Genomic DNA, 46,334 nt, shown 5'->3' on the forward strand with positions numbered 1-46,334 from the left:
GCGCAGGTGCTGGTGCATTCAACACTGGGTCTGGAGGCACGCCAGGCCATGCTGGCCGGGGCCTGTGCCTTGCTGTTTCTAGGTATGACGATCACCTTGCTGCGGGGCATGCGCAGCTTTGCCAGGAACATGGTCGTGGAGATGGTGGTCTTTGCCATTCTTATCGGCGGCATCTGCACTCTCAATGCGATGAAGTTCGTGCTGATCCTGCAGGGCGGCTTGCAGGCTCTGGACATGAACAGCCGTTTTCAGATGGTGTTCTATATTTATATGTCCTTTCTCGGCACGGTGATCCCGCCAGGCGCCGTCTGGCTGGTGTTGCGACGACTTACCGACGAACTCAGCAGCATGGCCGCGCAGGATCCACTGACCAAGCTGCTCAATCGGCGGGGCCTGCTCAACGGGCTGGAGGCGCATTTCGCGGCTGCTAAGGGGGTGTCCGTCCACCTGTTGATCGTGGATATTGACCATTTCAAGCGCATCAACGACAACTACGGGCATCAGTTCGGCGACATTGTGCTCTGTCGGGTGGCGGAAGTGATTCAGCAGAGCACGCGCAGAAGTGACCTGAAATGCCGTTTGGGCGGTGAGGAGTTCGTGGTTCTCTGCCCGGGACTGCAGGAGGATGAAGCTCCTCAACTGGCCGAAAGAATACGTGCCGCGATTGCCGAGATCGCGATACCGGGCATCAGCCTGCATGGCCGCGTTACTTGCACGGCAACGATTGGCGTTTCCCATCCCTTCGTCGCTTCGCATGCATTTGACGTCGCGCTGCAGCAGGCCGATGCGGCGCTTTATCGAGGAAAACGCGCGGGGCGCAATCGTGTTCAGTGCGTGGGTCTCGAAGACCTCTGGCCGCAGGCAGCCCAAGGCCCGGCAGCAAGATCAAGCCCCTCCATCAGAGAAAGGGCTTGAAGGCGCTCAGGCTGCAATCACCGTCACGGCATAGCCCTTGCCGCTGGCAATCACGTCCAGCAGTCGATCGATATTGGGATGGGCACCGGGGCGTGCCTTGGCGTCTTCGGTGTGCTCGGCAAACAGCTGCAGGCCTTCTTCGGCAGCCGCCACGTTGATGCTGCCATGTTTGGCGTAGAGCGCGTTGTAGACCGTGACCGAGCCAGCTTTGCCGGGTGCATTCGGAATGCTTGCGGCCAGCTTGCCGTCGGAGTCGATCAGCTGCAACTCGGAGATATGGGCAATGGAAGGAAGTTGCTTGAGGTTGTCGGCAAAGGCCATGGTGTGCTCGCGATGGTCGCTGTGATGGAAGCCGCTATTGTGGGGGCAGCCTGAGGGCCTGTTCAGCTTCGAGCGCTGTTTTGCTCCAGCACCCGCAGTGCCTGCTGCATCTGCGCAAGCGTTGGCGCATATTCGGGCAGTTCGGCAATTTCATCCATTTCGCGTTGCATCAGCTGTTGCACCTGTGCTGCGAGGTCCTGCCACTGAGAGACGCTCATGTGAGCCTGGGCCGTCTGCAGCAAGTCGGCTTGTATTTCATATGACAGCGAGAGCTTACGCACCACATTCAGGGCAAATGGGGGGCACAGCAGAATTTGAAATGCTGTCGAGCGCGCGAAGGCCAGGTCGCTGCGGCCCTGCTTGCCATGGCGCAGGGCCAACCAGCCCAGCCAGGCCGTGCTCAGATAGATGAGTGCCAGTGCAGTCAGCTGCATCAGTTCGGAATGCAGTACCAGCAAGGCGGCGGGAAGGCCGAGAAACAGCAGCACTGCCAGCAGATACAGCGGCAGCGCAAACGCCCTGAAGCTGCCGGCATGTGCCTCCACAGCCGTGGAAAATACCGCATCACCGGGCAGATGAATCCGTGTGGCGCTCCAGCGCTGCCGGTACACGGGCCGGTGAAGTGCAAAAATAGGCAGCCATAGCAGGCGTTTCTGCCGCAGCTCGAAGCCCCGGCTGGCCAACTGTGCCCGCCATCCCGAGCGCAGCGGGCGCAGCAAACCCTCTTCGGGCTTGAGCAGCAAGGCCGCGTCATAAAGATAGAACAGGACAATGGCCAGAACTACCTGCAGCTGCGTGGAGATCGTGAAATACAAGACGGCTTTCGGGACAAGACAAACCCCGCGATCTTAGCGATGCGCGGGGCGGGGTTACGGAGGTTGAAGCAGCAGCTGAACTAATGCTTTATTCGGCGGCTTTCTTGCGGCCAAACAATTTGCCTATGCCTGCGAACAGCGCGACCGCTGCGGCGGCGATGATCTTCCAGCCTGCAGCCAGAAAGCCTGCAATCGCACCCCACAGACCTTTCTTGGTGGCAACCGCGGCCGCACCGCCGAGCACCAGTGCGCCCAGGCCGATGGCGGCGACCTTGTCACCGTTCTTGAACTCGGCATAGGTCTGGCCGCTGTTGTAGTCGAAGCCGGCGAGCACCTTCTTGAATTCATCGGTGTTCTGGGCCAGCGTGGCGGTGTCGGAGACCAGGGTGGCCGTCATCACGCCGCTGCGGCCCAGAATGCGCGAGGTGTAGTTGACATTTTTTTCACCTGTTTCACCACGCAGACGCAGGCCCCACTCCAGTTGCTTGGTGGTAGTGTCGTAATGCGGGGGCACCTGCCAGCCATCGGTGTACAGTGCTTCAAGGCCGAGTTTCTTGCGCTGTTCGTTGCCAGCCTTGTCGCCTGCCTGCATGGATTTGAGCAAGTCGTCGGCATCGATCTTTTCGTCGTCCTTCACATATCCGGTGTCGTCATATGAGAACACGGCAAACCAGTCCAGCGATTTGGGTGCTATCAAAAAGTGATCGCTGGTGGGCGGGTTGCCAAATGCTTGCAAAAGCTTGGAGGTGTCGGCCTGTCCGAGAAAGGCATAGCCCGATGGAATCTTGACGCTGGCCTTGTCGGCGATTTCTCCCTTGCCGCTTTCCTGCCAGTGCAGGGCCTTGATTTCAGGAGGTAACTCCTGAGTGGCTTCAGTCTTGGCCCAGACGCCCAGAGAAAGTGACAGGCCGAGAACGGCGGCCGCGATGGACTTGAACATTCAATGAACTCCCATGTTATGAATTTATTGAGGAAAGCTATTGGTAATAGCGAACTTGATTTCACATACGCATTCGAATCATCGTCGTTGATTCGCAAGCGAAGCATAACGTGGCTCAAACTGAGCTGACAAAGTAGCAGGATTGATAGCGCAAAGCGTCAGTAATATCGGACAAACAGCATGTTTTAAAGAAATTTCTTGGAGATCGGTCATATGCGCAGTGCCATATCTTTCTTACAGGGGCATGCCAATCTGGGCATGGGCAGCTGGTATCTTGGCCAGGGGCGGCGTAGCTGGGACGTGGAGAAAGCGGCCTTGCTCACCGGGCTGCAGCTCGGCCTGAGCGTGATCGACACCGCCGAGATGTATGGCGATGGCCTTTCGGAGGAATTGATTGGCGAGGTCCTGCGTGACTGGACGCCAAGTCGGCCCCGGCCTTTTCTGGTCAGCAAGGTGCTGCCCATGCATGCCAGCCGCAAGGGAGTGACGCGCGCGTTCGAGGCCAGTGCCTACAAGCTGGGAGTGGACTGTATCGACCTCTATTTGCTGCACTGGCGCGGCAATACGCCGCTGGCCGAGACGGTAGCCGCGTTTGAGGATCTGAAGACGCAGGGCAGGATTCGTCATTGGGGCGTTTCCAACTTCGACACCGACGATATGCAGGAGCTGTGGCAAGTTCCGGGCGGACGCAACTGCGTGGTCAATCAGGTGCTCTACAACGTTTTCAGCCGTGGTATCGAATATGACTTGCTGCCCTGGTGCCAGAAGAACGGCGTGGCCGTGATGGCCTATTGCCCGCTCGGGCACGGGGAACTGGTTGAGCAGAGCCTGCTCGCTGAAATCGGTGATCGCCATGGTGTCAGTGCCAGTGTGGTGGCTCTGGCCTGGGCTCTGCGCAGCGGCAGAGTGCTGGCAATCCCCGAAAGCGGCTCCGAAGACCATATCCGAGACAATGCCCGTTCACTGCAGTTCAGGCTCGGCGCCGAGGAACTGGCGCTGATCGACGCTGTTTCGCCCCCGCCACGCTTCAAGCTGCCGCTGGACATTCTCTGAGCAAGAAGGATTTCAGGCTTGGTCGAGGTGGTGTCATGGGCGATGAACCGTGAGATCCTCGCTGCCCGTACCAGCACTCAGACCAGAACCCAGTCCCGTGCCCAGCCCCAGGCCTCCCGCACCCAAGCCTGCGCCCTGACCGCCGACGCTTGCGCCTGCGCCACCACGGCTGCCCGAACCCTGAACTTCACCTGCCTTGCGATTCGCACCGGCGCCCCCGGTACTCGGCCTTGCCGGGCCCTGGGATGGTATCTGGAGATGCGAGGGAATAGGTTCGAGATCCAGAGCGTCGCGGATAAAGCCGCGCAGCGAGGTGACCAGCGCGGCAGTCTCTATCGGTCGACCGGCCACCATATCCTGCGCTGCCCGGGCTGCCAGTTCCACTTGTTCCTCGGTACCCAGCAGGATGATGTCGGACAGCGCGGCTTCCACGGCATCCCGGATGCGACGCCGGCGCTCGTTCAGGCTCTCGCTGGCTGGCGATTGCGGTGACGTCTCATCGTTTTGCCTGAGGTCGCGCAGATGCAGAGGACTGACGCTCAGCGTGCCTGTGAACGAGCTGCCCAGCGTTTTGTAGGCGGCGATCAAGGTCTTGAGTCGCTCGTTGATCTGCCGGTTCTCACGCTCGCGCCGCTTTTGCACGGTCTGCATGAATAACAGGCGAATGCCCATCATCAGGCAGGTCACCAGCAACAGTCCCAGCACTGTGGAGAGCAAGGAGGTCCAGGAGCTGAAATCAAGCGAAGAGCGCATGGAGTTCCTTCAAACGGAGTCGTTGGTCATGAAAGCGAGTTTGCACAATTTTTATGCGATCCGGGCGAGAGTGACTCGTGCCTGCGGCGCCTATGGCAATGCATGTCAATCGGTCTCGTGTTTTGCCATATGCTAGATAGTTGACATATCACTTAGCTGAGAAAAAAGAGACAACGTCGTGGAGCCAGTGACTAGCCGGGGCCTGAACCCCTCATGGATCATCGTCGCAGCCGGCGTCAGTGCCTCGCTGCATGTAGGCAAGCTGCCGCCCGCTGTTCCCTTGCTGCAGCAGCAACTGGGCGTGTCCCTGGTGCAGGCCGGATTTCTGCTCTCCACTGTTCAGGTGGCGGGCATGTTGCTGGGCCTTTTGGTGGGGCTGGGCGCCGACAAATGGGGGCTGCGTCGCAGCCTGCTGACGGGGCTGATGCTGATGGCTGTGTCCAGCGCGGTGGGCGCTGCGGCCACGGGCTTTGCCTGGCTGCTGGCGCTGCGCGCGCTTGAAGGTCTTGGGTTCTTGCTGGTGGCCATGCCTGCACCGGGGCTGATACGCCGTGCGGTCAAGCCGTCCGAACTGGGGACACGTATGGGGTGGTGGGGTTCCTATATGCCCATTGGCAGTGCCATGGGCTTGCTGCTGGGGCCCTGGGTGCTGCAGGCAAGCAGCTGGCAGGTCTGGTGGATTGCGCTGGGCTGCACCTCTGCCTTGGCTGCCTATGCGGTTTGGCGCATGGTGCCTGCGGATGATGCAGCAACAGATGCCCGTGCAGCCACGGCTGATGAGGGCTGGCGTCCGCGTCTGGCCCGCACCTTGCGCAGCCCCAGCCCCTGGCTGGTGTCGCTGGGCTTTATGGTGTATTCGAGCCAGTGGATGGGGGTTGTAGGATTTTTACCCACCCTGTATGCGGAGGCCGGCCTCGGCGCCAAGCTGGCCGGCCTGCTGACTGCCGTGGTCGCCGCCAGCAATATGCTGGGCAATGTGGCCGCAGGCAGGTTGTTGCATCGGGGCTGGAGCCCCGCGCGCTGCCTGCAGACCGGCTATGTGTTGATGGGGCTGACGGCGCTGCTGGCCTATGTGCAGGTCGGCGGCGAGCCCTTGGCACCGCTTTGGCTGCGCTTCGTGGCCGTGGCGCTGTTCTCGGCGACTGGTGGCCTGATACCGGCTACCCTGTTCACCACGGCCATGCACCTGGCGCCCAGCCCGGCCACGGTATCCACCACCGTGGGTTTCATGCAGCAATGGTCTTGCGTGGGGCAGTTTGCCGGTCCACCACTGGTGGCGGCCGTGGCCATGCAGATGGGCGGCTGGCAGTTCACCTGGATGGTGACGGGCAGCATGTGTGTGCTGGGCTGGCTGCTGGCGCTGGGAGTAGGGCGTTGCTGGAGCCGTCTCAAGGCCTGAGTGTGATGGATCTGCTCTGTATTTATGAGCTGAAAGCGCATTCTGAATGGGCGCTTTGGGGCGATTTGATGATGTTCTCTTGCTCCGGCGCATGGGCATGACTTGCAGCTTCCGCATGATTCGGGTCCGAACTGCGGTTACGCTGCAGTCTTGTGGAGGTCCATGATGCAAAAGCGCCAGTTTCTCGCCACCGCAGCTTCGCTGACGGCATTGTCATCAACGCCCTGGCTTGCGGGCTGTGCTTCGCGCCGTTCCAGGACCGCAGTCAGGCCCGCCGAGATGATCTTCTACGGCGGCCCTATTCTCACCATGAACGACGCACAGCCCCAGGTGGAAGCCGTGGCGGTGAATGCCGGAGTTATTGCCGCCATCGGCTCGCTGCAGGCACTGGAATCCTTGCGCGGCCTCGGCACGCGCATGGTGGACTTGCAGGGGCGTACGCTGATTCCGGGCTTTGTGGACCCGCACAGCCATATCGGCGGCGTGGGGCTGCAGGCCATTTCGGCCAATCTGCTGCCTCCGCCCGACGGCGGCAACGCCTCTATCTCTGATTTGCAGCAGACGCTGCGCGAGTACATCCAGACCTCGCCTGAGGTCAAACAGCTGGGCATCGTGCTCGGTTTTGGCTATGACGATTCCCAGCTCCAGGAGCGGCGTCATCCCACACGTGACGACCTTGATGCCGTTTCGCGTGATCTGCCGATTGCCGTGATTCATCAGTCAGGGCATTTCGGTGCTCTCAATTCGGCAGCTCTGGCCCGTGCCGGCATTGGTCCGGGCACACCCAACCCCGAGGGCGGAGTGATTCGTCGCCGTGCCGGCAGCCCAGTGCCCAATGGGGTGCTGGAGGAGAACGCCTTCTTCCACAGCCTGGGCAGGATCATGCCCAAGCTCACGCTGGAGCAGTCCATGGACTGGCTGGAAAAAGCCCAGCAGCTTTATCTGGAGTTCGGCTACACCACGGTGCAGGACGGTCGCTCCGACGCAGGCGCGATCGCCTCGGCCATGGCGGCTGCCGAGGCGCGTCGGCTGGTCATCGACGTGGTGTCCTATCCCGACATACTGCAACTGGGTGATGGCGCGCTGGCCAACAAGCTCAAGTTCAGCCGTAGCTATACCAATCGTTTCCGTATTGGCGGTGTCAAGCTCACGCTTGATGGCTCGCCCCAGGGCAAGACGGCCTGGCTGACCGAGCCGTATCTGGTGCCGCCCGATGGCCAGAAGGCTGGCTACCGTGGCTATGGAGTGCTAAGCGATGCCAGGGCCAACGAGCAGGTGGCCAAGGCCATCCACAACGGCTGGCAGATTCTGGTGCATGGCAACGGCGATGCGGCGATTGACCAGTTCATCGCTGCCGTGCGTGCCAGCGGCCCCGTAGAGCAGGCGCGTGCCGTACGTCCGGTGCTGATTCACGGTCAGACGCTGCGACGCGACCAGGTTAGTCAGCTCAAGGAGTTGGGCATTTTCCCGTCGCTGTTTCCCATGCATACCTTTTACTGGGGCGACTGGCACCATGATTCGGTGCTGGGTGATCCGCGCGCGCAGAACATCTCGCCGACAGGCTGGGTGCTGGGTGAGGGCATGGTGTTCACGTCTCATCACGATGCGCCTGTGGCCCTGCCATCGTCTATGCGTGTGCTCGATGCCACGGTGAATCGCACGACGCGCTCAGGTCGTGTGCTGGGGCCGGAGCATCGCGTCTCGCCTTGGGTGGCGCTCAAGGCGCAGACCATCTGGTCGGCCTACCAGCATTTCGAGGACGACCGCAAGGGCTCCATCGAGGTCGGCAAGCTGGCCGATCTGGTCGTGCTTTCGGACAACCCGCTGACCGTGCCGCCGCATCAGCTTTCCAATCTCCAGGTGCTGGAGACCATCAAGGAAGGGCGCACGGTTTACAAGCGCGACGGGTCAAACTTCTGATTTGAGGGCCGCTTGCGATTGATAGGTATGCGTTTTGGGGAATGTTTTCACGCATCACGCGAGCCGATAAGGGCGCGCAATGCACGCTCCAGTTGCTGGGCGTTTTCGTGCACCAGCAACCATTCGGGCTGAAGTACTTCCGTCGGTGCAGGTGATGCAGGGCAGTTATCCATGGTCGCCAGTGGATCATCAGCCTTGAGCGCTACCACGGTTGGCTGGTTGGCTAGATCCAGACAGGCGTGCGTCAGCCAGCGGCAGTAGTCGGCTATCGCGGCCGGCGGCGGCATCCTGGTGTGGGCAGTGGCGCGGTTCAGACTCTCGGCCAGCAGCAGAGCCGTGGCATAGACGCGCACGGCATGTCGGTCATAGCGACGGGTGACAAAGGCCAGTCGCTCTGCGTTGAGCCGTCCGCGCAGGGACCAGCGGCGCGAGGAATGGGCCTGGCCTACAGCGGCGCGCAGGGCGGCCAGCGATTCATGCGCCAGCGATAGCTGTCCGAGGGCAGTTTCTGCCGCATCGGCTTTTTGCTGCTGGCAGGCCTTGAGAATCAGATCCAGACCATTGGCAAGCTGCTTGAGAAAGATCGAGGCGGCTCGGCCCATATCCTTGATGGGATTGGAGGTCAGCAGCACCTGGCTGAAGATAAGCCCGACCGCAGCACCGACCGTGACGTCCAGCAGACGGGCTCCGCCCGCCATGCTGGGGCCGAGCACCAACACCAAAATCACCGAGACCCCGGCTTGAATCGGCACCACGGGCGCGGGGCCGATGATGGCGCCGAGCAGGATGGAGAGGAATGCACCAAGACTCATGCGCAGCAACAGATGCTGCTCGGGCAACTGCCACAGCAGATCGCCGATCACGATGCCCAGTGTGCAGCCTATGAGCAGACTGCGCGCCTGTTTCAGATGGCTGGGCAGCCCCGGGGCGAGGCAGATCACGGCGGTGACCACGGCGAAGGCAGGCTTGGGGTGGCCCCAAAGCTGCTGGGCGATGACCCAGGCCAGCATGCTGGCCAGTGCAGCGGCAATCGCATCACGCAGGGCCAGCCTAGCCCGCGATGGAAAAGTGGTCTTGGCACGGCGCCAGGCCAGCATGAACGGGGTGCTCCAGCGCAATCTCAAACTCCTTGGCATGGCTGTCAATCAGACTCTGATTCAAGGATGTTAGAGGGCGCCGTGAGATTGCCCTGTGGGAAATACGCCACGTCACCGGAAAATGCAGCCGGCGGATCAGTCAGCAGTGTCGTCGTACTGAGGCGGAGTCTTGCGAAATCCACTGGTGATGATGGACAGATAGGCAAGGCCGATACTGCCCCAGATGATGCCCGAGATCAGCGAGCGGGACTCTACCTCCAGCCACATGGCGCCTACGCTGATGAAGCCCAGCAACGGGGTGACAAGATAGCGTAGCAGGTCGCCCAGGCTGTGCCAGCGGCCCTGGCGCCAAATATATTCAGCCAGCACCGACAGATTGACAAAACTGAAAGCCGTCAGCGCGCCGAAGCTGATCAGGGCGACCACATATTCCAGGCTCAGAAAGCCAGCGGTCAGCGCCACCGCGCCCACCAGCACAATGTTGTAGGAAGGCGTGAAGGACCTGGGGCTGATGTGGCCGAAGAAGCGCTGGTGGATCACGCCGTCGCGGCCCATTGCATACATCAGGCGCGATACACCAGCGTGAGCCGCGATGCCCGAGGCCATGACGGTGATGATGGCAAAGGACAGTACCACTGACCTGAACAGCGCGCCGCCCACCAGATAGAGGATCTCGGGCTGGGTTTCGTCCACGGCCTCGAAGTACTGACCGGGGTCACCGGGGAAATATAGCTGCAGAAAATACGTGGCCACGATGAAGATCAGGCCAGAAATCAGCGCTGTCAGAAAAATGGCCTTGGGCAAGGTGTTTCGGGTGTCGTGGGTTTCTTCGGCCAGTGAACTCAGCGAGTCAAAGCCCGTGAACGAAAAACAGAGAATGGTGGCTCCCGTAATCAGTGCGCCGATTTCGGCCTGGGCGCTCCAGAAGGGCGACAGCGTCCACAGGCCCTGGCCGCCATGTTCGGCAATCGCGCCCAGGACATTACGGTCTGCATGCAGATCGCGCCAGACCATAAAGGTGAAGATGACGATGATGAGCAGTTGGAAGAAGACGATCAAGCCGTTGAAATGGGCGACGAATCGAATGCCGCGCAGATTCACGCAGACCATCAGCGCGGTCAGACTGATGATCCAGGCCCAGTGGTTGACCTCGGGGAACATGGATGTCAGATAGATCTTGGCCAGCAAGATATTGACCATGGGCGAGAGTAGATAGTCCAGCAACGACGACCAGCCCACCATGAAGCCCACATTGGGGTGAATGGCCTTTTGCGCATAGGTGTAGGCGGAGCCCGAGGAGGGGTAGCGCCGGATCATGTGGCCGTAGCTCAGCGAGGTCAGCAGCACTGCCAGCAAGGCAACAAAGTAGGAGGCGGGCACATGTTGCAGTGAGTCGCGCGAGACCATGCCGAAGGTGTCCAGCAATGTCATCGGCTGGATATAGGCCAGGCCGATGATTACCACATGCCATAGCAGCAGAGTCTTTTGCAGGCGAGTGGGGGATGAGGTCGAGGCTGCCAAAGGTGGGCGATCAGTCAGTGCAGTCATCTTCTACAAGAACAAGAGAGCCGGCACAAAACCTGCACGGGCCTGCGCGTGGCAATGCATTGGAGAGATGAGTCCTCGCTTGGTTGCCACCGTGCTATCAATGGGTTGGGCACACCCTGAAGCAGGGCGCCGTTCTTGGGTCTCGCTGAGCCTTGGGTCGGTCAACAACGAAAAGTCGGCATTATCGGCTTTTGTCGCTTTCGAGTTTATTTATGATGAAAATCGCCTTTGGTTTCAGGCGGTATAAGCATAGTTTGCTATGAATAGAAGAGCTTGCATATGTTGAGTCTCAACTCCCTTGCAGCAGAGACTGAATGCATTGCCATTCGCCTTCGGTCACCGGGGTAATGGAGAGACGATTGCCTTTTTGCAGCACGCGCATCTGCGCCAGCTGAGGCTGCTCGCGTAGTTCCGGCATCAGCAGTGGGCGGATCTTTTTCAATGCCTGCACATCCAGCATAAGCCAGCGCGGTTTGTCTATCTGGGACTTAGGGTCGTAATAGGGGTCCGCAGGGTCGAACTGGGAAGGGTCCACGCGCAGATTGCCGGCAATGCGGGCAATGCCGTAAATCCCAGGATCGGCGCAACTGGAATGCCAATACAGCACGCCGTCACCCACCTGCATATCGTCACGCATGAAATTGCGTGCCTGGTAATTGCGCACGCCATTCCAGGCAATGGTCTGTTCGGGGGACGCCAGAGCATGGTCGATGGAGTATTCGTCGGGCTCGTTCTTCATGAGCCAGTAACGATGGGCTTGGGGGCTGCTGTCGATCATAGGTGCATTGTCGGCGAGGAGGTTGCTGTCTCAGTCATCACGACCACGATGCCAGGGACCGCGGTCTTGCTGCCAATTGCGCACCAGATCGCTATTGCGTTGCAGCAGATTTCGGGTGTCCAGCCAGCGGCCTGGGATGTCCAGCTCGGCTTCTTCCACCACCCGCATACAGTCCTGAATATGGCGCTCGCCCAGATAGCGCAGCGTCGCGTAGCCTATGGATGCAGCTGCGATCTGACCCAGTAGCGGCACATATCTGGCAGCCTGCTTGGTGCTCATGCGCAAACCCATGGCTTTGCCGAGGCGCAGCACCATGTCGCGGGTGATGAACTTGCCGATCAGCACGGAGCCAACCATGGCGATGGCTTTCTGGACTTGCTCGCGCTTTCCTGGCGTGAGTTGGTCGAGTTGCTCTGGCGTCAACCCGAACTCCTGGTTGATGCGCGGATAGAGCTGTGCGAGCAGGGCGGCATCTGCTGCCCAGTCCAGACCGGGTATGGGGATGGCACTGGCGGCAGCGCTGACGAGTGCCCGTCTTCTCAGTAGTTTGCGGGCCCGTTCAGCGGCTTGGGCAATGTCTTTGCGCTCCGCTCTGGTCGCGCTAAGGTTTCTGAAGCTCGGGTCTTTTTTCCACATATTCGATAAGGAGATGTCGGAAATAGAAAAAGGGGCTGGTCGGCCCCTTTATGTCGGAATTCAGATTCAGTTGGCCTTACCGCGCACCATGCCATAAATAAACAAAAGAATCACGGCCCCAATGACCGATGCGATCCAGCCTGCGGCTTGTCCAGGCTGGTACCAACCCATGGCCGAGCCGAGATAGGTGGCTACAAACGAGCCGACGATACCGAGAAGAATCGTCATGATCCAGCCCATGCTGTCATTGCCTGGCTTGATGGCCCGCGCAATCAAACCGACGATAAGACCGACGATGATGGTTCCGATGATGGACATATTCTGTTCCCTGTTGGTGCTTTGACGAAGGTGACTCTACGCGGCCCGACGGTCCGACTCTGTCGGACGATTCTGAATGTCGGCGCGAGCGTGGTTCTTGCATGAAAACATACGGAGGCATGGGCTACATCGGCCACCCAAGGGTGAAACAAAAACGCCTGCAGAAAGCAGGCGTTTTGGTCAAGCCCCGATTCGGAATCAGGGCTGCAATGGGCCCAGGGCGCTATATGCAGCAGCCGTGGTGGCCGAGGCGTCAGCACCTTCGACGCGGCGGGCGCCGTCAAAGCGGCGCGCCCAGTAGGAGGTCTGCATGCTTTCCACACGTACGCTGGCACCGGTGCGCGGTGCGTGGATGAATTTGCCATCACCCACGTAGATACCCACATGGCTGAACGTGCGGCGCATGGTGTTGAAGAACACCAGGTCGCCGGGCTTGAGGTCGCTGCGGTCGATCTGCTGAGTGGCGTTGGCCTGTTCGGCAGAGACGCGAGGCAGAACCTTGCCCATGGTCTGTGAGTAGATGGCACGCACAAAACCGCTGCAGTCGAAGCCAGTTTCTGCGTTGGTGCCGCCCAGACGATAGGGAACGCCAAGGAAGCCCATGGCCGTCACCACCAGATCGGAGGTTTTCTCGGCCACGTTCTGACGTGCTTCGCGCACGAAATCAGTCGTCTTCTCGGCCACGGAGTGTCGAGCTTCACGCAACTGCGTGATGAGGCCGCGGTTGACCAGCAACTGGGCCATGTCGTCGTCACGCTGCTCGCTAGGCGCCGCGTGCGCTGAGGTAACGCCGACAAATAGAAGTGCAATAAGCCATCGGGACATGGGGCGTGAGGGTAACACGTTCATTTGTAGGATGGGGACTCTATTTCCAATTTTTTCTCTTGGTTTTTGATGCAGCACAGCAAGTGAGCTGCGGGCATAAGCTTATTGCGTGAGCTGCTCTCAAATTTGCAGCGTATGACAGTACGTAATTTCCCCATTCTGGTGAATGCGGGTCGGGAATGCACCAATTCATGGTATTGACATGAAAAAGGCGTTGCATTGACGGACTCTCTGCCCCGGAATGCGCTTGCAGCGACAATAGCGCCATCGATTGCAGCCGATGCGGCGCGCTTCTTTGGCGCATCGCACGCCGGTCTTGCGCAAGCGCTGCGCTTTTTGGCGGCAGGCTTGATACAGTTTTAAGAAAGATTTGCCATGTTGTTAGAAGCTTCCGAGTCGCAACTGGTTCTGGTGGACTACCAGGACAAGCTGATGCCCGTCATCCATGAAGGCGCACAAGCGCTGGCCAATGCCGTCAAGCTGGCCAAGATGGCGCAGTTGCTGGAGGTGCCTGTCTGGGGAACGGAGCAGAACCCCTCGCGCCTTGGCGCCAACAATGCGGAGCTGAAGGCGCTGTGCCAGAAGACGCTGGAGAAAATGTATTTCAGCGCCGTGCCTGAGGGTCTGGGTGAATGGCTGCGTCCTCCCGCCAAGCCGCAAGGCGGCAATGCGCGCAGCTTGCCCAAGCATCTGCAAAAGCCTCAGCAGCAGGCGCCCGAGCGCAATATGGTGGTGATTGCGGGTTGCGAAACCCATGTGTGCCTGTTGCAGACGGCCCTGGAGCTGCTGGAAGATGAGTTCGATGTGTGGGTGGTGACGGATGCTTGCAGTTCGCGAACCGAGCGTAACCGGGATGCGGCATTTGACCGTCTGGCGGGTGCCGGCGCCGAACTGGTGACCACCGAGATGGTGATGTTCGAGTGGCTGCGCACCTGCGAAGACCCTGCCTTCAAGGAGATGCTGGCTCTGGTCAAGTAATCGCTTGCAGCTATTCAGGAAATAAGCGCCTTTGGGCGCTTTTTCTTTGGGCGATGCATTGGCGCGTCAGATCTCTATTCAGTGATGTTCAGGTCTCAGGAGCCGAGCCCGGCCCGGCGACGGCCTTCATGGGTTGAGCCACTACACCAAGCTGCATGGATGCAGTTGTCAAGCGCTGTCAGTTTTTGGCAAGCGCATTATGAATAATTATGAATTCAGAAAGCTCTCTGCAAAAGACGGAGAGTCAAGGAGACATATTCATGACCACGCGTTTCGACGATTTTTATCAGCGTTCCATTGATGACCGTGACGGCTTCTGGGCGGAGCAGGCCGGCCTGGTCGATTGGCAGCAGAAGCCCCAGCAGATCTGTGATTACAGCCAGCCGCCATTTGCCAAATGGTTTGTGGGCGGCACCACCAACCTCTGCCATAACGCCATCGATCGTCATCTGGCGGCGCGCGGCGATCAGAATGCGTTGATCGCCATTTCCACCGAAACGCATACCGAAAAGGTCTACAGCTACCGCGAGCTGCATGCGGAAGTCAATCGCATGGCAGCCGTGCTGCAGTCGCTGGGTGTGCAAAAAGGCGACCGTGTACAGATCTATATGCCCATGGTTGCCGAGGCCTGCTTTGCCATGCTGGCCTGCGTGCGCCTGGGCGCCATTCACTCCGTTGTGTTCGGTGGCTTTGCCTCGGGCGCACTGGCGTCGCGTATCGATGATGCCGAGCCCAAGGTCATCATCAGCGCCGATGCGGGCTCGCGCGGCGGCCGCGTCGTGGCTTACAAGCCTTTGCTGGACGACGCGCTCAGGCAGTCCAGCCACCAGCCTGCTGCCGTGCTGATGGTCAACCGCGGACTGGCTGAAATGCCCATGAAGGCCGGCCGCGACCATGACTGGTCGGCCTTGCGCGCCCGGAACCTGGATGCGCAGGTGGATTGCGTCTGGGTGGAGTCAACCCATCCCAGCTACACCCTCTACACCAGCGGCACCACGGGCAAGCCCAAGGGGGTGCAGCGCGATACGGGCGGCTATACCGTGGCACTGGCGGCCAGCATGCCGCATATCTTCGATGCCCAGGCGGGGCAGACCTTCTTCTGCACCAGCGATATCGGCTGGGTCGTGGGTCATAGCTACATCATCTATGCGCCGCTGATTGCGGGCATGGCCACGGTGATGTACGAGGGCCTGCCGGTCAACCCCGATGCAGGCATCTGGTGGAGCATTGTCGAGAAATACAAGGTCACGCACATGTTCTCGGCGCCAACGGCGATTCGCGTGCTCAAGAAGCATGATGCCGATTACCTCAAGCGCTACGACATCTCCAGCCTCAAGGCTCTGTGGCTGGCCGGCGAGCCGCTTGACGAGCCCACGGCGACGTGGATCAGCCAGGCCATCAACAAGCCCATCATCGACAACTACTGGCAGACCGAGACCGGCTGGCCCATCATGACGCTGTGCAACGGCGTGGAAAAGCAGGCCACGCGCTTTGGCAGTCCGGGCCGGGCGGTCTATGGCTACAACGTCAAGCTGATCGATGACGCCAGCGGCGAGGAGTTGCTCCAGCCGAACCAGAAGGGCGTGCTGGCGATTGAAGGTCCGCTGCCGCCCGGTTGCATGCAGACGGTCTGGCGCGACGACAACCGCTTTGTCAACACCTACTGGAAGAGCATTCCGGGTCGCCTGATCTACAGCACCTTTGACTGGGGTATCCGCGATGAGGACGGCTATTACTTCATCCTCGGCCGTACCGACGATGTGATCAATGTGGCAGGCCATCGTCTGGGCACGCGCGAGATCGAGGAGAGCATCTCTGCCCATGCCCAGATTGCCGAAGTGGCCGTGGTCGGCGTTGCCGACAATCTCAAGGGCCAGGCTGCGCTGGCCTTTGCCGTGGTGCGCGATGCCGCCTTGGTGGCCGATGAGGTCTCCAGCAAGGCTCTGGAAGCCGATGTGATGAGGCTGGTCGACGCGCGTCTGGGAGCGGTTGCGCGTCCGTCGCGTGTGATCTTCGTCACGGCTCTGCCCAAGACGCGCAGCGGCAAGCTGCTGCGCCGCGCCCTGCAGGCCGTGGCCGAAGGTCGTGATCCCGGTGACCTGAGCACCATGGAAGATCCGGCGGCTCTGGCCCAGGTGCAACAGCAGCTGTAACTTCCGCAACGGTTGTTGCGGAGCTTCACTCCCTTGGCCAGCGCCGGCGGGACGGCGCGCCGGGATTTCGGCGAATCCAGAGTTCAAGGCCTGCGACCATCAAGGCGCAGGCCTTGCTGTTTGCAGCCTAAAATCGCCCGATCACGCTGCGCAGTCCGCTGCCTGGCGCCATGGAATTGAAAAACTTCGAGAAAGAGCTGTCGTGCAAGTTGCATCCTCCATCTTCAAGGCCTATGACATTCGCGGCATCGTGCCGTCGACACTGACTGAAGACGTCGCCCGTGGCATCGGCCGCGCATTCGGCATGGCAGCGCTGGTCGCCGGTGAAAAAACCGTGGCGGTTGGGCGTGATGGCCGTCTGTCGGGTCCCGCGCTGTCGGCCGCATTGATGCAGGGCCTGACCGAGGTGGGCGTGAATGTGATCGACATCGGCCTGGCCACCACGCCCATGCTGTACTTTGCCGCCGCCACCTTGTGCACCAGCGGCATCCAGGTGACGGGCAGCCACAACCCCAAGGATTACAACGGCTTCAAGATGGTGCTCGCAGGCCGCGCCATTTATGGCGATGAAATCCAGGCCCTGCGCGTGCGCATGGAAACCGAAGACTGGGCAATTACCGGTGCCGGACAGATCAGCCGGGCCGATGTTCTGGCCGATTACACCGCCCGCATCGTGGGCGACGTGAAGCTCGCGCGGCCCATGAAGATTGTGGTGGACTGCGGCAACGGCGTGGCCGGTGCATCGGCTCCTGCCATCTTCCGTCAGCTGGGCTGCGAGGTGATCGAGCTATTCTCTGAAGTCGACGGCAACTTTCCCAATCATCATCCCGATCCCAGCAAGCCCGAGAACCTGCGCGATGTGATCCATGCCCTGCAGACCAGCGATGCCGAGCTGGGTCTGGCCTTTGACGGTGACGGCGACCGCCTGGGCATTGTGACCAAGGACGGCCAGAACATCTTCCCCGACCGTCAGATGATGCTGTTCGCCAAGGATGTGCTTTCGCGAGTGCCCGGCGGCTCCATCGTGTTTGACGTCAAGTGCACCCAGCGTCTGGCCCCCGAGATCGAAGCGGCCGGCGGCAAGGCCGTGATGTACAAGACCGGCCATTCGCTGGTCAAGGCTCGCATGAAGGAGCTGGGTGCGCCGCTGGGCGGAGAGATGAGCGGCCATATCTTCTTCAAGGAGCGCTGGTACGGCTTTGACGATGGCACTTATGCAGGCTGCCGTCTGCTCGAAATCGTCAGTCGCGAAACCGACCCCAGCGCACTGCTCAACGCGCTGCCCACCAGCTTCTCCACGCCCGAGCTCAATGTGGCTTGTGCCGAAGGCGAGCCCCATCGTCTGGCGGCCGAGCTGCAGGCGCTCGCTGCTACTGAGTTTGCTGAACCTGCCCGGGTCAGCACCATTGACGGCCTGCGCGTGGACTGGGCCGACGGCTTTGGTCTGATTCGCGCCAGCAACACCACGCCGGTGCTGGTGCTGCGCTTTGAAGGCCATACACAGCAAGCCTTGCAGCGCATAGAAGCGCAGATGCTGGCCTTGCTCAAGCGCGTCAAACCTGACGCCCAGGTAGGCGCTTCTGCGCACTGACCGACGCAGCGCTCAAGCATGGCCAAACCGGCTCCCATGAGCTTTGCCCGTGCGCTGTTCAGTGCGCTGGCCTGGGCGGTGCAGCCGCTGCTGCGGCGCAAGCTGCGGCGCAGGGCGCTGGCTGAGCCTGGCTACGGCGTGGCCGTGCCTGAACGCTTCGGCCATTACCAGCCTGCAGATCTGGGGTGCGATGGACGCGGCCGATGGGTGTGGATTCATTCGGTGTCGCTGGGCGAGACCCGAGCTGCCGCCATTCTGATCAAGGCCTTGCGCGAGCGCATGCCGGCTATGCGTCTGCTGCTGACGCATAGCACTGCGACGGGGCGAGAAGAGGGCGCAAAGCTTCTCCAATCAGGCGATGTTCAAGTCTGGCTGCCTTGGGACACGCTGGGCGCAACGCAGCGCTTTATTGCGCAGTTTCACCCCGCCGCGGGTGTGCTGATGGAAACCGAGATCTGGCCCAATCTGATTGCAGGCTGTGCCAACGCAGGCATTCCCCTGGTGCTGGCCAACGCGCGGCTCAATGCCAAGTCCGAAGCGGGGGCGCTCAAGATAGGGTCGATTTCGCGCCCGACCTATAGTGCACTGGCAGCCGTCTGGGCACAGAGTGAGGAAGATGCGCGCCGCCTGCGTAATGTGGGCGCGCAGGTCAGCGCCGTGCTGGGCAATCTGAAATTTGATGTGCAGCCCGACGAGCATTTGCTGAGTCTGGCTGCGAGCTGGAAGCAGCGCTTGAGCAAGCCCGTCGTGCTCTTTGCCAGTAGCCGCGAGGGCGAAGAAGCCCAGCTGCTGGAGCAGCTTAGAAGCCAGCCGCAAGCAATGCAGGCTGTGCAATGGCTGATCGTGCCGCGCCATCCGCAGCGCTTTGAGTCAGTGGCGCAGCTGATTGCGGATGCGGGCTTTGCGGTATCAAGGCGCAGCCAGTGGGGAGCGCAGCCACCCGCGCTGGCCAACGCTATCTGGCTAGGCGATTCCTTGGGCGAGATGCCGCTGTACTACGCCATGTCGCATCTGGCGTTGATGGGCGGCAGTTTTGAGCCTCTGGGCGGGCAGAATCTCATTGAAGCGCTGGCCTGCGGCACGCCCGTGATTCTGGGGCCACATACCTTTAATTTCAGCCAGGCGTCTGAGCTGGCCGTGCAGGCCGGTGCAGCCATTCGCAGTGCCGATATGGCCCAAGCTGTGCAGGATGCGCTGGCCAGGGTTCAGAACGGTGCCGACTTGGAAGCCGCCAGCGCCAAAGCACATGACTTCATGGCGCAGCATCGCGGCGCAGCCGGTGCTACGGCGGATGCGATTGTGCGGCTGATGAACTCCTGAAATAAGAGCTGCTTGCGCTGATTCAGCAAGTATTTCAGATAAGAAATAGCTAAATTATGTTTTGTATAAAGCGCTGACAGCTATTGTTTCAGTAGCGATTGCTTCACCATTGTTCCCGCTAGCTGTTTCGCTACTTAACGTGCTTTGCGTTGGGGCGCTGCAGGTAGGGCAGGTACTGCGGGTGTTTGGGGCGTGGTTTTTTGAACGACCGGCGCTGGCAAAGTCAGGCTGTCAATGCTGCGCAGATCATCATCTGTCAGCACGCCCGCAGCCTGCTTGAGCTTGAGCTGGCCCAGCAGCACCTGATAGCGGGCATTGGCCAGATCGCGCTCGGTCTGGTAGACCTGACTCTGAGCATTGAGCACATCGATATTGATGCGCACGCCAACCTCATACCCCATTTTGTTGGCTTCCAGCGAACTCTGGCTGGAGGCGAGCGCGGCTTCCAGTGCCTTGACCTGGGCCTGGCCGGATTGAACGCCCAGGAAGGTTGTGCGCGTAGCCTGCTCCACGTTGCGGCGGGCATCGTCGAGCTGGGCGCGGGCTTTTTCCTCCAGCGCCACGGTTTCCCGGATGCGGTTCTGCACCGCAAAGCCCGCAAACAGCGGCATGTTCATGACCACGCCGATCTGGGCTGCGTTGGTGCGATAGCTCAGGGGAATGGATGGGGTCATGGAGCCGTTGGGATAACGGTTGACCACATAACCGGCCTGCAGGTCCACGGTGGGCTTGTGGCCGGCCTCGGCCTTCTGCGTGTCCAGCCTGGCGATGTCCAGGGCCAGCTGGGCCTGGCGCAACTGGGGCTGGGCGGCCAGTGCCTTGTCCACCCAGTCTTGCATATTGTCGGGCTCCACCCTGGGCAGGGTCAGCGGCGCAGCCAGCGGCGTGGGCTGAATGCCGACGCGGCCCACGAGCTGGTCCAGGGCCACGCGCTTGACCTGCAGGTCATTTTGCGCAGCGATTTCCTGGGCCGTGGCCAGATCGAAGCGTGACTGGGCTTCGCGTGAATCGGTGATGGTGGCCGTGCCAACTTCGAAATTGCGTTTGGCCATCTCGAGCTGGGTGCTGATGGCCTGCTTTTGCGACTGGGCCACCTGCACGCTGTCTTGGGCCGCCAGCACATCGAAATAAGCCTGGGACACACGCACGATCAGGTTCTGTGCAGCCGCATCCAGCTGAGCCTGGGCCGCATCCACGCCGCGCTGCCCCTGCTCGTAGGCAATCTTGTTGGCCGGACGGTACAGCGGCTGCTGGGCGCTGAGCTGCACGTTCTGCTGTGTGTTGTTGAAGCTGCTGGCCATGCCGGGAATGGGCACGGAGGTATGGATGTCCACATGGGTGCGGTTGGCACCCGCTGACAGCCCCACGTTGGGCAGCAGCCCGGACAGGGCCTGATCGGCGCGGCTGGCAGCCGCTCTCGCATCGGCTTGCTGTGCCTGCCATGAAGCGTCATAGCCGCGGGCCTGGGCCACCAGCTCTGACAAGGTCTGCGCCTGTGTCTGAGCGCCGGCCCACGCCAGCAAAACTCCCAAGGAAATGGCACGCAGCGCGTGGGCGGAGGGGGCTTGCAGAGGCCTGGGCAGCTTGGTCATAGATGTCAGGTTTGGGCGGTCTCGATCACAACGGGGAACTCAACAGGCAGGAGGCGGGGACGTCGGACGGTCTCAGTAACGGGGGACGCTGGGGTCTGCGCTGAGCGACCAGGCATCAATGCCGCCGGTGATGTTGCTGACGTCCTCAAAGCCGTTGTTGACCAGAAACGCAGCCACGCTCATGCTGCGTGCGCCATGGTGGCACAGGCAGGCGACGGGGTGGTCGGGGTTCAGCTCCTGCAGACGGCCGGGGATATCGTGCATGGGAATGCAGCGCAGCTCGAAGCCTTCACCGGGCTGGATGCTGGCCAGGGTGACTTCCCAGGGCTCGCGCACATCCAGCACCACAGGCTTGATGCCATCCGCGGCATGAGAGGCCAGCCATTGCTGGAACTGGGCGGGCAAGACCTGGGTCAACATAAAAAACTCCTGGTGGCCAGCCGTCGAATCTGCGGGCCGGCCCTGACACTGAAAGACAGGCCCTGCTAGATGCGCCGATGTGTCAGGGCGCAGGAAGCAGGGCGAACGCAACAAGCGTTTAGAACGAGAAGCGCGAAGGCTCTTCAAAACCCACGAGGCGCGTGGCAGCGGTATCCCAGGGTTGCTGGACTTCGAAATTGCTGCCGTTCTTGGTCACCAACGTGAAGCGCATCACGGGCATGTGACCGACGATGGCGGCAATGCGGCCACCTTCGTTGAGCTGGGCGTAAAGGGCATCGGGAACCTGTGCCACCGAGCCGCTGAGCACGATCACGTCAAACGCGCCCTGCGCCAGGGAAGCGGTGGCACCGTTGGCCAGCTTGACTTCGACATTCTTGACGCCGGCGCTCAGCAGATTCTCACGGGCCATTTCGGCCAGCTCGGGGTCGATCTCCAGCGTCACCACTTCCTTGGCCTGGGCGGCCAGCAGGGCTGCCATGTAGCCGGAACCGGTGCCGATCTCGAGCACGCGGTCGGTGGGCTTGATCTTCACGTCTTGCAGCATGCGCGCTTCGATCCTGGGTGCCAGCATGTGCCAGCCTTTGGCGGCAGCTTCTTCGGCAGTGCCCTTCAGGGGGACTTCAATGTCCATATAGGCCATGTTCGCGTATTCGGGCGACACATAGTCTTCACGGTGGACCTTGCCCATCAGCTCCAGCACGGACTCGTCCAGCACGTTCCAGGGACGGATTTGCTGTTCGATCATGTTGAAACGAGCCTGCGCGTGCACATCGCGCGGGTCCACTTGGGCATTCATTGGCAGGGCCATGGTATCTCCGGGGAAAGACTTATCAGGACAAACCATCGATTCTACGAGCCTCGGAGGCTTCTTGCGGCGGCTCGGCGCTTTTTGAGGGGGCGCCAGACCATTTACGGCGCATCCAGTTGGCAAAATCATCGAGATAGCAGTACACCACGGGCACCACGACCAGGGTCAGCAGCGAGGAAGTGATGACGCCGCCAATCACGGCCTGGCCCATGGGGGCGCGCTGCTCGGAGCCTTCGGTGACTGCAAAGGCCAGCGGCACCATGCCGAAGATCATGGCTAGCGTGGTCATCAGAATCGGGCGCAGGCGCACGCGGGCCGCCAGCAGCAGCGCTTCATTGCGCGGCAGGCCTGGCTCGGTCTGGCCGCTGGCATCGTTGGTGCGGGGCTCACGGGCGCGAATGGCAAAGTCCACCAGCAAAATGGCGTTCTTGGTCACCAGACCCATGAGCATGACCACGCCGATGATGGAGAACATGGACAGTGCCGAGCCAAACATCATCAGGGCCAGCACCACGCCTATCAGTGTCAGCGGCAGCGAGGTCATTAGTGCCAGGGGCTGCAGAAAGCTCTTGAACTGGCTGGCCAGAATCATGTAGATGAAGATGATGGCAAGCATCAGCGCGGAAATCGCGTAGCCAAAGGATTCGGCCATGTTCTTGGCCGCGCCGCTGAACTGGTAGCTGTAGCCGGGCGGCATGGGTACGGCGGCCAGCGCCTGCTTGATATCGGCCGTGACCTCGCCTGTGCTGCGCAGATAGACATTGGCGTTGATGGCGACCTCGCGGTTGAGATTGCGGCGGTTGATCTGGCTGGGGCCGGTGCTGTCCACCACGCTGGCAAACTGGTTCAGGCGCACGATGCGCATGCCGCCATCGCCGGCCGCCAGTGCAAACGGCAGGCGTTCCAGGTCCTGGGGCGTGGTGCGCGCCTCGGGCTCGAGCCTCACGTTCACGTCATAGGTCTGGTCGTCGCTGGCCCGCCAGTTGCCCACGGTCTGGCCGGCGACCCAGGTGCGCAGGGCACCGGCCATGTTGCCTATCGACAGACCCAGGTCGGCCGCTGCATCGCGATGGACCTCGATATTGACCATGGGCTTGTTGGGCTTGAGGCTGGAGTCCAGATCGACCAGGCCCGGGATGTCGGCTATGCGCTCCTGCACGATCTGGCTCAGGCGGGCCAGTTCGTCCAGATCCGGGCCCATGAGCGAGAACTCGACTTGCTTTTGCCCCCCCACGGCCTCGCGCAGGCCTACATGGGTGAGCTTGATGCCCGCAATCGCCTGCAGGCTGGGGCGCAGATAGGCCGAAATCTCGTCCACATTGCGGCTGCGCTGATGACGGTCAACCAGTCGCACATAGATATTGGCGTAGTTCTTGCCGTTGGCATTGCCGGTGTTGATGGTGGTCAGCGTGTAGCGCACCTCGGGCAAGGCGCGCAATATGTCCGTCACCTGCCTGGCCTTGGTTTCGGTGGCTTCGATCGAGGAGCCTTCAGGGGTGTTGAAGCTGATCGAAGTTTCCGAGAAGTCCGCTTTGGGCACAAACTCGGTGCCAAGCAAGGGTACAAGAGCGATGCTTGCTATGAAAATAATGAATGCCAGCGCCAGGGTGAGCAGCTTGTGGGCCAGCGACCAGCGCAGTATGCCCTGGTAGAACTCCGAGAGCCGATCGCTCATGCGCTCCACCCAGGCCGTCACGCGCCCCAGCGTGCGGTCGTACAGGCTTTTGCTGCCATGCTCGCCATGGGCATGAATCGCCGGGTCATGCCAGACGCTGGAGAGCATGGGGTCCAGCGTGAAGCTGACGAACATGGAGATCAGCACGGCCGCCACGATGGTGATGCCGAACTCATGGAAGAACTGCCCGATGATGCCGCCCATAAAGCCTATGGGTAGAAATACGGCGACGATGGAAAGCGTGGTGGCGAGCACGGCCAGCCCGATCTCCTGCGTGCCTTCCATGGCTGCCTGATAGGCGCTTTTGCCCATCTGCACATGGCGCACGATGTTCTCGCGCACCACGATGGCATCGTCGATCAGCAGGCCCACGCACAGCGAGAGCGCCATCAGTGTGACCATATTGATGGAAAAGCCGAACCAGTACATGAAGAGGAAGGTGCCGATCAGCGCGATGGGCAGTGTCAGCCCCGTGATCACCGTGGAACGCCAGGAGTTGAGGAACAGAAACACGATGAGCACCGTGAGCAAGGCACCCTCGATCAGCGTCTGGCGCACGTTGTCCACGCCCACGCGGATGGCGCGCGAGTTGTCGGCAATTGCCTGCAGGCGCACGCCGGGCGGCAGCTCGGGGGCGATGGCCTTGATCGCTGCATTGAGGCCGTCGACCACCTCGATGGTGTTCTCGTCCTGAGCTTTTTGAACGGACATCAGCAGGGTACGACTGCCGTTGTACAGCGCCAGGGTCTGCAGCTCCTGCGCATCGTCCTGCACGCGGGCCAGCTGGCCGACGCGGATCGGAGCGCCATTGCGGTGGGCCACGATGATGCGGGCGAATTCCTCGGGGCGCTGAATGCGGGCATCGATCTGCACCACGCGTTCCTGGGCCTTGGAGCGGATCGCACCCACGGGCAGATCCTGGTTCTCGGCCCGCACCGCCTGGGCAACCTGCTCGGGGGTGATGGAGTAGGCCTCAAGCGCCCGTGGGTCCAGATAGACGTTGATCTCGCGCTTGGTGGCTCCCACCATGTTCACGGCGCCCACGCCGCGCACGTTCTCCAGCCGCTTTTTCAGCACCTGGTCGGCCCAGCTTGTCAGTGCAATCGCATCGGGTGGTGTCACGCTCTGGCCATCGGGGGCGGTCTCGCCGTGCAGGGCATGGGGGTCTGGCAGCACGGCCAGCGACCAGACAGCCGTGCTTGCCGGGTCGAAACGGATGACACGCGGTTCCTTGACCTCGTCACGCAGAGTGGGGCGCACCGAGGCGACCTTTTCGCGCACATCGTCTGCAGCGCGGCGGCCATCTATGTGCAGCTGGAACTCGATGATGACGACGCTGGTGCCTTCGTAGCTGCGCGAGGTCAGGGCATTGATGCCCGCGACCGAGTTGACGGCCTCCTCGATCTTCTTGGTAACCTCGCTTTCCACGATCTCGGGCGAGGCTCCTGGATACTCGACAGTGACCACCACCACGGGAAATTCGATGTTCGGGAACTGGTCGACCTTGAGCCGCTGGTAGGAAAAAATGCCCAGCACCACAAAGGCCAGCATGAGCATGGTGGCCAGGACCGGGTTTTTCAGGCTGATGCGCGTGAACCACATTTATGGGCTCCCGGGACGATCTGCATCCGCCCCCTTGGCGCTGGGGGCTGCAACCGCAGCCGGGCTTGACGCTTCAACCAGCGTGCCTTCGCGCAGACCGCCGGTGCTGCCGGCCAGTATCCGGTCGCCCGCATTCAGGCCCTTGAGGATCTGCACCCAGGTTGCACCTTCATGGGCGGACTGGCGCCCCAGTTCCACGGTCTTGTGGATCACGCGAAGCTCTGTGCGGCCGGCCACCTCCTGGGCACGCTCCGGTGCGACTGCGGCCACGGCCGGCTTGCCGGCTTGCAGCACTTGCACGTAGGGCAGGGGCTTATCGGTGCGCACGGCGACCAGAGGCACGGCCAGCTGGCTGTCCTTGCCGGTCAGTATGCTCCCCTGCAGGAACAGGCCGGGGCGCAATTGGGGAGCGCGCTGGCTGCTATTGTTTTTGGCGGCCTCGTCCTCTTGTACCGCCAGATAGGCCGCCACCGTGCGCGAGCCGGTCTGGGCGCTGGGGTTGATGCGTACCACCTTGGCGCTGATGGCCGTCATGTCCTGAGGGGCACCTGGCACTTGCAGCTCGGCGATCTGGCCGACCTGGACTTGTACCGAATCTGCGGGTGCCAGCTGGGCCATGATTTCCAGCTTGGCTGGATCGACGACTTCGACAATGCGCGCTTCCACACCGACGCGCTCGCCGTTCTGGACAAAGCGTTGGGCAATCCGCCCACTCATGGGGCTGGTGATGACGGCGTCGGTGACGGACTTGCGGGCCGCATCGGCGGCAGCCTGGGCGGCGGCCAGATTGGCGCGGGCCGAATCCAGGTTGGCCTGAGAGGTCAGCAGCGCCGTGGTGGAGATAAAGCCTTTTTGCACCAGGGACGCATTGTTGTCCTGATTGCGCTGGGCAATCGCCAGCTGGGCTCTGGAAGCGTCGGCCTGCTGCTGGGCCTGGCGCCAGCGTGCCTCGGCCTCCGTGGCATCGACGCGCGCCAGCTGCTGGCCCTTGCGCACGCTATCGCCTTCGCGCACCGTCAGGCCGCGCAGCTCGCCCGCGACATAGGCCTTGACAACGGCCGAGTTCACCGCTTGCACCACACCGTTGAGCGGAACACCCAAGGCAAGCTGAAGGGGCTGGACCGTTAGAACCTCCTGGGCAGTCAGCTGTATGGGCAGCTCCAGAGGCACCGCTGCATGGGTCGCGGCCTGCTTTTTATGCTGCAGATTGACGAGTGCGCGCAAGCCGATGACGGCCAGCAAGCCGATGAGGGCCAGACCCAAGGCCCAGCGGCCGGAACGCTTCATGGTGTGTATCCCTCCGAGGCAGGTTTTTCTGTTCTATGCGCCACATGGTAGGTGCGCCGGACACGGCTTGCATTGCAAATGCAGCAAGCAGTGTAGTGGGCGCCCTGCAGCATAGCGGGGCCGCAATCGCTGTCATTGGTGAAAATGGGTAGTTGATTTGAGCTACGCTTGACGCGTCTTAAAAACCAAGGAGCCGGTGATGGCAGCGGAAACCATTTATCTGGGCGGAGGTTGCTTCTGGTGTACCGAAGCCGTCTTCGACCGTGTGCGCGGCGTTGTCGATGTGCAGAGCGGCTATGCCAATGGCGATCTTGATCATCCCAGCTACGACGATATCTGTACCGGCCAGACCGGCCATGCCGAGGTGGTGAAGCTTGATTTCGACCCCGCGGTCATCAGCCTGCGCGATGTGCTGCTGATCTTCTTCGGCACCCATGATCCAACCACGCTGAACCGGCAGGGCAATGACGTGGGCACCCAATACCGCAGCGCAATCTTCACCACCGACGCGCAGCAGGCGACTGTGGCCCGGGCATTGGTCGAGGAAATGCAGAATGAAAAAGCGTTTGATGCGCCCATGGTCACCCAGATCGAGCCTCTGACCAACTACTGGCCCGCCGAAGACTACCATCAAGACTATTTCCTGCAGCACCCGGGACAGGGCTATTGCGCTTTTGTGGTCGGTCCCAAGGTGCAGAAATTCCAGAAGGCCTTCTCGCGCTGGCTCAAGAATTAAGCCCGGCTTGCCGCGCAGGGCCCGCGGTGCAGATACACTTTGCAACCCCCGGCAGCTTTGCTGCTGCCGTGCCGACCGAGACCGCATTTACCCCTGAACGTGTCACATCACTCCCGCCTGCGCACAAACAGCCGTCCAGCATCCGCTGGCGGTGGCGCCAGCCTGCGTGAAATCTGGGTGATGCGCTGGCTGATGGGCCTGCTGGCCCTGGCCATGGTGCTGGGGCCGACGCTGGGCCAGATGCACCGTGCTGTTCACGCGGTCAACACAACCCCGGCCAAGTCCTATGTGGCGCACAGCCAGCCACTGCCGGCCCTGTCGGCTGCGGCTGGTGACTGCCAGAGTGACAACAGCGGCTGCACCCCGCACGAGGATTGGGTCCATGCGCTGTTTGCGGGTCACGGCCCGGCCGAATGCCAGCTGCTGGACCAGGCCAATCATGGCTATGCCGGGCCTGTGGCTGTGCTCGCTTTCAGTGCGCCGCCACCTGACAGTTTCATCCCCCGGCCTTTTGCTCCTGCGCCCAGAGCCGTCTTTATTGCAGCGCCACTCGCTGCGCGTGCGCCCCCTCTGTCTCTCAGCTCCCTGGCCTAGGTTGGAGCCATGCTGCGGCATGGTTCGTCGCCTACGTCAGAAACTTCAGAATTGATAGCTGAAAGCGCTTTGTACATAAGCGATTTAGGCTGTTTTTATTGAATTTCCGTGCGTACTTTCTTTGATGGTCTGCGTGCGCACGGTTGTTTGTGGAACTGAGATGTCTCAACGTTTTTCGAATTCTTCCGCCCATTCCTTGCGCCGCTCCCCTAAATCGGCTCTCGCCCGCGCCATCGATGCGCTGCAGCCAGCAGGGCGCGGGCTGGCTCTGGGCACGGGCCTGCTGGCCTGTTCATCCCTGGCCTTTGCACAGTCCGATGCGGCCAAGCAGGAGTCCAGTCTGGCTGAGGTGACGGTGTCGGCGACCGGCATGGCCGCCGGCGATATGGCCACGCCCGTGCAGGTGCTTGGCGAAGAAGAACTACGCCTGCGCCGTGCGGCAACCCTGGGCGAAACCCTGGCGGCCGAGCCCGGCATCAATGCCAGCCATTTTGGCGCGGGAGCCAGCCGTCCCGTGATTCGCGGCATGGATGGTGCACGGGTCTCTGTGCTCAGCGATGGCTCGGAGTTGCTCGACGCATCGACCGTCAGCCCCGACCATGCGGTGACCACCGAGCCTTTGCTGGCCCGGCAGATCGAAGTGCTGCGTGGCCCTTCGGCCTTGCTTTACAGCCCTGGCGCCATGGGTGGTGTGGTGAATGTGCTGGATGGCAAGATTCCGACCCAGGCGCCCGAGAAGGGCCTGGAAGGTTCGGCCGAGGTGCAGGCTGGCACAGCTGCAGGCATGTCGGCAGGTGCGTTCTCCCTGACCACGGCCACACCGCTGAAGAACGATTACGGCCAGCTCGTGCTGCATGCTGAAGGCGTGGCGCGCAACGCGGGAGACTATCGCGTGGGCAGCGGCTGGGGCCAGAGCAAGGTTCCGGGCAGCTTCAGCCGCGGCAACACGGGCAGCGTGGGTCTGTCCTGGGTTGGCAATCAGGGCTATCTGGGCCTGGCCTACACGCGCCAGCAGGCCAAATACGGCTTGCCCGGCCATCAGCACAGCTTCGAAGGCTGCCACGCACATGGTGATCACCTGCATTGCGGCTCCCATGACGGGCACGACCATGATCATGAGGAAAGTGGCAGCGTGCCCGTGGTCGATCTGACCAGCGAGCGCTGGGATCTGCGTGGCGAATGGCGCAAGCCCACCGCCGGCATTGCCGCGCTGCGTCTGCGTGGCGGTCTGACCAATTACCGTCACGACGAGATCGAGGACGGCAGCGTTGCCACCCAGTTCAGAAACAAGGCCCATGACCTGCGCCTAGAGATGGAGCATGAGCCCATCGCCGGCTGGCGTGGCACGCTGGGTCTGCAAACCCTCAAGCGCCGCTTCAGCGCCACGGGCGAGGAGGCCTATGTGCAGCCCACGGATACCCAGCGTCACAGCCTCTATCTGCTGGAGGAATATCGCTGGCAGGATTGGAGCTTTCAGGGAGCCTTGCGCCACGACCGCCAACGCGTGGAGGCCGAGCTGAGCAACGAGCGTCGCAGCCACAGCGCCACTTCGGCGTCGCTTGGCACGGTCTGGAAGTTCCAGCCTGGCTACAGTGCATCGGCCTCGTTCACCAGCGGCAGTCGCATGCCCACGGCGGAAGAGCTGTTTGCCAACGGTCTGCACATGGCCACGGCAACCTACGAGATCGGCAATCCCAATCTGTCACGCGAGCGCTCGCAGGCGCTGGACCTGGGCCTGGCCAAGACGGCCGGTGATACGACCTGGAAGCTCAATGCCTATCACTACCGCATCAAGGGCTATATCTACGGCGCCACGCTGGATGCCCACGAAGGGCTGCAGCTGCTGCAATACACCCAGGGCAATGCGCGCTTTACGGGCTGGGAGGCTCAGCTGAGCCAGCGCCTGAGTCGCGAGTTGAGCCTGAGTGTGTTTGGCGACGGTGTGCGTGCGCGTCTGGAAGACGGCTCTGCGCTCCCACGCATCCCGGCCTTGCGTGCCGGCTTGCGTGTGAACGCTCGTCTGGCCGGCTGGGACACCATGGCTGAATGGACCCAGGTGCTGCGCCAGAACCGCACAGCCCAGTACGAAACCCAGACGCCGGGCTACGGCATGCTGAACCTGGGCGCCAGCTACCTCTGGAGGAGTGGCGGCAACCAGTGGCAGTTCTATGTCAAGGGCCAGAACTTGACCAACCGTCTGGCCTACGCTGCAACCTCGTTCATCAAGAGTGCTGCACCTTTGACGGGTCGTAATCTGGTGGTCGGTCTGAGAATGGACTTCTGAAGCCGCTCTTTGTGAGCTAAATGACATCCAGCCCAGGTTTGCCCTGGGCTGGATGTCATGGCTATAGATAGTGCTGCAGATGGCGCAGGGAACGAGTGCTGTCCACGCCTATCCTGGCAATCACTTTCGATTCGGGCACGCCGGCGCGCAGCCATTGCACGATGGCCGTGTTGCGCAAGACCTGCGGCCCCACGCGCTGCAGCGGAAATTTCTGGCTGTCCTCGGGCTGGGCCTGATGGGCGCGCTGGATGATCTGCGAGGCCACATGGAACAGCATGCGTACCGACAACTCGCCGCCACGGCGCGAATAGAAAACGATATGGTTGCCGTCAATCACCGACGGCCCGCGCTGTGCGGCGCTGAATCTTCTCCAGCTTTGCAAGGCCTGGGCCACAGAGTCGGGCAGCTCAAGCAGCCTTTGCTGAGCATTTCTGCCGCCTTCTATCTGCAGATAGCGGGGCAGGGGCGACTCTCCGTTCGCAATGCTCTCCGAGCTGCCAACCCAGACCTGATTTGCGCTTGAAAGCAGGTTCTTCCATAGCAGGCAGCGCACCTCTTCGGGGGCCAGAGCCATCTCGTAGAGCAACAGCACAATGGCTCGGTCGCGTGCGTCCTGATAACCATCTGCGCGGGGAAAGTGCCTTGGCAGTGACTGCCAGAGCAGGGGAGGCAGGCAATGGCCCATGCCGTCTTCCGAGGGAGGTCGCTCGGCTGGCTCAAGACCAGTTGCGGGGTTGGCGCTGATCCAGCCGTGCGCCATCGCATGGTCATAGATGCGCTCCAGCAGCCGCCAGTAGCGGCGGCGGGTGACCGGGCTTACCTTGCGCTCAGGGTGGTGGTGCGCACGTTGACCATCGCGTATCTGCAAGAAGCTCTGCACATCCAGCTCTGTGGCCTGATGCCAGGACTTTGAAGAACGTGGCCTGCGGGCTGGGCGCTTTTTGTCGGCGATAGCAGCCTGTCCAGACAGATGCATCAACCAGGCCTGCCAGACCTTTTCATAGTTACCGTCAGGGGAGGTGTCCAGCGCATCCCAGCTCTTGCTGCCCTCATGTTCGAGCCAGTCGCGAAACAGCTGGTTTCCAGTTGGCAGTGTGGATGGATCTGGAGACTGCTGATCCGGAATGTTTCTGTCTTGCATGCGATGAGTTTAATGTAACTTACATGAATTTGTTATCACTACCAATAAAAATATATTCACTTAGCCGCAAGCCTGAAGTGATCAGCGAAGAGGGCGCTTTCTGTCGTAGCGCCCTCACATTTTCATGAAGGATCCATCAAAACTCAGGGTGCCAGTCGCTCACGAATCCAGTGCTGACCTTCCTGGCGGTAGCTCAGGCGGTCATGCAGCCGGCTCTTGCGCCCTTGCCAGAACTCCCAACGCTCGGGCACAAGACGGAAACCGCCCCAATGGGGAGGCCGGGGAGGATTGAGCAAAAACTGCGCACTGTATTTGGCGGCATTTGCCACCAGCACGCTGCGACCACTGATGACCTGGCTTTGTGGACTGGCCCAGGCACCAATCCTGGAATCCAGCGGGCGGCTGGCAAAGTAGGCATCGCTTTCCTCGGCGCTGACTTTTTCCACACGGCCTTCGATGCGCACCACACGCTCGAGCTCCACCCAGTGAAATTGCAGGGCAGCGAAGGGATTGCCTGCCAGTTGCTGGCCTTTGCGACTGTCGTAATTGGTGTACCAGACGATGCCACGTTCGTCATAGCCTTTGATTAGCACGATGCGCGTGCTGGGTCGCAAGTCGCCGCTCACGGTTGCCACAGTCATGGCATTGGGCTCGGGTACCTGGGCTCTCACGGCTTCCTGTAGCCATTGATCGAACTGCTGCAGGGGATTCTGGTTAGAAGCGGATTCGCTCAACTCTGCGCGTTCATAGCTTTTGCGCAGATCGGCAATGGATGAAGATAGGCTGCTCATGTTCACATTGTGCCGCGCAGCCAAAGCCGGCGTTATGCTCGACAGCAATATGAATCAAGAAGTTTTGCGCGCTCCCGCGATCGATCCCGGTCAGCCCTGTGTGCTGATTCTCGCTGCGGGCAGGGGTGATCGATTCCTCGCATCGGGCGGTTCCAGCCACAAGCTCAAAGCCGTACTGGGCCTGCAAACCGTTCTGCAGACCACGCTGGCTGCAGTGAAAGCCTCGGGCCTGCCTTGGCATCTGGAATCCGGACCGCATCCCGGCATGGGCGATAGCATTGCGGCAGCCATCAAGGCCACGGCTGGCGCCAAAGGCTGGCTGATCCTACCCGCAGATTTGCCCTTGATTCAACCCAGTACGCTTCGACAACTGGCTTTGCAGTTAGTACAGCTAGACAGTTGTGATCTGCATGTGATTCAACCCTTCTATCAGGGCCAAAAGGGCCATCCCGTGGCTTTCAGTCGTGCAGCGGCTCAGGAGCTTGCCCAGCTAAGTGGCGATCTGGGTGCGGCTTCCATCGTGCGCAAAGCGGCGGAGAATCAGTGTCTGCAACGCTGGGACTGCGATGACATAGGCTGCGTGCTTGATGTGGACACCGTGCAGGCCTTGGAAGAGGCCCGCAGGATCTGGCAAGAACGCAGTTCTTGATCGTTTAAAAGCCCCTGATGGAGGGGCCTGACTCGATAACCTTTGAATTCGCCGAGCTTGTCTTGCTTGGTCGAGGTGTATCAACCAAGGCCCGGTTCCGACAGTTAGGCCTTGTCCTTCAAATGCGCGCTCGCTACTCTTTCCTGTTCGGGGGCGAGAGCGGCAAGCTTCAGGCGCCGCGCTCAATAACGGCACAAGCCAGGCGCGCGCCGGAATTGCCAGTCGGCTGGGTCGTGTAGTCATCCGGATCGTTGTGAACGATCAGCGATCGACCCAGAATGCCGTTGCTGCCTCTGTCCAGCTTGAGCTCCTTGCTCACAAAATCGATAGCTGCCACGCCTTGGGTACCCGCATCCAGGCTGGGCAAATCGCCGATGTGGTGGGGCTTGCTGTCGCCGAATTTGCCGTGCGCCTGCTGTCCCGGGTTGAAGTGGCCGCCAGCGCTCAAGCCGTCTCCGCTGGAGCAGTCGCCTTTTTCATGGACGTGAAAGCCGTGCTCGGTATTCGGCGCCAGCCCTTCAACGCGGCCTTTTACTCGCACGCTACCGTCAGGCTGTGGGAAGAACTGCAAAGTGCCCGTTACCTGGCTGCCCTTGGTAGCTTCCAGGCGTGCAATTGACTGCACGCCTTTGCCGGGACTTGCCGCTGGAGCGGCTTCAGAAGAAGAGGGCGCTGCCGTGTTGCTGGTCGTGGAGCAGGCTGTCATGACCAGGCTTGCGACAATCGTCAGACCTGCCCAGACAGGGCGCGAAAAGAGGGGGGCAACACGGTTGGGGGACATGGCAGTCTTTCCGAATTCAAAAGGGCATTGTGCCCCGGATCGTCAGAATTTCAAGTGTTTTTGCCCTGTAGCCCAATACAGCAAAGCACTGTTAGCTATGTTTCAAATAGCAGCAAAAGACAGGCAACCGCTTTGTTGGAAATCTGCGTAGGCCAACAGGCGCTTGAGTGCCTTGTCGTCGATGCCCAGCCGTTGCAGTTCCTCGAAAGTGGCCTGTGCATAGTCCAGCGTTGTGCCATATATGCCCTGGGCCTGAGAGAAAATGCGCCGGTATTCATCCGGCGCCAGCTCGCCGGTGTGGTGCGGGCTTTGGCGCGAGAGCGTGAATGCCAGGGCCTTCACCGCCCCATGGGGCGTGCGGCAAGGCAGCCAGCGCGGGTCATAGACGGCATTGGGCATCTCACGCAACCAGAGCTTGCGCATCACGGTATCGCCTTGGTTGCGGGGAATACGGAAGGCCATGCCCTGGCAGCTGCCGCCAGAGAGCATGCCGAACACCAGGCCTGGCACCTGGGGCGTGCCACGATTGATGGTGCTCCACATTTTGAGAGCACGGTGCCAACCATGCACATGGGCCGCGCGACGTTCGCTGAAGTCAAATTCGGGGCGCCAGATCAGGGAGCCATAGCCAAAAATCCACAAATCCTCATCGCCTCCCCACTGCGCCAGAGCCCGCTCCAGCATCTGGTCAGCATCACGCATGGAATGGTTCAACAAGGGCAGGGCGGACATGGAAACTCCTCAAACCGGATTCAGGACTGAATTGACTTTGATATATAACGCGCGGGCGCGCCGTCGGTGCACCTGTACGCACGCGAAGGCGTAAAAGCAACGCTTTCCCGCAGTGAAACGTCCGAGATTTGAATCTTTTTTGCGATTGCAGCCGCAGCCGCCGTTAGGGCGTTTCACGGCAAGCCTCTAGAATGCGTGATTTTGTCGCTTTGCCAGCCGGACACTTGGAATCGGCGGGCCGCAAAGCGTCATGAATACAGGTTTCGTACTTTCATAATCACCCGCAAATACGGAGATTTCATTCATGTCCTTCAATAGCTCTGACGACGATAGCCAGCAACGCTTTGCCCTGGGTTTTCTGTTTGCCCTGATCGCTCTGGTTGTCTCCACCGTCGTTGGCACCGTCGTCTACAAGCGCGGTATTTCCCATGCTCCCAAGACTGAAGCAGCTGTGTCCGCACCCAGCGCTACCAACGTGCCTGTAGTGGTGGTTGAAGAGGCTGCCCGCGTGATCGTGGAAAACGGTGTGGTCAAGTTCTACTTTGTCTCGGGCAAGGCGGAAGTGGCCGCTGGCGCCAACGAAGCGCTGAGCAACGTGGTCAAGGGCGTGGCTGAAGGCAAGCGCGCCGTGATCTCCGGCTTCCATGATGCAACCGGCAGTGCTGAAATCAACGCGGAACTGGCCAAGCAACGTGCGCAAGCCGTCCAGGCCGCTCTGGAGGCACTGGGCGTGGCTGAAGACAAGGTCGAGCTGAAGAAGCCCGAGCAATCTCAGGCCGATGGCTCCAATGCCGAAGCTCGTCGTGTGGAAGTGATTCTGGCCGACTGATAAACCCAGTTCTCTTGCCCAAAGCCCGATATGGCATTCGCTGTATCGGGCTTTTTGCTGTTTGCAGCAGAGCAAGGATCAGTTGTTTTCAATGAATCCAGCTGCCGGAGGCTTGCCCAGGGCAATGACTCTTTCAATGCCGCCGGCATCGATCTGGCGCATGACAAACGATCCCCGCGCAAAGCGCATGGAACGGATCTGCCAGCACCCGTTGATGCGCTCGTACTCGTCACTGTACTGACCTGAGAGATTGACGATGGTGCGTTCCTTGACATTGATCTGGCAGAACTCCAGATCCCACAAACCTTTTGCAATATCAGCTCCCGTAAAGCAGATCTGAGGGTTGTGGCCGTGGTGCATGTCCTGGATGGACGGATTGGCAACCGCCAGTCTGGTGAAGGTGTCAACCCATTCTTCGCGATCCGTAAAAGCAGGAAAACCATCGGCTTCGATGACAGCGCCATGCTCCACAAAGCAATCACGCATGGCGTTCGGCTGCTTCTGATCGCAGGCTCGCAAGTATCGAGCCTTCAAGGCCTGTATCGACTGAATATCCTCAAGATGCTGCAAACGCTGCTGAAGTTGCTCCAGAACCGAGTCACTCATTGCCTGTCTCCTGATTTGTGTTGGAGTACTGAGTCTTGAATGACGGCCGATGACTGAAAACCCATGTTTGGACGATAGGTAGCCCGTTCAGGCAAAAAAAAGCGGCAACCATGTGCCGCTCGGTCTAGGAATCTGAAGAAAAGAATTAACGCAGACCGGTGCCGGTGCCCAGATCATCTTTGCGTTGGATCAGTTCAATCTTGTAGCCGTTGCGCTTTTGGCTGTGATTTATGAAAATATATATAAATCAATGGCTTGCATATCTGTTCAAAAGCCTGAGTCCGCTCAAATACGTTGAAAACCTGCTCCAGCCGCCACAAAATGGCGGCCAAGACTCCATCTGACGCACGTAGATATTAGATGGAACGAGAACTTAGGAGCAGGGGTTTATGGCCAAGCCAAGACAGAAAGCATCAGGGAAGTGGGAGATAGGTTTGCGGCATCCATCGCTTCCCCACGGCCGTAAATATTTCACCTTCGACACCGAGGCCGAGGCCATTGCCTATTCACAGCAGTGGAAGCTCATGAAAGATTCCGGCCTCCCGCCACCCCGTGAGCTGCTGGACGCTGACAACGGCTATGGAAACATCCGGCTGTCGCGTGTCTTGGGTGAATGGGAGCAGAGTGGTTTCGCGGCGCCGACCCAGATCCTCACAATCTCAACAGTGAATCGTGAGGTGGGCACGATCAAGCTGACGGAGGCGTCATACAAGTGGCTGCAGGGCTATATCCAATGGCTCAAGGTCGAAAAGCAACTCACCCCGCAGTCGATCCGCCATCGCGTTCAATGCCTCGGCCGCGCGATCGACGAGTACCTACGCAATCACCCGGCCATGTTCATGCAGAACCCGACAAAGCTGCTGCCCAAGGGATACTCGACTTACAGCGACATTGACGCCAAGCTATCTGTTGCCAATGGTGGTGAGGCAAAAGCCAATGTGCAGCGCGATCGACGCCTGCGCCCCGGCGAGGAAGAGAAGATTGTCCAGGTGCTGTCCGGCTATGAGCGCCCAGACCGGCCGCGCGGGTTGCGGCTCCAGGGTGGTAATGCGCTGCTAACCCTGTTCAAGCTGATCCTTGGTACGGGCCTGCGCCTGAAAGAGGCAGCCACGCTAAAGCGCTCTCAGGTGGATATGGACACGAAGGTCATCCGGGCCCAGAGCTCAAAGCAATGGCGGGGAAAGGTGGTGTTCCGGGAGGTTCCAATGTCGCCGGCTGTGCACCGAGCGCTCTCTGACTATCTGGAAACACGCGCCATGCTGCCAGGAGCATGGCTGTTTCCGTTCATGGAGGAAGAGGGGGTAAAGGAATACAGGACCGTCAGCAGCAGGCTGTCGGACAGATTCCGTGTGGCATTCGAGTACATGGAGATCATGGACCTCCACGAACACGACTTGAGACACGAAGCCACCTGCCGATGGCTTGAGATGAGAGACGCAAGCGGAAGTTTCTTGTTCCGCCTGGAGGAAGTGAACCGGATCATGGGCTGGGCGCCAGGCTCAGCCATGGCCCACCGGTATGCAAGTTTCAGAGCCGAAGACATGGCCGCTAAGCTGTGGCCGACCTCGGCAGGGCCGGAGGCGATTGCCGGCGGGGCTTGATTGATCTGACGTTTGTAGCGGAGTGGTCACTCTTTCCGCGGTCAATTCGGCGTCGCTCTGCTTCTATCCTGGCTCGCTCAGCCAGGTAGGCCAGCAGGTCGGCCCGAATGAAAACCCAGCCTCTCCCGATTTTGAGTCCTGGCAATTCGCCATTGCGTGCCATTTCCTCAACTGTGGCAGGCGTGCAGTCCAGCAGCTTGGCACAGTCTTCAGCGTTGATGGTGTCTGTCATTGGTACTCCAAAAAGAAACCCCGCATCAGCGGGGCTCTGGGTGGTTGATTGGTTCGCGTCATCTGTCGCGCTTGTCGCCTCGGTCGCGGGCTCGTTTACTCATTTGCAGTCCTTCATGCAGTGACTAAAGCAGCCGTGTGAAATGCACTCGGGCCGTTGGCAGTCTCGTGAATGAGATTGGCGCTTCTCCAGGGCTTCCAGCTCTGCGATGCGGTCCAGCAGACCGATTACCAGCTCGGGGCTGGCTGCTTTGTGCCATGCCTCATTGGCCTTGGACGCATTGCTATCGCGCCAGTGGGTGTAGATGTGCTGACCATCTTTTTCGGCGGCTGCGGCTAGGACGCGCAGATCGTTGGCTTGATGTTCTGTCATTGCCATGGCTTCCATCCATTCATGATTGCGGTGACAAGTACAGCGCCGACAGCAAGCCAGAAGCCCAGCCATGCGATGCCCTCGCCAATTGCTTTAGCGGCTTCGGTGCTCATGCTTGGCCTTTATGCGCCTGGGCGCGAAAGGTTGATGGCCTGCTGTACAGGCGCTCATATCGGTAAGCCGCGTACTCCTTTTCCTTGCCAGCCATGTCATCCGGGGATGTAAACCAGCGCTCTGGTTTCAGCCATTGAGCAACTTCAATGGAGCGGTACCCGCAGTCAAACCAGCCGTCGTAGCCGTACAGCAGAAGACCACGAGTCACGGTGCCGTCCTTGAGCTTGACGATCTCAGCAACGCCAGTCTTTGAAAACAGCTTCTGCTGATACCAATGGGACTGATCAACCCACCAGCCTTTTTCAGTCCTGTCGCGGACTGTCACTTCTATTGCTTCTGTCATGCCTGCTGCGCTCCTTCCTTGGCTGCTGCCTGGGCCTTTAAGGCTTCGCGCACCGCGTCACAGATGCGCGAAAGACCGACATATTCGGGATTCGGCTCTGACGCCTGCACAGCGGCCAGCACGCCATCGGGGCCGAATACTCGATTCAGCGTTTCGCTTTCACGATAGCAATCGGCCTCAGTTTCGACATTCATGCAGACGACTTCATGCATCAGTTCCGACGCCTCGGACTTGGTTAGCCGGTCGTATTCCTGCATAGCCTTGCGCGTACCCTTTCGGCGTCCACGAATGGTGGATCGGCACAGGGCGCGCAGCGCGTCTGCACTGAAGCGTGTTGCATACAGATCGGGTGCCAGGTTGGCAATGAGGTAGCTGTTGTCGCAGCTCGCCACAAACTGCGCGATGGTGCGACCACCCATGCCACCCCAGTAGCTGGCCCAGGCCTTGCCATAACACTCGATGTTGATTCGCCCCTTGCTGGGGGCAATGTCATCCAGAGTGACCCGTATTGGGTCAAGGCGCGGCACCTCGGTGATACGCAGGATGGTGATGGTTCCGACTTCAACCTTCATGCTCACCCCCTTGTGCTGCCTGGGCGGCGCGCTGTGCTGCTTCGTGTCCCACCTTGGTCAGTCCGCGCCAGTAGTCAACCACCATGGGAAAAGGTACAACGAATCCACGACCGTCCCAATACAGCTTCTTGATGAAAGACGGCGCGCTACTCGTAAACCAGACGATGCATTCATATTCGCCATGGCGAATAGGCGGCACGGTCCGATGCATCCATGGCGTGTACCCAGCTTTACGCCTTGGAAGTCGCTTGTACTTGCGTTGCATCATTCCACCTTTGCTGCCGCGATAGCGGCGCGTTGTGCCCACCAGTCACGCGAAGGCTTCTCGGCGTTGTCGGCTTCCATTGCAACCATGAGCGCGATCAGGGCCATGCGAGTGCGGCTCGATTGACCGCCACCACCCCCGCCCGGATTGCAGAACTCGATGCTTCCGCCGCCTTTCTCGCCCCAGACGGACACAAACACATCGTTGTCAGAGTCAAAGCCCACGCGAATGTGGGCGACTTGGCTCATATCTCCGATGCGGCCAACGTCGCGCGCCTTGGGCCATGTGATTTCCGCATCCCGCGCGTCTGCCTGCGCCTGGGGTGGCACGATGACGCCGAATGCCTTGAACTTTCCAGCTATGGCCTTCAGAGTTTCGCTGTCCACTTCCATGTGGCCGCGCTTGTAGTTGCCGCTGCTGTAGCTGTGCCCCTCGGATTCAAGACTGATGCCGGAGACGGTTACATCCCTTGAGAGACTGATGGCGTAGCAGATGGCGGTCACGCCAGTGGACGGAATGTCGTTCCCGGTAAGTCCTGCGTATTGAATGCCTGATGCGTTACTGCAAATTTCTGCGCGCGCCACCTTGCTCCAGAACTCGATATGCTCATACTGGATGCCCAGTTCCAGAACGCGGCTGGCTGTCGATTTGTCGCTCGGCTTCAGATTGTCGATAATGACAAGTCTTTTCACGCTGCGCCCACGCAGTTGTGCGCGAGTCTCCGGTCCTACGCCAGAAGCATCGACGAGTGCCCAGCCGTTGAGAATGAGGACGTCTGGCACCAGGTCAGGAAATGCTGCGATAGCTCCATTTGCAGCGATGACGAAATACCGATCAATGTCAGAAGGAATGGCAGCATTCGGCGCAGAGCCAAGCACGAAAACCGCCTTCTTTGAGTCCGCCTGAGCTGCCGGTGCAGATACTCCGGCCAGCAGGGCGCTAACGCGGTGTGACCATGCAGCCCATTCCTTGCCATCGGCATTGAGGATGGTAATTCCGCTGTTGTCAGTATTCGGGTGTACGGATTTATGAATAAATGCCAGCTCTTTGATGAGCGCTTCCTCCCGTGCTGCCGGGGTGGCGGCAAGCGCGGCGCGCGATGCCTTCCATGCAATGTAGGCCGCAGCGAAGAACAAACTTTGGACATTCCCTGAATCATCTATTTCATTCTGGGAAAGAAATTCATTCATCTCTGGTGAGTCTGTCCACCACACCTCAAACTCGCGCTCATCAGGCGCTGCCACGGCTGCGGGCGCTGCCTCCAAGGTCGCGCTTGAAACGGAGCCTGTTGCCTGTGCCCGGCCCTCGTCCAGGCCTGCATGCCATGCGGCTTGCTCTGCTGCGGCTGGCTCCTGAATCTGGTGCAGGCACTGGCCGCGGGCTTCAATGGCCGCTTCATAGCCCAGCACCCACATAGCCTTGTCATTGGTGTTCAAGCAGTCAGGTGCATCTGCGATCGTGATCTTGTCTTGCATATAGGAGGCTCCCAGAAAGAGAAAAGCCCGCGGCGGCGGGCTGTGATTGGTGGGTTGGTCAAGCCACTTTGCGCAGCTTGGCCTCCTTGGCGATGAGCCAGACGCGGCCCCGGCTATCTCCCGGGAAGCGTGACATGGTGCGCACCTCCAGCTTGTCGGCCTTGTCCTGGCTGGCGATCCACTTGCGCATGGCCGCGCCCAGGGGCTGAACTTCATCAGGCTCGCAGGACAGACACTGCCCGGGCTTCATCTTGGAGAACAGCTCCGCATACTTGCCTTCTGGGCATGCACGCTGGCCGGGGAAGGGATCGTTCTTGATCGTGATGAGTTCAACGTCAATGCTCTTCACGGTCTTGTGCACTTTGCGGCGCGGCTTGGCTTGGTCGAATGCGTTCATGACTGGGCATCTCCATTCACAGCAGCTGCAAACGCATCCTCTGGGGTCTGCTGCTTCTCACCACCTTCGTCGTCCTCGATGTCGCGCTGGTCCGGGTTGCCGCCGGTGCTGGGCGTGTCAGGCTTGCCGGCGCGGTAGCCCTTCTTGGCCTGGACCAGTTCGGCTGGGGCCAGCAGCTTTATGGAGATCTCGCCTTCGGCGGCCAGACCGGAGAGCTCGCCGAACAACTCGTTGTCCTGCAGCTCTTCGCCGTTGTACGAGATGGTCCACTTGATGGTGACGCTGCCGCCCTCGGAGAGCTCATATTGCAGGTTAGATACCACCACATCAGTGAAGTCGACGTGGTATTCGTCCAGGCCCCAGTCTTGGGTGAGGCGGTAGCCACGGTACTTCAGGCCCTTGCCATAGTGGTATAGCAGCGGCAACTGGGGGTGGCGCAGGTTCGGCAGCGGAATATCCAGGCCGGGGATTTCGTCCTGGCCGTCCTTGGCCGCCTTGTTGCAGTAATGGTGCGCACGCAGGCAGGGCTCAATCAGGTCGAGCAGCGTGTTCTCTCCAGTCAGCGAGCATGCCAAGTCGATGGCGCGCACCTTTTCTTCGCCGTGAAGCTCGCGGCGGGGATTGGCGTTGGTGATGACGACTGTGGTGGGGTTGGTCAGTTCAAAGGCCATGGAATCCTCTTTTCAATGAAAAAGCCTGCTGATTTAAAGCAGGCTTGCGGTGGTTGCTATTGATGTCGATCAGGTGGTGACTGCCTGCAGTTCGTCGGCCAGCTTACGGAAGCCCAGGGACAGCAGCAGCGCCAGGCGCTTGGTATTGGCCTCAGTGACCTGCACGGCTCCACGCTCACGGGTGAACGGAATGCCGTGGTGCTCCAGCGTCGCGGCGCTGATCTTTCCCAGGCCTGCTGCCTCCACCAGCGTGTTGACCTGGCCCAGCGTCATGACCGGGCTGGTGTCAGCTGCTGCTGCGCTGGCTTTTGCCGTGCTGATCGCCTGCTTGGCATCGATGCCTGCGATACCTTCCACTGCCTTGTCCTGTACGAGGCCTGCCAGATCGTCAGCCACGGGTGAGGACAGGGCCCCGGACTGCTGGGCCTGGGCAATCGCAGCCTTCTCCTGCTGGGCCTGTTCTTCGATGCGCTTGCGATCTGCCGCTGCAGCTTCGCGTTCCAGCTTGGCTGCTTCTTCCTTGCGGATCTGCTCGCGCTGGGCTTCCAGGCGGGCGGCCTCCTGCTGCTTGTGATTGCCAATGCGCAGAGCGGCCAGGGCTTGGAAGTCCTCGGCAGCCTTGGTGCCCACGGTGGCGAAGTCGGCGAACAGAGCAATCCAGTCGCCATCCTCTTGCATCAGGTGCTTGCGGTTGGCTTCCAGGCGGGCGGCCAGCTGGTTGGCTTCGTGCTTGGCATTGGTCAGGGCCACAGCCACCTTGTCGCGCATGCTGTCCAGCGACTTGAGGCCTTTGATTGCGCCGGCGAAGTCGGCAGCAACCTGGGGGAATCGGCAGGGGCGGCCGTCGATTGCTTCCAGGCGTTTCTCCAATTCACCAATGTGGCAGTCCAGATCCTTCTTGGCATCCGTCACCAGCGAAGTGCGGCGAGCCTCCTTCTCAGCCGTGACCAACTTCTCGCGGGCCAGACGCGTGGTGCGCATCAAGTTGGCCAGGTCGTTGGCGGTGCGCGTGAAGGCTTCAACGTCACTGACCTGGGCCAGTGCGCTAGCCACGGCCGCCTTCATGGCGTCTTCTCCAGACTTCAGGGCCTTGCACTCTGCCTCGGCGTCAGCGAATTCCTGGTCGGTGGATGGCTTGGCCACCATGCCGTCGATGAAAGCACGCACGGCAACGGCCACCTGATCCAGATTGGAGACCACGGCCAGACTGCCCTGCAGCTGCACGGCCACAGCGGGCAGGCTTTCAATCGGCTCGGCCACCGCAGCGGCCGGGCGATCGGCATTGGGATCGTAGGCCGCCACATCCTTCTCCAGTTGCTCCCAGCCGGCGATGAGCTTTGCGCGCAGTTCAGCGTCGGGTTCGTACCAGCAGTGATATTCCTCCACCAGGAGCCATTCGCCTGTCGATTGATTCTGCTGCCATCGGCTGGCCATGAACAGGATGCGCTCGCAGCCGGAGACCATAGCCTGCTGCTCCAGCTGCACCCGATACTGCATTGGGAGGTCATCTCCGTAGCATTCGTTCGCCAGTAGCTCGCGCAGGTCGGCATTGAGCGTCTTGTGCTCAAAAGCCGTGTCGTTCATGAAGGTCAGGCCGTCGAAGCTGGCCGAGTACTTGCCACGGGTTCCGACACAGGGCGAGAGGTCTTCGCCGATGATCTTCTCAGCCAGCGGCCGGGCCAGGGCTTCGAACTGGTGCCCATCGTTGAAGCGACGCTGAGTAGCCGCATCCACTTCAGGCACGATGCCAGTGGCCAGTTCCTTGATCAGATCAGAGCGCTTCTTGTACGAGCTGCAGCCCATCATGGCCGGCGCGTCACTGGCGTTGAAGTGGTTGCGGCGGTGGGTATGCCATTCGGCGCTGCCCTGGACAAGATTCACGAGTTGCATGGTCATGCTTGCTCCAGTTCTGCCACGCGGGCATCGAAGATTTGAGAGATTGCTGCGTGCTGGTCTTTGTCAGTGACCGCTTCCAGCAGGTTGCCGAGTTCGTAAAGCTTTTCCAGATCGGTGCAAGCTTTGATGTCTGCTTCGAGCTTGACCGGGTCCACCGTGGGCGCGCCGTCTTCTTGGGACGCCTTCTGGCGCTTTGCCACTTCATCCCGCAGTTGCTGCTCTTGCTCTGCGGTGACCTTGTATTTGCTGTTGAGCCATGCCAGCACGTCTGCGAGCGGCTTGCCGGCGGCGATGCCATCCACCCACTTGCTCAAGCCTACCGCCCAGCGATCTGCGGCCCACTCGGGCTGAACCACTTCAGCTTGGCCCATGTGGCGCTCGCCTTGGACTGCTGCTGGCGTGTCGGTGGGAATGTCCTGCAGTTCCTCAGCGATAGGCATGCCGCGCAGCACATCGGAGAACACGTCGCGCAGTGCGAAGGCCCGGGCGCGCATCTGGCGCATGCGCTTGGGGTACTGCGTCCATGGGCCTTGTTTTCCAGCAAGGCCTGCCTTGCGGGCGTCGTCCATGCTGAAGCTGCGGACCTGCTCTGGTGCGCCCTTGCGCTTGACTCGGCAGAAGGCGGTCTCACCATCATCGTCCTCGGTGACGTACTCGCAGACCGGGCTGGCCATGACCAGGGCAATCATGGCGTCACCCCAAAGGGCAGGGCGGCCATTGATCACTGCCAGGTTCTGCAGGGACTGCAGCGGCTTCAGGCCCAGCTCGCTACCCCATTGCATGGCAATCAGGCAGTTGCCCGGCTTGCCCTTGAAGTCCTTGGGCACCAGATCGCTGTCGGCCAGATACTGGGAAAATGTCAGCGCCTGGTCGAAAGTCTGAGGGCTCAGGTCAAACTGGCCGGCGGGCCGCAGAGCTGTCGATTGCTGAGCGGTGAGAGCGTTGCTCATGAAAACCTCACTTGAGTGATAACGGCGAGAAGGGAGGCAGCGCTGCTGGCCACCCACAAAAGAAAAGCCCGGGCGGTACCGGGCTTGGTGTCTGTTTTGCTCATGGCTTCCTGGCTAGGGCGAAGAAGGCGAGAGCGATGAAGAGCAGGGCGGCGGGGATCATTTGGTCTTCTTCTTTTCGAAGTTGACTCGAATCGAACCGACGCCAAGATCAATTACCCAATCCCGAAGGCTGGAAGAAGCGGTAATCCCGAACTTGAAGGCCCAGCCACCGCCGAATCGCCCCATACCTTTCACTGAGAACGGATTCCATCCGTATCGCTGTCCGGTGGTTTTATCCAGGTTGCTTGCCCAATGGCCATCAACACGCTGCCAAGGCCATCCTCTTGCTGTGATCTTCATGATTTCTCCTTGAGGCACATGACCTCTTTTTCATTCAGCCACTCGGCATGCATCCCCGGGCACAGCCACGCGCCGGCAGCTGCACGTTTGAGATCGGCGGCGGTCGTGGCCGGAGAGTCAGCCGCCTGGGCGCTGCAGCCGGCCATCCCGGCGCACACGAACAAGGCAAGCAGCACCAGAAACAACAAAGCCCGCGTTGGTGCGGGCTTCTTGCGGCGCGGGAGGCGCTGGAGTTGGATGGGAGAGGGCATCACGCTTTCTCCTTTTTCGTGGGAAATCTGATCTGCATCGCTTGACGATGTGCCCAGCCTGCATTGTTCCAAGCCTCTTTCCCTGCAAGTTCATAAGCCTCATTTGATCCAAGGCCTTTGCAGTAGAACGTGACGCTATGGCCGGATCCGACATAGAGATCCGCCATGATTTTCCGAGCAAGATTTTTGTTCTTGCTGCCGTGATCTCTTACCCGGCACTGCACATTACCTGTGCTGTTTGTTGTGTGTGGGTAGAACAGGATTCGCACGCCTTCAGCTGTAAACGTGAAGGCTTCGTAATCCTTGGTTGACCAGGACAATTCACCGCCCTTGTCTTTCAGGATGAGCTGCGCCATCAGGTATTCATGCTTGAACGGCTTTTGGTATTTGCCGGCCATTGGATCTCTGCTCATATCGCCTCATACTGGTTTTCGGTTTCAGGGGCCAGAGCAGCGCGGATCTGCTCGGGGGACAGCGGCTCTGCCATCTGGGCCAGCACCTGCTGGGCGCAGAACTCGGCAAGGGCAGGGTGCTGGGCTACTCGTTGAGCGGGTGTCATTGAAGGTCCTCCTGGTGGTCGGTGTAGATGGCAAAGGCGTGGAGTTTTGCGAAGTGGTTGGCGATGGCCTCGCGTAGGGGCTGGGCCGCAGGGCTGACCATCAGCTCGGCAAAGGCTGCTTGCGTCGCGTCGTCGCTGGCTTCCATGGCCTGATACAGCAGCTCGTCTGCGCTCATTCCGCCGGCGAAGGTGTATTTGTCGAACCAGTCTCCAGGCTTGACCACCTTGGCGAACTGGCGAGCCACGATGTCCGGCGCCTGGACGGCAGCAGTCTGGTGCAGAGCATCGGCAGCCTCTTCCTCATCGTTCCAGCGCTCGGCGTCTGC

At 60.5% G+C, this 46,334-nt stretch carries 49 protein-coding genes (1 of these 49 only partly in view); 14 read left to right on the forward strand and 35 right to left on the reverse strand.

What is annotated here, in order from left to right; translation table 11 throughout:
• Positions 1–915, forward strand: the 3' portion of a protein-coding gene (locus P353_RS26070) for a GGDEF domain-containing protein (protein WP_034376211.1). It extends 315 nt beyond the left edge of the window; only the last 915 of its 1,230 coding nucleotides appear in the window; its start codon lies beyond the left edge, outside the window; its stop codon occupies positions 913–915.
• 6 nt (positions 916–921) lie between these two features.
• Here the strand turns inward: P353_RS26070 and P353_RS26075 are convergent, their stop codons facing one another.
• The 3 genes from P353_RS26075 to P353_RS26085 all read right to left on the reverse strand — a co-directional run bounded on the left by P353_RS26075 (position 922) and on the right by P353_RS26085 (position 2,991).
• Positions 922–1,236 carry a DUF2322 family protein gene (locus P353_RS26075; RefSeq protein ID WP_034376060.1) on the reverse strand — a complete coding sequence of 105 codons (315 nt, stop codon included), beginning with the start codon at positions 1,234–1,236 and terminating at the stop codon, positions 922–924.
• A 62-nt stretch (positions 1,237–1,298) separates the two neighbouring features.
• Entirely contained in the window at positions 1,299–2,051 is a 753-nt protein-coding gene (locus P353_RS26080) for a hypothetical protein (RefSeq protein WP_034376063.1), read from the reverse strand.
• Between the two features lie 88 nt (positions 2,052–2,139).
• Positions 2,140–2,991 carry a DUF2167 domain-containing protein gene (locus P353_RS26085; RefSeq protein WP_034376066.1) on the reverse strand — a complete coding sequence of 284 codons (852 nt, stop codon included), beginning with the start codon at positions 2,989–2,991 and terminating at the stop codon, positions 2,140–2,142.
• A gap of 213 nt (positions 2,992–3,204) precedes the next feature.
• On the opposite strand from P353_RS26085, the gene P353_RS26090 reads away from it, so the two are divergent.
• Positions 3,205–4,044 carry an aldo/keto reductase gene (locus tag P353_RS26090; protein WP_034376070.1) on the forward strand — a complete coding sequence of 280 codons (840 nt, stop codon included), beginning with the start codon at positions 3,205–3,207 and terminating at the stop codon, positions 4,042–4,044.
• Between the two features lie 33 nt (positions 4,045–4,077).
• Here P353_RS26090 and P353_RS26095 read toward each other — a convergent pair whose 3' ends face one another.
• Positions 4,078–4,797 carry a hypothetical protein gene (locus P353_RS26095; protein ID WP_034376075.1) on the reverse strand — a complete coding sequence of 240 codons (720 nt, stop codon included), beginning with the start codon at positions 4,795–4,797 and terminating at the stop codon, positions 4,078–4,080.
• Positions 4,798–4,975: 178 nt separating this feature from the next.
• On the opposite strand from P353_RS26095, the gene P353_RS26100 reads away from it, so the two are divergent.
• Complete coding sequence (locus P353_RS26100) at positions 4,976–6,196, forward strand: CynX/NimT family MFS transporter (RefSeq protein WP_034376079.1); 1,221 nt, start codon at positions 4,976–4,978, stop codon at positions 6,194–6,196.
• Between the two features lie 165 nt (positions 6,197–6,361).
• A complete protein-coding gene (locus P353_RS26105; protein WP_034376212.1) occupies positions 6,362–8,116 on the forward strand; it encodes an amidohydrolase in 1,755 nt (584 codons plus the stop codon).
• 47 nt (positions 8,117–8,163) lie between these two features.
• On the opposite strand, the gene P353_RS26110 is transcribed toward P353_RS26105, so the two are convergent.
• The 6 genes from P353_RS26110 to P353_RS26135 form a co-directional block, all read right to left on the reverse strand.
• On the reverse strand, positions 8,164–9,234 hold the full coding sequence (locus P353_RS26110; protein ID WP_232776928.1) for an FUSC family protein: 1,071 nt from the start codon (positions 9,232–9,234) through the stop codon (positions 8,164–8,166).
• Between the two features lie 114 nt (positions 9,235–9,348).
• Positions 9,349–10,761 carry an APC family permease gene (locus tag P353_RS26115; protein WP_034376085.1) on the reverse strand — a complete coding sequence of 471 codons (1,413 nt, stop codon included), beginning with the start codon at positions 10,759–10,761 and terminating at the stop codon, positions 9,349–9,351.
• 289 nt (positions 10,762–11,050) lie between these two features.
• Entirely contained in the window at positions 11,051–11,539 is a 489-nt protein-coding gene (locus P353_RS26120; protein ID WP_034376088.1) for an EVE domain-containing protein, read from the reverse strand.
• A gap of 30 nt (positions 11,540–11,569) precedes the next feature.
• Entirely contained in the window at positions 11,570–12,175 is a 606-nt protein-coding gene (locus tag P353_RS26125) for a hypothetical protein (RefSeq protein WP_034376091.1), read from the reverse strand.
• Between the two features lie 66 nt (positions 12,176–12,241).
• Positions 12,242–12,493: a GlsB/YeaQ/YmgE family stress response membrane protein gene (locus P353_RS26130; protein WP_034376093.1), complete on the reverse strand. Its 252-nt coding sequence runs from the start codon at positions 12,491–12,493 to the stop codon at positions 12,242–12,244.
• 198 nt (positions 12,494–12,691) lie between these two features.
• Positions 12,692–13,318 carry a C40 family peptidase gene (locus P353_RS26135; protein ID WP_034349623.1) on the reverse strand — a complete coding sequence of 209 codons (627 nt, stop codon included), beginning with the start codon at positions 13,316–13,318 and terminating at the stop codon, positions 12,692–12,694.
• Between the two features lie 375 nt (positions 13,319–13,693).
• Between P353_RS26135 and P353_RS26140 the strand changes: the two genes are divergently transcribed.
• From P353_RS26140 to P353_RS26155, 4 genes are all read left to right on the forward strand, one after another.
• Positions 13,694–14,296 (forward strand): isochorismatase family protein, encoded by a 603-nt coding sequence (locus tag P353_RS26140; RefSeq protein WP_003055289.1) that lies wholly within the window; start codon positions 13,694–13,696, stop codon positions 14,294–14,296.
• A 260-nt stretch (positions 14,297–14,556) separates the two neighbouring features.
• The gene (locus tag P353_RS26145; protein ID WP_034376213.1) at positions 14,557–16,449 is read left to right on the forward strand and encodes a propionate--CoA ligase; all 1,893 of its coding nucleotides are present in this window, start codon (positions 14,557–14,559) and stop codon (positions 16,447–16,449) included.
• Between the two features lie 202 nt (positions 16,450–16,651).
• Positions 16,652–18,040, forward strand: coding sequence for a phosphomannomutase/phosphoglucomutase (locus P353_RS26150; protein ID WP_034376097.1), 1,389 nt, complete (start codon positions 16,652–16,654; stop codon positions 18,038–18,040).
• Between the two features lie 18 nt (positions 18,041–18,058).
• Positions 18,059–19,360, forward strand: coding sequence for a 3-deoxy-D-manno-octulosonic acid transferase (locus P353_RS26155; protein ID WP_034376098.1), 1,302 nt, complete (start codon positions 18,059–18,061; stop codon positions 19,358–19,360).
• Between the two features lie 134 nt (positions 19,361–19,494).
• On the opposite strand, the gene P353_RS26160 is transcribed toward P353_RS26155, so the two are convergent.
• The 5 genes from P353_RS26160 to P353_RS26180 form a co-directional block, all read right to left on the reverse strand.
• Positions 19,495–20,952, reverse strand: a complete 1,458-nt coding sequence (locus P353_RS26160) for a TolC family outer membrane protein (protein ID WP_034376100.1) — start codon at positions 20,950–20,952, stop codon at positions 19,495–19,497.
• 72 nt (positions 20,953–21,024) lie between these two features.
• Positions 21,025–21,372 (reverse strand): rhodanese-like domain-containing protein, encoded by a 348-nt coding sequence (locus tag P353_RS26165; protein ID WP_034376103.1) that lies wholly within the window; start codon positions 21,370–21,372, stop codon positions 21,025–21,027.
• Positions 21,373–21,490: 118 nt separating this feature from the next.
• Complete coding sequence (locus P353_RS26170) at positions 21,491–22,201, reverse strand: protein-L-isoaspartate O-methyltransferase family protein (protein WP_034376106.1); 711 nt, start codon at positions 22,199–22,201, stop codon at positions 21,491–21,493.
• A 22-nt stretch (positions 22,202–22,223) separates the two neighbouring features.
• Positions 22,224–25,478, reverse strand: a complete 3,255-nt coding sequence (locus P353_RS26175) for an efflux RND transporter permease subunit (protein WP_034376109.1) — start codon at positions 25,476–25,478, stop codon at positions 22,224–22,226.
• Positions 25,479–26,765, reverse strand: a complete 1,287-nt coding sequence (locus P353_RS26180; protein ID WP_034376112.1) for an efflux RND transporter periplasmic adaptor subunit — start codon at positions 26,763–26,765, stop codon at positions 25,479–25,481.
• A 199-nt stretch (positions 26,766–26,964) separates the two neighbouring features.
• Between P353_RS26180 and msrA the strand changes: the two genes are divergently transcribed.
• The 3 genes from msrA (at position 26,965) to P353_RS26195 (ending at position 30,379) form a co-directional block, all read left to right on the forward strand.
• Entirely contained in the window at positions 26,965–27,501 is a 537-nt protein-coding gene (gene msrA, locus P353_RS26185; RefSeq protein ID WP_034376114.1) for a peptide-methionine (S)-S-oxide reductase MsrA, read from the forward strand.
• Between the two features lie 99 nt (positions 27,502–27,600).
• Positions 27,601–28,095, forward strand: coding sequence for a hypothetical protein (locus tag P353_RS26190; protein ID WP_232776930.1), 495 nt, complete (start codon positions 27,601–27,603; stop codon positions 28,093–28,095).
• A gap of 160 nt (positions 28,096–28,255) precedes the next feature.
• Complete coding sequence (locus P353_RS26195) at positions 28,256–30,379, forward strand: TonB-dependent receptor domain-containing protein (RefSeq protein WP_034376118.1); 2,124 nt, start codon at positions 28,256–28,258, stop codon at positions 30,377–30,379.
• Between the two features lie 61 nt (positions 30,380–30,440).
• Here the strand turns inward: P353_RS26195 and P353_RS26200 are convergent, their stop codons facing one another.
• A complete protein-coding gene (locus P353_RS26200; RefSeq protein ID WP_034376120.1) occupies positions 30,441–31,520 on the reverse strand; it encodes a tyrosine-type recombinase/integrase in 1,080 nt (359 codons plus the stop codon).
• A 143-nt stretch (positions 31,521–31,663) separates the two neighbouring features.
• On the reverse strand, positions 31,664–32,311 hold the full coding sequence (pdxH, locus tag P353_RS26205; protein ID WP_034376122.1) for a pyridoxamine 5'-phosphate oxidase: 648 nt from the start codon (positions 32,309–32,311) through the stop codon (positions 31,664–31,666).
• A 34-nt stretch (positions 32,312–32,345) separates the two neighbouring features.
• On the opposite strand from pdxH, the gene P353_RS26210 reads away from it, so the two are divergent.
• Positions 32,346–32,960 (forward strand): nucleotidyltransferase family protein, encoded by a 615-nt coding sequence (locus P353_RS26210; protein WP_034376215.1) that lies wholly within the window; start codon positions 32,346–32,348, stop codon positions 32,958–32,960.
• 169 nt (positions 32,961–33,129) lie between these two features.
• Here P353_RS26210 and P353_RS26215 read toward each other — a convergent pair whose 3' ends face one another.
• Both P353_RS26215 and P353_RS26220 read right to left on the reverse strand, forming a co-directional pair.
• Positions 33,130–33,741 carry a superoxide dismutase family protein gene (locus P353_RS26215; protein ID WP_034376123.1) on the reverse strand — a complete coding sequence of 204 codons (612 nt, stop codon included), beginning with the start codon at positions 33,739–33,741 and terminating at the stop codon, positions 33,130–33,132.
• 102 nt (positions 33,742–33,843) lie between these two features.
• Entirely contained in the window at positions 33,844–34,473 is a 630-nt protein-coding gene (locus tag P353_RS26220) for a gamma-glutamylcyclotransferase (RefSeq protein ID WP_034376125.1), read from the reverse strand.
• Between the two features lie 304 nt (positions 34,474–34,777).
• Here P353_RS26220 and P353_RS26225 point away from each other — a divergent pair, with 304 nt between their 5' ends.
• Complete coding sequence (locus tag P353_RS26225; protein WP_034376128.1) at positions 34,778–35,302, forward strand: OmpA family protein; 525 nt, start codon at positions 34,778–34,780, stop codon at positions 35,300–35,302.
• 78 nt (positions 35,303–35,380) lie between these two features.
• On the opposite strand, the gene P353_RS26230 is transcribed toward P353_RS26225, so the two are convergent.
• Positions 35,381–35,908 carry a nuclear transport factor 2 family protein gene (locus P353_RS26230; RefSeq protein WP_034376131.1) on the reverse strand — a complete coding sequence of 176 codons (528 nt, stop codon included), beginning with the start codon at positions 35,906–35,908 and terminating at the stop codon, positions 35,381–35,383.
• Between the two features lie 389 nt (positions 35,909–36,297).
• Here P353_RS26230 and P353_RS26235 point away from each other — a divergent pair, with 389 nt between their 5' ends.
• On the forward strand, positions 36,298–37,509 hold the full coding sequence (locus P353_RS26235; protein ID WP_034376134.1) for a tyrosine-type recombinase/integrase: 1,212 nt from the start codon (positions 36,298–36,300) through the stop codon (positions 37,507–37,509).
• Here the strand turns inward: P353_RS26235 and P353_RS30395 are convergent.
• The 15 genes from P353_RS30395 to P353_RS26300 form a co-directional block, all read right to left on the reverse strand.
• Positions 37,457–37,741, reverse strand: coding sequence for a helix-turn-helix domain-containing protein (locus P353_RS30395; RefSeq protein ID WP_080750692.1), 285 nt, complete (start codon positions 37,739–37,741; stop codon positions 37,457–37,459). The genes P353_RS26235 and P353_RS30395 overlap by 53 nt on opposite strands.
• A 99-nt stretch (positions 37,742–37,840) precedes the next feature.
• The gene (locus P353_RS26240) at positions 37,841–38,128 is read right to left on the reverse strand and encodes a hypothetical protein (protein ID WP_034376136.1); all 288 of its coding nucleotides are present in this window, start codon (positions 38,126–38,128) and stop codon (positions 37,841–37,843) included.
• Between the two features lie 94 nt (positions 38,129–38,222).
• Positions 38,223–38,570, reverse strand: coding sequence for a hypothetical protein (locus tag P353_RS26245; protein WP_034376138.1), 348 nt, complete (start codon positions 38,568–38,570; stop codon positions 38,223–38,225).
• Positions 38,567–39,142: a hypothetical protein gene (locus P353_RS26250; protein WP_034376140.1), complete on the reverse strand. Its 576-nt coding sequence runs from the start codon at positions 39,140–39,142 to the stop codon at positions 38,567–38,569. Before P353_RS26250 ends, P353_RS26245 begins: the two co-directional genes overlap by 4 nt.
• Positions 39,132–39,410: a hypothetical protein gene (locus P353_RS26255; RefSeq protein ID WP_157839657.1), complete on the reverse strand. Its 279-nt coding sequence runs from the start codon at positions 39,408–39,410 to the stop codon at positions 39,132–39,134. Before P353_RS26255 ends, P353_RS26250 begins: the two co-directional genes overlap by 11 nt.
• Complete coding sequence (locus P353_RS26260; RefSeq protein ID WP_034376144.1) at positions 39,407–40,882, reverse strand: hypothetical protein; 1,476 nt, start codon at positions 40,880–40,882, stop codon at positions 39,407–39,409. Before P353_RS26260 ends, P353_RS26255 begins: the two co-directional genes overlap by 4 nt.
• Before the next feature lie 58 nt (positions 40,883–40,940).
• On the reverse strand, positions 40,941–41,279 hold the full coding sequence (locus P353_RS26265; RefSeq protein ID WP_034376146.1) for a hypothetical protein: 339 nt from the start codon (positions 41,277–41,279) through the stop codon (positions 40,941–40,943).
• On the reverse strand, positions 41,276–41,950 hold the full coding sequence (locus P353_RS26270) for a hypothetical protein (RefSeq protein WP_034376148.1): 675 nt from the start codon (positions 41,948–41,950) through the stop codon (positions 41,276–41,278). Before P353_RS26270 ends, P353_RS26265 begins: the two co-directional genes overlap by 4 nt.
• A gap of 69 nt (positions 41,951–42,019) precedes the next feature.
• Complete coding sequence (locus P353_RS26275) at positions 42,020–43,846, reverse strand: YqaJ viral recombinase family protein (RefSeq protein WP_052085023.1); 1,827 nt, start codon at positions 43,844–43,846, stop codon at positions 42,020–42,022.
• On the reverse strand, positions 43,843–44,796 hold the full coding sequence (locus P353_RS26280) for a hypothetical protein (RefSeq protein WP_034376150.1): 954 nt from the start codon (positions 44,794–44,796) through the stop codon (positions 43,843–43,845). Before P353_RS26280 ends, P353_RS26275 begins: the two co-directional genes overlap by 4 nt.
• A gap of 159 nt (positions 44,797–44,955) precedes the next feature.
• Entirely contained in the window at positions 44,956–45,198 is a 243-nt protein-coding gene (locus tag P353_RS26285) for a hypothetical protein (protein ID WP_052085024.1), read from the reverse strand.
• The gene (locus tag P353_RS26290) at positions 45,195–45,449 is read right to left on the reverse strand and encodes a hypothetical protein (RefSeq protein WP_034376153.1); all 255 of its coding nucleotides are present in this window, start codon (positions 45,447–45,449) and stop codon (positions 45,195–45,197) included. The genes P353_RS26285 and P353_RS26290 overlap by 4 nt, the downstream gene beginning before the upstream one ends.
• A complete protein-coding gene (locus P353_RS26295; protein WP_034376156.1) occupies positions 45,449–45,862 on the reverse strand; it encodes a hypothetical protein in 414 nt (137 codons plus the stop codon). Before P353_RS26295 ends, P353_RS26290 begins: the two co-directional genes overlap by 1 nt.
• Positions 45,859–46,008, reverse strand: a complete 150-nt coding sequence (locus P353_RS29715) for a hypothetical protein (RefSeq protein WP_003061541.1) — start codon at positions 46,006–46,008, stop codon at positions 45,859–45,861. The genes P353_RS26295 and P353_RS29715 overlap by 4 nt, the downstream gene beginning before the upstream one ends.
• The coding region (locus P353_RS26300) for a hypothetical protein (RefSeq protein WP_034376158.1) at positions 46,005–46,334 on the reverse strand (330 nt) is incomplete at its 5' end. The genes P353_RS26300 and P353_RS29715, both read right to left, overlap by 4 nt.

This window comes from Comamonas testosteroni (assembly GCF_000761245.1).
GTDB lineage: Bacteria > Pseudomonadota > Gammaproteobacteria > Burkholderiales > Burkholderiaceae_C > Comamonas > Comamonas testosteroni_C.

Excerpts from the sequence above, each read along its gene's own strand:
- P353_RS26175 (WP_034376109.1), bottom strand. The coding sequence starts at position 25,478 with ATGTGGTTCACGCGCATCAGCCTGAAAAACCCGGTCCTGGCCACCATG.
- P353_RS26145 (WP_034376213.1), top strand. The coding sequence starts at position 14,557 with ATGACCACGCGTTTCGACGATTTTTATCAGCGTTCCATTGATGACCGT.
- P353_RS26075 (WP_034376060.1), bottom strand. The coding sequence starts at position 1,236 with ATGGCCTTTGCCGACAACCTCAAGCAACTTCCTTCCATTGCCCATATC.
- P353_RS26210 (WP_034376215.1), top strand. The coding sequence starts at position 32,346 with ATGCTCGACAGCAATATGAATCAAGAAGTTTTGCGCGCTCCCGCGATC.
- P353_RS26280 (WP_034376150.1), bottom strand. The coding sequence starts at position 44,796 with ATGAGCAACGCTCTCACCGCTCAGCAATCGACAGCTCTGCGGCCCGCC.
- P353_RS26230 (WP_034376131.1), bottom strand. The coding sequence starts at position 35,908 with ATGAGTGACTCGGTTCTGGAGCAACTTCAGCAGCGTTTGCAGCATCTT.
- P353_RS26140 (WP_003055289.1), top strand. The coding sequence starts at position 13,694 with ATGTTGTTAGAAGCTTCCGAGTCGCAACTGGTTCTGGTGGACTACCAG.
- P353_RS26240 (WP_034376136.1), bottom strand. The coding sequence starts at position 38,128 with ATGGAAGCCATGGCAATGACAGAACATCAAGCCAACGATCTGCGCGTC.
- P353_RS26285 (WP_052085024.1), bottom strand. The coding sequence starts at position 45,198 with ATGAAGATCACAGCAAGAGGATGGCCTTGGCAGCGTGTTGATGGCCAT.
- P353_RS26135 (WP_034349623.1), bottom strand. The coding sequence starts at position 13,318 with ATGTCCCGATGGCTTATTGCACTTCTATTTGTCGGCGTTACCTCAGCG.
- P353_RS26130 (WP_034376093.1), bottom strand. The coding sequence starts at position 12,493 with ATGTCCATCATCGGAACCATCATCGTCGGTCTTATCGTCGGTTTGATT.
- P353_RS29715 (WP_003061541.1), bottom strand. The coding sequence starts at position 46,008 with ATGACACCCGCTCAACGAGTAGCCCAGCACCCTGCCCTTGCCGAGTTC.
- P353_RS26235 (WP_034376134.1), top strand. The coding sequence starts at position 36,298 with ATGGCCAAGCCAAGACAGAAAGCATCAGGGAAGTGGGAGATAGGTTTG.
- P353_RS26275 (WP_052085023.1), bottom strand. The coding sequence starts at position 43,846 with ATGACCATGCAACTCGTGAATCTTGTCCAGGGCAGCGCCGAATGGCAT.
- P353_RS26290 (WP_034376153.1), bottom strand. The coding sequence starts at position 45,449 with ATGCCCTCTCCCATCCAACTCCAGCGCCTCCCGCGCCGCAAGAAGCCC.
- P353_RS26125 (WP_034376091.1), bottom strand. The coding sequence starts at position 12,175 with ATGTGGAAAAAAGACCCGAGCTTCAGAAACCTTAGCGCGACCAGAGCG.
- P353_RS26195 (WP_034376118.1), top strand. The coding sequence starts at position 28,256 with ATGTCTCAACGTTTTTCGAATTCTTCCGCCCATTCCTTGCGCCGCTCC.
- P353_RS26260 (WP_034376144.1), bottom strand. The coding sequence starts at position 40,882 with ATGCAAGACAAGATCACGATCGCAGATGCACCTGACTGCTTGAACACC.
- P353_RS26255 (WP_157839657.1), bottom strand. The coding sequence starts at position 39,410 with ATGATGCAACGCAAGTACAAGCGACTTCCAAGGCGTAAAGCTGGGTAC.
- P353_RS26170 (WP_034376106.1), bottom strand. The coding sequence starts at position 22,201 with ATGGCCCTGCCAATGAATGCCCAAGTGGACCCGCGCGATGTGCACGCG.
- P353_RS26180 (WP_034376112.1), bottom strand. The coding sequence starts at position 26,765 with ATGAAGCGTTCCGGCCGCTGGGCCTTGGGTCTGGCCCTCATCGGCTTG.
- P353_RS26160 (WP_034376100.1), bottom strand. The coding sequence starts at position 20,952 with ATGACCAAGCTGCCCAGGCCTCTGCAAGCCCCCTCCGCCCACGCGCTG.
- P353_RS26120 (WP_034376088.1), bottom strand. The coding sequence starts at position 11,539 with ATGATCGACAGCAGCCCCCAAGCCCATCGTTACTGGCTCATGAAGAAC.
- P353_RS26085 (WP_034376066.1), bottom strand. The coding sequence starts at position 2,991 with ATGTTCAAGTCCATCGCGGCCGCCGTTCTCGGCCTGTCACTTTCTCTG.
- P353_RS26245 (WP_034376138.1), bottom strand. The coding sequence starts at position 38,570 with ATGACAGAAGCAATAGAAGTGACAGTCCGCGACAGGACTGAAAAAGGC.
- P353_RS26215 (WP_034376123.1), bottom strand. The coding sequence starts at position 33,741 with ATGTCCCCCAACCGTGTTGCCCCCCTCTTTTCGCGCCCTGTCTGGGCA.
- P353_RS26105 (WP_034376212.1), top strand. The coding sequence starts at position 6,362 with ATGCAAAAGCGCCAGTTTCTCGCCACCGCAGCTTCGCTGACGGCATTG.
- P353_RS26265 (WP_034376146.1), bottom strand. The coding sequence starts at position 41,279 with ATGAACGCATTCGACCAAGCCAAGCCGCGCCGCAAAGTGCACAAGACC.
- P353_RS26115 (WP_034376085.1), bottom strand. The coding sequence starts at position 10,761 with ATGACTGCACTGACTGATCGCCCACCTTTGGCAGCCTCGACCTCATCC.
- P353_RS26155 (WP_034376098.1), top strand. The coding sequence starts at position 18,059 with ATGGCCAAACCGGCTCCCATGAGCTTTGCCCGTGCGCTGTTCAGTGCG.
- pdxH (WP_034376122.1), bottom strand. The coding sequence starts at position 32,311 with ATGAGCAGCCTATCTTCATCCATTGCCGATCTGCGCAAAAGCTATGAA.
- P353_RS26200 (WP_034376120.1), bottom strand. The coding sequence starts at position 31,520 with ATGCAAGACAGAAACATTCCGGATCAGCAGTCTCCAGATCCATCCACA.
- P353_RS26270 (WP_034376148.1), bottom strand. The coding sequence starts at position 41,950 with ATGGCCTTTGAACTGACCAACCCCACCACAGTCGTCATCACCAACGCC.
- P353_RS26220 (WP_034376125.1), bottom strand. The coding sequence starts at position 34,473 with ATGTCCGCCCTGCCCTTGTTGAACCATTCCATGCGTGATGCTGACCAG.
- P353_RS26295 (WP_034376156.1), bottom strand. The coding sequence starts at position 45,862 with ATGAGCAGAGATCCAATGGCCGGCAAATACCAAAAGCCGTTCAAGCAT.
- P353_RS26225 (WP_034376128.1), top strand. The coding sequence starts at position 34,778 with ATGTCCTTCAATAGCTCTGACGACGATAGCCAGCAACGCTTTGCCCTG.
- P353_RS26165 (WP_034376103.1), bottom strand. The coding sequence starts at position 21,372 with ATGTTGACCCAGGTCTTGCCCGCCCAGTTCCAGCAATGGCTGGCCTCT.
- P353_RS26090 (WP_034376070.1), top strand. The coding sequence starts at position 3,205 with ATGCGCAGTGCCATATCTTTCTTACAGGGGCATGCCAATCTGGGCATG.
- P353_RS26250 (WP_034376140.1), bottom strand. The coding sequence starts at position 39,142 with ATGAAGGTTGAAGTCGGAACCATCACCATCCTGCGTATCACCGAGGTG.
- P353_RS26095 (WP_034376075.1), bottom strand. The coding sequence starts at position 4,797 with ATGCGCTCTTCGCTTGATTTCAGCTCCTGGACCTCCTTGCTCTCCACA.
- msrA (WP_034376114.1), top strand. The coding sequence starts at position 26,965 with ATGGCAGCGGAAACCATTTATCTGGGCGGAGGTTGCTTCTGGTGTACC.
- P353_RS30395 (WP_080750692.1), bottom strand. The coding sequence starts at position 37,741 with ATGACAGACACCATCAACGCTGAAGACTGTGCCAAGCTGCTGGACTGC.